This window comes from Escherichia sp. TW14182, assembly GCF_000208525.1.
GTDB lineage: Bacteria > Pseudomonadota > Gammaproteobacteria > Enterobacterales > Enterobacteriaceae > Escherichia > Escherichia ruysiae.
In genome coordinates this window covers 1-41,956 of sequence record NZ_AEJZ01000150.1, presented here as the reverse complement: position 1 = coordinate 41,956, position 41,956 = coordinate 1, and the positions used below count along the sequence as shown (strand labels likewise).

The 41,956-nt window shown below is 51.7% G+C and carries 37 protein-coding genes; 29 read left to right on the top strand and 8 right to left on the bottom strand.

Translation table 11 applies throughout. The features are described from left to right. Positions 1-319 precede the first annotated feature (319 nt). From EQY_RS0113390 to fhuB, 6 genes are all read left to right on the top strand, one after another. Positions 320-1,438 (top strand): DNA methyltransferase, encoded by a 1,119-nt coding sequence (locus tag EQY_RS0113390; protein ID WP_237712267.1) that lies wholly within the window; start codon positions 320-322, stop codon positions 1,436-1,438. Further along, positions 1,438-2,403 carry a hypothetical protein gene (locus tag EQY_RS0113385; RefSeq protein WP_000323819.1) on the top strand — a complete coding sequence of 322 codons (966 nt, stop codon included), beginning with the start codon at positions 1,438-1,440 and terminating at the stop codon, positions 2,401-2,403. The genes EQY_RS0113390 and EQY_RS0113385 overlap by 1 nt, the downstream gene beginning before the upstream one ends. 254 nt (positions 2,404-2,657) lie before the next feature. Continuing rightward, positions 2,658-4,901, top strand: coding sequence for a ferrichrome porin FhuA (gene fhuA / locus EQY_RS0113380; protein WP_000135207.1), 2,244 nt, complete (start codon positions 2,658-2,660; stop codon positions 4,899-4,901). Positions 4,902-4,951: 50 nt separating this feature from the next. Then, positions 4,952-5,749: a Fe3+-hydroxamate ABC transporter ATP-binding protein FhuC gene (gene fhuC / locus EQY_RS0113375; RefSeq protein ID WP_010346004.1), complete on the top strand. Its 798-nt coding sequence runs from the start codon at positions 4,952-4,954 to the stop codon at positions 5,747-5,749. Continuing rightward, positions 5,749-6,639: a Fe(3+)-hydroxamate ABC transporter substrate-binding protein FhuD gene (fhuD, locus tag EQY_RS0113370; RefSeq protein WP_000016201.1), complete on the top strand. Its 891-nt coding sequence runs from the start codon at positions 5,749-5,751 to the stop codon at positions 6,637-6,639. Before fhuC ends, fhuD begins: the two co-directional genes overlap by 1 nt. Further along, a complete protein-coding gene (fhuB, locus tag EQY_RS0113365) occupies positions 6,636-8,618 on the top strand; it encodes a Fe(3+)-hydroxamate ABC transporter permease FhuB (protein WP_000044017.1) in 1,983 nt (660 codons plus the stop codon). Before fhuD ends, fhuB begins: the two co-directional genes overlap by 4 nt. 34 nt (positions 8,619-8,652) lie before the next feature. On the opposite strand, the gene hemL is transcribed toward fhuB, so the two are convergent. Then, entirely contained in the window at positions 8,653-9,933 is a 1,281-nt protein-coding gene (gene hemL / locus EQY_RS0113360; RefSeq protein ID WP_000045244.1) for a glutamate-1-semialdehyde 2,1-aminomutase, read from the bottom strand. A 165-nt stretch (positions 9,934-10,098) separates the two neighbouring features. Between hemL and EQY_RS26800 the strand changes: the two genes are divergently transcribed. From EQY_RS26800 to erpA, 4 genes are read left to right on the top strand one after another with little or no spacing between them, the layout of a single operon-like run. Then, positions 10,099-10,161, top strand: a complete 63-nt coding sequence (locus tag EQY_RS26800; RefSeq protein ID WP_212741837.1) for a hypothetical protein — start codon at positions 10,099-10,101, stop codon at positions 10,159-10,161. Then, positions 10,158-11,579, top strand: a complete 1,422-nt coding sequence (clcA, locus tag EQY_RS0113355) for a H(+)/Cl(-) exchange transporter ClcA (protein WP_000846361.1) — start codon at positions 10,158-10,160, stop codon at positions 11,577-11,579. The genes EQY_RS26800 and clcA overlap by 4 nt, the downstream gene beginning before the upstream one ends. Before the next feature lie 23 nt (positions 11,580-11,602). Beyond that, the gene (gene yadW / locus EQY_RS26220) at positions 11,603-11,668 is read left to right on the top strand and encodes a small protein YadW (protein ID WP_122998795.1); all 66 of its coding nucleotides are present in this window, start codon (positions 11,603-11,605) and stop codon (positions 11,666-11,668) included. Further along, complete coding sequence (gene erpA / locus EQY_RS0113350; protein ID WP_001295564.1) at positions 11,661-12,005, top strand: iron-sulfur cluster insertion protein ErpA; 345 nt, start codon at positions 11,661-11,663, stop codon at positions 12,003-12,005. Before yadW ends, erpA begins: the two co-directional genes overlap by 8 nt. Before the next feature lie 46 nt (positions 12,006-12,051). Here erpA and EQY_RS0113345 read toward each other — a convergent pair whose 3' ends face one another. Genes EQY_RS0113345 through mtnN form a run of 3 tightly spaced genes read right to left on the bottom strand, consistent with a single transcriptional unit; the run spans position 12,052 to position 14,203 of the window. Further along, positions 12,052-12,675, bottom strand: coding sequence for a TRIC cation channel family protein (locus EQY_RS0113345; protein WP_000964226.1), 624 nt, complete (start codon positions 12,673-12,675; stop codon positions 12,052-12,054). A gap of 36 nt (positions 12,676-12,711) precedes the next feature. Next, entirely contained in the window at positions 12,712-13,512 is an 801-nt protein-coding gene (btuF, locus tag EQY_RS0113340; RefSeq protein WP_010345996.1) for a vitamin B12 ABC transporter substrate-binding protein BtuF, read from the bottom strand. Continuing rightward, complete coding sequence (gene mtnN, locus EQY_RS0113335; protein ID WP_000689855.1) at positions 13,505-14,203, bottom strand: 5'-methylthioadenosine/S-adenosylhomocysteine nucleosidase; 699 nt, start codon at positions 14,201-14,203, stop codon at positions 13,505-13,507. Before mtnN ends, btuF begins: the two co-directional genes overlap by 8 nt. A gap of 83 nt (positions 14,204-14,286) precedes the next feature. On the opposite strand from mtnN, the gene dgt reads away from it, so the two are divergent. The 3 genes from dgt (at position 14,287) to cdaR (ending at position 18,669) form a co-directional block, all read left to right on the top strand. Beyond that, entirely contained in the window at positions 14,287-15,804 is a 1,518-nt protein-coding gene (gene dgt / locus EQY_RS0113330; RefSeq protein ID WP_000057115.1) for a dGTPase, read from the top strand. 129 nt (positions 15,805-15,933) lie between these two features. Further along, positions 15,934-17,358, top strand: a complete 1,425-nt coding sequence (degP, locus tag EQY_RS0113325) for a serine endoprotease DegP (protein ID WP_000753934.1) — start codon at positions 15,934-15,936, stop codon at positions 17,356-17,358. Positions 17,359-17,511: 153 nt separating this feature from the next. Further along, positions 17,512-18,669: a DNA-binding transcriptional regulator CdaR gene (gene cdaR / locus EQY_RS0113320; protein WP_000929427.1), complete on the top strand. Its 1,158-nt coding sequence runs from the start codon at positions 17,512-17,514 to the stop codon at positions 18,667-18,669. Between the two features lie 63 nt (positions 18,670-18,732). Here cdaR and EQY_RS0113315 read toward each other — a convergent pair whose 3' ends face one another. The 4 genes from EQY_RS0113315 to map all read right to left on the bottom strand — a co-directional run bounded on the left by EQY_RS0113315 (position 18,733) and on the right by map (position 23,956). Continuing rightward, complete coding sequence (locus tag EQY_RS0113315; RefSeq protein ID WP_000272188.1) at positions 18,733-19,119, bottom strand: DUF3461 family protein; 387 nt, start codon at positions 19,117-19,119, stop codon at positions 18,733-18,735. Positions 19,120-19,429: 310 nt separating this feature from the next. Next, positions 19,430-20,254, bottom strand: a complete 825-nt coding sequence (gene dapD / locus EQY_RS0113310) for a 2,3,4,5-tetrahydropyridine-2,6-dicarboxylate N-succinyltransferase (RefSeq protein ID WP_001186663.1) — start codon at positions 20,252-20,254, stop codon at positions 19,430-19,432. Between the two features lie 30 nt (positions 20,255-20,284). Then, positions 20,285-22,957 (bottom strand): bifunctional uridylyltransferase/uridylyl-removing protein GlnD, encoded by a 2,673-nt coding sequence (glnD, locus tag EQY_RS0113305; protein ID WP_001094592.1) that lies wholly within the window; start codon positions 22,955-22,957, stop codon positions 20,285-20,287. Positions 22,958-23,161: 204 nt separating this feature from the next. Continuing rightward, a complete protein-coding gene (map, locus tag EQY_RS0113300; RefSeq protein WP_001018198.1) occupies positions 23,162-23,956 on the bottom strand; it encodes a type I methionyl aminopeptidase in 795 nt (264 codons plus the stop codon). A gap of 367 nt (positions 23,957-24,323) precedes the next feature. Between map and rpsB the strand changes: the two genes are divergently transcribed. The 16 genes from rpsB to dnaE form a co-directional block, all read left to right on the top strand. After that, positions 24,324-25,049, top strand: a complete 726-nt coding sequence (rpsB, locus tag EQY_RS0113295) for a 30S ribosomal protein S2 (RefSeq protein ID WP_000246882.1) — start codon at positions 24,324-24,326, stop codon at positions 25,047-25,049. Between the two features lie 258 nt (positions 25,050-25,307). After that, positions 25,308-26,159 carry a translation elongation factor Ts gene (gene tsf, locus EQY_RS0113290; RefSeq protein ID WP_000818112.1) on the top strand — a complete coding sequence of 284 codons (852 nt, stop codon included), beginning with the start codon at positions 25,308-25,310 and terminating at the stop codon, positions 26,157-26,159. Between the two features lie 146 nt (positions 26,160-26,305). Next, on the top strand, positions 26,306-27,031 hold the full coding sequence (gene pyrH, locus EQY_RS0113285) for a UMP kinase (RefSeq protein WP_000224573.1): 726 nt from the start codon (positions 26,306-26,308) through the stop codon (positions 27,029-27,031). A 291-nt stretch (positions 27,032-27,322) separates the two neighbouring features. Then, the gene (gene frr, locus EQY_RS0113280; RefSeq protein WP_000622418.1) at positions 27,323-27,880 is read left to right on the top strand and encodes a ribosome recycling factor; all 558 of its coding nucleotides are present in this window, start codon (positions 27,323-27,325) and stop codon (positions 27,878-27,880) included. Between the two features lie 92 nt (positions 27,881-27,972). Beyond that, entirely contained in the window at positions 27,973-29,169 is a 1,197-nt protein-coding gene (gene ispC, locus EQY_RS0113275) for a 1-deoxy-D-xylulose-5-phosphate reductoisomerase (RefSeq protein ID WP_000811945.1), read from the top strand. A gap of 188 nt (positions 29,170-29,357) precedes the next feature. Next, positions 29,358-30,116 carry a (2E,6E)-farnesyl-diphosphate-specific ditrans,polycis-undecaprenyl-diphosphate synthase gene (gene ispU, locus EQY_RS0113270; RefSeq protein WP_001517776.1) on the top strand — a complete coding sequence of 253 codons (759 nt, stop codon included), beginning with the start codon at positions 29,358-29,360 and terminating at the stop codon, positions 30,114-30,116. 12 nt (positions 30,117-30,128) lie between these two features. Continuing rightward, positions 30,129-30,986 (top strand): phosphatidate cytidylyltransferase, encoded by an 858-nt coding sequence (gene cdsA / locus EQY_RS0113265; protein WP_000922432.1) that lies wholly within the window; start codon positions 30,129-30,131, stop codon positions 30,984-30,986. A gap of 11 nt (positions 30,987-30,997) precedes the next feature. Further along, complete coding sequence (gene rseP, locus EQY_RS0113260) at positions 30,998-32,350, top strand: sigma E protease regulator RseP (RefSeq protein WP_000948224.1); 1,353 nt, start codon at positions 30,998-31,000, stop codon at positions 32,348-32,350. A 29-nt stretch (positions 32,351-32,379) separates the two neighbouring features. Continuing rightward, the gene (gene bamA, locus EQY_RS0113255; RefSeq protein ID WP_001240898.1) at positions 32,380-34,812 is read left to right on the top strand and encodes an outer membrane protein assembly factor BamA; all 2,433 of its coding nucleotides are present in this window, start codon (positions 32,380-32,382) and stop codon (positions 34,810-34,812) included. A gap of 121 nt (positions 34,813-34,933) precedes the next feature. Continuing rightward, positions 34,934-35,419, top strand: coding sequence for a molecular chaperone Skp (skp, locus tag EQY_RS0113250; RefSeq protein ID WP_000758956.1), 486 nt, complete (start codon positions 34,934-34,936; stop codon positions 35,417-35,419). 3 nt (positions 35,420-35,422) lie between these two features. Continuing rightward, complete coding sequence (gene lpxD, locus EQY_RS0113245) at positions 35,423-36,448, top strand: UDP-3-O-(3-hydroxymyristoyl)glucosamine N-acyltransferase (RefSeq protein WP_001139279.1); 1,026 nt, start codon at positions 35,423-35,425, stop codon at positions 36,446-36,448. A 104-nt stretch (positions 36,449-36,552) separates the two neighbouring features. Further along, the gene (fabZ, locus tag EQY_RS0113240) at positions 36,553-37,008 is read left to right on the top strand and encodes a 3-hydroxyacyl-ACP dehydratase FabZ (protein WP_000210739.1); all 456 of its coding nucleotides are present in this window, start codon (positions 36,553-36,555) and stop codon (positions 37,006-37,008) included. Between the two features lie 3 nt (positions 37,009-37,011). Continuing rightward, entirely contained in the window at positions 37,012-37,800 is a 789-nt protein-coding gene (lpxA, locus tag EQY_RS0113235; RefSeq protein WP_000565979.1) for an acyl-ACP--UDP-N-acetylglucosamine O-acyltransferase, read from the top strand. Then, on the top strand, positions 37,800-38,948 hold the full coding sequence (gene lpxB / locus EQY_RS0113230) for a lipid-A-disaccharide synthase (protein ID WP_000840598.1): 1,149 nt from the start codon (positions 37,800-37,802) through the stop codon (positions 38,946-38,948). The genes lpxA and lpxB overlap by 1 nt, the downstream gene beginning before the upstream one ends. Further along, complete coding sequence (rnhB, locus tag EQY_RS0113225; protein WP_000569438.1) at positions 38,945-39,541, top strand: ribonuclease HII; 597 nt, start codon at positions 38,945-38,947, stop codon at positions 39,539-39,541. The genes lpxB and rnhB overlap by 4 nt, the downstream gene beginning before the upstream one ends. 36 nt (positions 39,542-39,577) lie before the next feature. After that, a partial coding sequence (gene dnaE, locus EQY_RS0113220) for a DNA polymerase III subunit alpha (protein WP_001294796.1) occupies positions 39,578-41,956 on the top strand: 2,379 nt, incomplete at its 3' end.

The window sequence follows — 41,956 nt, the reverse complement described above, 5'->3', positions numbered from 1 at the left end:
AAAAGTAGTTACTGAGAGTCTGGAGGATCTGCGTAAAACCCTTTACACAACGCAATGCCGTACCTGTGGAAAAGAGGCAGAGTTGCTCTTTACTGTCTGGTCATACAAAGTCATTTGCAGCGAGTGTAGTAAGGAGTTTGTGCTTTGGGACGAATGCCGTAGCTACGGTAACACTGTGCGCGAACATAAATTTTTGCGCGAGTTCCCGTGCCCTTATTGTCATCATCAGGTCAAAAAATCGCGCCTTGCCCGAACGACGCCAGTGCCGGTTCTCGTGGGGTATAAATGCTGCGGTAAAGCTCAGTCCGAGGTGCCGCCTGTGGAGGCCGATCTCAAGCTCATTGCCGCAATTGACGCAGGCAAATATCTTGCTGAGGGGTTCATCCCGGATTTCGATCTACCAGATGGAGTGAATCTGGCACAGCCCAAGCGTCATGGCCTGACTAACATAAAGCATTTTTATACTGCCAGAAATCTGGCGGCGATGAGCCAGTTGTGGAAAGCGATTCATCGCGTTGAAGATACCAATATTGCCGCATTTCTCGGCTTTGTTTTCACTTCGCTCTATCAGCGTGTGACCCGGCTTTCTGAGTACCGTTTTTGGGGCGGCAGCGGTAATACGGCAAATTTTAATGTCCCGTATATTTTCAATGAAGCGAATATCTTTTTGACCTTCGAACGCAAGGCCAGATCAATTATTGATCACCTTGAAACCACGGCTAAAGCCTACGTTGGTCGTTGTCAGGTTAAAACGGGTTCTGCGACCGATCTTTCGTTTCTGCCGGATAATAGTGTTGATCTGATTTTCACCGATCCGCCGTTTGGAGCCAACATTAACTATAGCGAAATGAATATGTTGTGGGAGTCCTGGTTAATGTCCTATACGGATGCCACGGATGAAGCCATAGTTAATCGCGTACAAAAAAAGGATGCCAACAGATATCAGGAATTAATGACGCAGAGTCTGGCTGAAAGTTATCGTGTGCTAAGACCAGGACACTGGATGGTGTTGGTATTTATGAACTCTTCGGAGGACATCTGGAATCGTCTGCGTAATGCAGTGCTGGATGCTGGTTTTACCATTGAAAGGATCGATATTTTCGACAAGCAGCATGGTACGTTTAAGCAATTTGTTAGCGATAACACCGCAGGTGCTGATCTCATGCTGCATTGTCGTAAAGTTGAAAATGGCAACAAGCAGGAAGTGTCAACGGCGGAGGCGAAAACCATTTCAGTTAAGGAATTCCTGAGCCAGCGAAATGGTACGATCCCCGTGCTTCCTTATCTGCACGTTAAACGTGAGGCTGATATTGATTATCGCACTCTCTACAGCGAATATCTGGCTGAAAGTCTTTTACTGCATGGGAAAATGTTGGACTTCGCGACCTTCAGGTCTCAGGCAATTGCTCTTTTGGAAGGTAATAAGGATCCGTTGTAATGGCATACTTACAAGCATTTACTGATACTGAAAAGGTATTTGCTAAACGGTGGTTGGCAACTCAGGTTGCCGCCATGATGGGCAGAAAGCTGGAGGAAGGTGACTGGAGTCGCGTTTACTGCCTGGCAAAAAATATTCCTGATGGTGGCTGGAGCAATTTACATATTGATGTCAATTATCAGGGATTGGGGCTGGAGATGAAACTCTTGCGCATAGCAGGCCTGCGTGACAGACCGATCAAGTCAGTCTGCGGCACTACGCTTATGCACCCGGCTGCAACGCGTTCGATCCGTATTGATGATACCACTCGTGATGCTAACGACGTGATGCATGACGTCTTCCAGCAATACGCAGAGCTTATAGAACGTCGAACGCAAACGGTAAGAGATGCCGCACCTCATAAGACCCCTGATATGCGTACAGGCTGGCTACTATGGGAGGATAGTCTGACGGAATTCCTCTATTTTGAAGAGCGGATGATCCCGCCAAATCCGGAGCAGTACACAGCAGTATGGAATGTTACTCCAGCTAAAGGGGCACGTAAGGCCAGCAAAAGTTTGTGGATATATGACCGGGATACAAAGCAGAAACGCTATTCCGTGACGACGAGTGCGGGTATCAAGATCCAGCCATATTTTGACGTGCCGCTGCCGTCAGACGAGAATCTTTGCTATTTTCGTGTGCAGAGTGAACCGGTGAATGAAGAGATCGTCCGCATGTGGGTTTCTGCCTCCACCGCTCAGGCACTAAAAAGCCGTCTGGGTTCGCTCGACACTGCCACCATGAATGAAGCAATTTTCCGTGCCATTGAACAGAGTGAGAACAACACTCAGGCGCCGGAAGTTGATGAAGGACTGGCGGTTTCTATAGATATCAGTAAACAAGCGCACGTTCAGCTTGCGGAAGCCTGGGAGACCGTGAGCGATGAGCATCGCGCGCAGCTTCTTCTGAAAGCGTTATCCTGACGCGGCTTGTATAGACTGGGGAATAAATCACTACGCCTTGTGGAATGAATGAACACAGGGCGTAGATAAGTCAATATCAGTAACATCCCGCCTAAACAATTAACCCTTTCTTTTCATCTGATTGTTTATTGACCCTTCAGGGGCGCGCATATTGCGTACCGCTTGCGAACCCGTCAGCCTTTCGAATATTATCTTATCTTTATAATAATCATTCTCGTTTACGTTATCATTCACTTTACATCAGAGATATACCAATGGCGCGTTACAAAACTGCTCAGCCAAAACACTCGCTGCGTAAAATCGCAGTTGTAGTAGCCACAGCGGTTAGCGGCATGTCTGTTTATGCACAGGCAGCGGTTGAACCGAAAGAAGACACTATCACCGTTACCGCTGCACCTGCGCCGCAAGAAAGCGCATGGGGGCCGGCTGCAACTATTGCGGCGCGACAGTCCGCTACCGGCACCAAAACAGATACGCCGATTCAAAAAGTGCCACAGTCTATTTCTGTTGTGACCGCCGAAGAGATGGCGCTGCATCAGCCTAAGTCAGTAAAAGAGGCGCTCAGCTACACGCCAGGTGTCTCTGTTGGTACGCGTGGCGCATCCAACACCTATGACCACCTGATCATTCGCGGTTTTGCGGCAGAAGGCCAAAGCCAGAATAACTATCTGAATGGCCTGAAGTTGCAGGGCAACTTCTATAACGATGCGGTCATTGACCCGTATATGCTGGAACGCGCTGAAATTATGCGTGGCCCGGTTTCCGTGCTTTACGGTAAAAGCAGTCCTGGCGGCCTGTTGAACATGGTCAGCAAGCGTCCGACTACCGAACCGCTGAAAGAAGTTCAATTTAAAGCCGGTACTGACAGCCTGTTCCAGACTGGTTTTGACTTTAGCGATGCACTGGATGATGACGGCGTTTACTTTTATCGCCTGACCGGTCTTGCGCGTTCTGCCAATGCTCAGCAGAAAGGGTCAGAAGAGCAGCGTTATGCTATTGCACCGGCGTTCACCTGGCGTCCGGACGATAAAACCAATTTCACCTTCCTTTCTTACTTCCAGAACGAGCCGGAAACCGGTTATTACGGCTGGTTGCCGAAAGAGGGAACCGTTGAGCCGCTGCCGAATGGTAAGCGTCTGCCGACGGACTTTAACGAAGGGGCGAAGAACAACACCTATTCTCGTAATGAGAAGATGGTGGGCTACAGCTTCGACCACGAATTTAACGATACCTTTACTGTGCGTCAGAACCTGCGCTTTGCGGAAAACAAAACCTCGCAAAACAGCGTTTATGGTTACGGTGTCTGCTCCGATCCGGCGAATGCTTACAGCCAACAATGTGCGGCATTAGCGCCAGCGGACAAAGGCCATTATCTGGCGCGTAAATATGTCGTTGATGATGAGAAGCTGCAAAACTTCTCTGTTGATACCCAGCTGCAGAGCAAATTTGCCACTGGCGATATTGACCACACCCTGCTGACGGGTGTTGATTTCATGCGTATGCGTAACGACATCAACGCCTGGTTTGGTTACGACGACTCCGTACCGCTGCTCGATCTGTACAATCCGGTGAATACCGATTTCGATTTCAATGCGAAAGATCCGGCAAACTCCGGCCCTTACCGCATTCTGAATAAGCAGAAGCAAACGGGTATTTACGTTCAGGATCAGGCGCAGTGGGATAAAGTTCTGGTCACCCTGGGCGGTCGTTATGACTGGGCGGATCAAGAATCTCTTAACCGCGTTGCCGGGACGACCGATAAACGTGATGACAAACAGTTTACCTGGCGTGGTGGTGTTAACTACCTGTTTGATAATGGCGTAACACCTTACTTCAGTTATAGCGAATCGTTTGAACCTTCTTCCCAGGTCGGAAAGGATGGTAATATTTTCGCACCGTCTAAAGGTAAGCAGTACGAAGTCGGCGTGAAATATGTACCGGAAGATCGCCCAATTGTGGTGACGGGTGCACTGTATAATCTCACCAAAACCAATAACCTGATGGCGGACCCTGAGGGTTCCTTCTTCTCGGTTGAAGGTGGCGAGATCCGCGCACGTGGCGTAGAAATCGAAGCAAAAGCGGCATTGTCGGCGAGTGTTAACGTGGTGGGTTCTTATACCTACACCGATGCGGAATACACCACCGATACTACCTACAAAGGCAATACGCCTGCGCAGGTGCCAAAACACATGGCTTCTCTGTGGGCTGACTACACCTTCTTTGACGGCCCACTTTCAGGTCTGACACTGGGCACCGGTGGTCGTTATACAGGCTCCAGCTATGGTGATCCGGCTAACTCCTTTAAAGTGGGAAGTTATACGGTCGTGGATGCGTTAGTGCGTTATGATCTGGCGCGAGTCGGTATGGCTGGCTCCAACGTGGCGCTGCATGTTAACAACCTGTTCGATCGTGAATACGTCGCCAGCTGCTTTAACACTTATGGCTGCTTCTGGGGCGCAGAACGTCAGGTCGTTGCAACCGCAACCTTCCGTTTCTAATTTCTCTTTTGGGGCACGGATTTCCGTGCCCGTTTCACAAGTTGGCTGTTATGCAGGAATACACGAATCATTCCGATACCACTTTTGCACTGCGTAATATCTCCTTTCGTGTGCCTGGGCGCACGCTTTTGCATCCGCTGTCGTTAACCTTTCCTGCCGGGAAAGTGACCGGTCTGATTGGTCACAACGGTTCCGGTAAATCCACGTTACTGAAAATGCTCGGTCGTCATCAGCCGCCGTCGGAAGGTGAAATTCTTCTTGATGCCCAGCCGCTGGAAAGCTGGAGCAGCAAAGCGTTCGCCCGCAAAGTGGCTTATTTGCCGCAGCAGCTTCCTCCGGCAGAAGGGATGACGGTGCGTGAACTGGTGGCGATTGGTCGTTACCCGTGGCATGGCGCGCTGGGGCGCTTTGGCGCGGCAGATCGCGAAAAGGTCGAGGAAGCTATCTCGCTGGTTGGCTTAAAACCGCTGGCGCAGCGGCTGGTCGATAGTCTCTCTGGCGGCGAGCGTCAGCGGGCATGGATCGCCATGCTGGTGGCGCAGGATAGCCGCTGTCTGTTGCTGGACGAACCGACCTCGGCGCTGGATATCGCCCACCAGGTTGATGTGCTGGCGCTGGTGCACCGTTTAAGTCAGGAGCGTGGCCTGACGGTCATTGCCGTGCTGCACGATATCAATATGGCTGCGCGTTACTGTGATTATCTGGTCGCCCTGCGCGGCGGTGAAATGATTGCTCAGGGAACGCCTGCGGAAATTATGCGCGGCGAAACCCTCGAAATGATTTATGGCATCCCGATGGGTATTTTGCCGCATCCGGCGGGTGCTGCACCTGTGAGTTTTGTTTATTGATGAGCGGCTTATCTCTTATTTCGCGCCGCCGACTGTTAACGGCGATGGCGCTTTCTCCGTTGTTATGGCAGATGAATACCGCCCACGCGGCGGCTATTGATCCCAATCGTATTGTGGCGCTGGAGTGGTTGCCGGTGGAATTACTGCTGGCGCTCGGCATCGTGCCTTACGGCGTGGCGGATACCATCAATTATCGACTGTGGGTCAGCGAACCGCCATTGCCGGAGTCGGTGATTGATGTTGGTTTGCGTACAGAACCTAACCTCGAACTGCTGACCGAAATGAAACCATCGTTTATGGTCTGGTCGGCGGGATATGGCCCTTCACCAGAAATGCTGGCACGTATTGCGCCGGGACGCGGATTTAACTTCAGCGACGGCAAACAGCCATTGGCGATGGCGCGTAAATCGCTGACGGAAATGGCAGATTTACTTAACCTGCAAAGCGCAGCGGAAACGCATTTAGCGCAATATGAAGACTTTATCCGCAGCATGAAACCCCGCTTTGTAAAGCGAGGATCGCGTCCGTTACTGCTGACGACGCTTATCGATTCGCGCCATATGTTGGTCTTCGGTCCAAACAGCTTATTCCAGGAAATTCTTGATGAGTACGGCATCCCAAATGCCTGGCAAGGGGAAACCAACTTTTGGGGCAGTACCGCCGTCAGTATCGATCGTCTGGCAGCCTATAAAGACGTTGATGTGCTCTGTTTTGATCACGACAACAGCAAAGACATGGACGCGTTAATGGCGACGCCGCTGTGGCAGGCAATGCCGTTTGTCCGTGCCGGACGCTTTCAGCGCGTACCCGCCGTCTGGTTCTATGGTGCGACGCTCTCGGCAATGCATTTTGTGCGTATTCTGGATAACGCCATCGGAGGTCAAGCGTGAGTAAACGAATTGCGCTTTTCCCGGCGTTATTACTGGCGCTGCTGGTGATTGCCGCTGCGGCGTTGACCTGGATGAACTTCTCGCAGGCGCTGCCGCGTAGTCAGTGGGCGCAGGCTGCCTGGTCGCCGGATATCGATGTCATTGAACAGATGATTTTTCACTACAGCTTGCTGCCGCGTCTGGTTATTTCGCTGTTGGTTGGCGCAGGTCTGGGGCTGGTGGGCGTGCTGTTTCAGCAAGTGTTGCGTAACCCTTTGGCAGAACCGACCACGCTGGGCGTCGCAACGGGCGCGCAACTGGGAATTACCGTCACCACGCTCTGGGCGATCCCCGGCGCGATGGCGAGCCAGTTTGCCGCGTTGGCAGGGGCTTGTGTCGTTGGCTTAATTGTCTTTGGCGTCGCGTGGGGCAAGCGCCTTTCGCCGGTAACGCTGATCCTCGCGGGTCTGGTGGTGAGCCTTTATTGCGGGGCAATCAATCAGTTACTGGTTATCTTCCATCACGACCAGCTACAAAGCATGTTCCTGTGGAGTACAGGAACGCTGACGCAAACCGACTGGGGCGGCGTTGAGCGTTTATGGCCGCAGTTGCTGGGTGGCGTGATGCTGACGTTACTGCTACTTCGTCCGTTAACCCTGATGGGGCTTGATGATGGCGTGGCGCGCAATCTCGGGCTGGCCTTGTCGCTCGCGCGTCTGGCGGCGCTGTCGCTGGCGATTGTCATCAGTGCTCTGCTGGTGAACGCGGTAGGGATTATCGGCTTTATCGGGTTGTTCGCACCACTGCTGGCGAAAATGCTGGGGGCGCGGCGTTTGCTGCCACGGTTGATGCTGGCGTCGCTGATTGGTGCGCTGATCCTCTGGCTTTCCGATCAAATCATCCTCTGGCTGACTCGCGTGTGGATGGAGGTTTCCACCGGTTCGGTCACTGCGCTCATCGGTGCGCCGCTGCTGTTGTGGCTGCTGCCGCGTTTACGCAGCATTAGCGCGCCAGATATGAAGGTGAACGATCGTGTCGCGACTGAACGCCAACATGTGCTGGCGTTTGCCCTCGCTGGCGGCGTGCTGCTGTTGATTGCTGTGGTTGTGGCGTTGTCGTTTGGTCGTGATGCGCACGGCTGGACGTGGGCGAGCGGGGCGCTGCTTGATGATTTAATGCCCTGGCGCTGGCCACGAATTATGGCAGCACTGTTTGCGGGCGTCATGCTGGCGGTGGCGGGCTGCATTATTCAGCGGTTGACCGGAAACCCGATGGCAAGCCCGGAAGTGCTGGGGATTAGCTCCGGTGCGGCGTTTGGCGTAGTGTTGATGCTGTTTCTGGTGCCGGGCAACGCCTTTGGCTGGCTGTTGCCTGCGGGAAGTCTTGGCGCGGCGGTGACCTTGTTAATCATTATGATCGCCGCCGGTCGAGGTGGATTTTCCCCACACCGGATGCTGCTTGCGGGGATGGCGTTAAGCACCGCGTTCACCATGCTTTTGATGATGTTGCAGGCGAGTGGTGACCCGCGAATGGCGCAAGTGCTGACCTGGATTTCCGGTTCGACCTACAACGCGACCGATGCACAGGTCTGGCGCACCGGAATTGTGATGGTGATTTTGCTGGCGATTACCCCGCTGTGCCGCCGCTGGCTGACCATTTTGCCGCTGGGTGGCGATACCGCACGAGCTGTGGGAATGGCGCTGACGCCGACGCGAATTGCGTTGCTGCTGTTAGCGGCTTGCCTGACGGCGACCGCGACGATGACTATTGGACCGTTGAGTTTTGTTGGTCTGATGGCACCACATATTGCGCGGATGATGGGCTTTCGACGGACGATGCCGCACATTGTGATTTCGGCGTTGGTGGGAGGTTTATTGCTGGTATTCGCTGACTGGTGTGGGCGGATGGTGCTGTTTCCGTTCCAGATCCCAGCGGGGTTGCTATCGACGTTTATTGGCGCGCCGTACTTTATCTATTTGTTGAGAAAGCAGAGCCGTTAATTGAATGCCTCGCCCGGTGGGCGAGGCAAAATCATCACAACTTCGCAAACACCCGACGCGCAGCATCGATGGTGTTATTGATATCTTCCATGCTGTGCGCCACAGACATAAAACCCGCTTCAAACGCTGACGGTGCCAGATATACACCTTCATCCAGCATCATATGGAAGAAACGCTTAAAGCGTTCCACGTCACAGGCCATCACGTCCTGGTAGCACGTCACGGACTCGGCGTCGGTAAAGAAAATACCGAACATGCCGCCAACATGGTTAACGACCAGCGGAATTCCCGCTTCTTCTGCCGCTTCCAGCAGACCTTCTGCCAGACGCGTGGTTAACTCATTCAGCGTTTCGTGAATGCCCGGCTGCGCGACTTCATTCAGACAGGCGAAACCTGCTGCCATCGCAATTGGGTTACCGGAAAGCGTACCAGCCTGATAGACCGGGCCGGTCGGAGCCAGTGCATCCATTACATCACGACGACCGCCGAATGCGCCTACTGGCATCCCACCGCCGATGATTTTGCCCAGGCAGGTAAGATCCGGCACCACGCCGTAATAATCCTGTGCGCCTGCCAGCGCCACGCGGAAACCGGTCATAACTTCATCGATGATCAGCAACGCGCCAAACTCGTCACACAGTGCGCGCAGACCCGGCAGGAACTCTGGCAGCGGAGGAACACAGTTCATGTTGCCTGCCACTGGCTCGACGATAATGCAGGCAATCTCTTGCGGATACTGTTCAAACGCGGCGCGTACAGACGCCAGATCGTTATAGGTACAGGTTAAGGTATGTTTGGCGAAATCTGCCGGAACGCCCGGAGAGTTTGGCTGACCTAACGTGAGCGCGCCAGAACCGGCTTTCACCAGCAGGCAGTCAGCGTGGCCGTGGTAACAACCTTCGAATTTAATGATTTTGTCGCGACCGGTAAAACCACGCGCCAGGCGGATGGCGCTCATCGTTGCTTCGGTGCCAGAGTTCACCATGCGCACCATATCCATCGTCGGCACGAGTTCGGTCACCAGCTCCGCCATTTTTACTTCCATTTCGGTCGGCGCACCAAAGCTCAGACCACGTTCAGCGGCTTCAATCACTGCATTGCGGATCGCCGGATGATTATGACCCAGCACCATCGGCCCCCAGGAACCGACATAATCGATATAGGCTTTGCCATCAACGTCGTACAGATAAGCGCCGTCCGCTTTTTCGATAAACAGTGGAGTACCGCCCACGCCGGTAAAGGCGCGAACAGGAGAGTTCACACCGCCAGGGATCAGCTCGCGCGCTGCGCTGTATAGGTTTTCAGACTTACTCATGGAGGGTTCCTGATTCGTAGAAAAAGTGAATGGCTGCTATTCTATGTTATTCATAACAAGTTAAATACTCGTCAAACATCAGGTTGCTTATACTGCTGCAACCTGGATTTCTAAGAGTATAAAAGTTTTGGGTATTTGAAACATTACGCTTTGCAAAGGATTTTCATGGAACGAGCGAGTAAAATGCCGTCATCTTATTTGTATGACCAATATGTGATCATTGGATGAAAACTGAAACTCCTTCTTATGAAATACCGCAGGCCGCGCGTCTGCGACGCAGACAACTGATTCGCCAACTTCTTGAGCGCGACAAAACACCATTAGCCATTTTGTTTATGGCGGCGGTCGTCGGCACCCTTGTCGGGCTGGCTGCAGTTGCTTTTGACAAAGGCGTCGCCTGGTTGCAAAACCAACGTATGGGTGCGCTGGTACATACTGCTGATAATTACCCACTTCTGTTAACCGTCGCTTTTCTTTGTTCGGCGGTGCTGGCAATGTTCGGCTACTTTCTGGTGCGTAAATACGCGCCAGAAGCAGGTGGTTCAGGGATTCCGGAAATTGAAGGGGCGCTGGAAGATCAACGTCCCGTTCGCTGGTGGCGTGTTTTGCCGGTGAAATTCTTTGGCGGGTTGGGGACACTCGGTGGTGGTATGGTTCTGGGGCGTGAAGGACCAACCGTGCAGATCGGCGGTAACATTGGCCGTATGGTGCTTGATATTTTCCGCATGAAAGGCGATGAAGCTCGCCACACGTTGCTGGCAACCGGTGCAGCGGCGGGGCTGGCGGCAGCCTTTAACGCGCCGCTCGCGGGTATTCTATTTATTATCGAAGAGATGCGTCCGCAGTTTCGCTATACGTTAATTTCGATTAAAGCGGTATTTATTGGCGTCATTATGTCGACCATTATGTATCGGATTTTTAATCATGAAGTTGCGCTGATTGACGTCGGTAAACTTTCTGACGCGCCGCTCAATACCCTGTGGCTTTATCTGATCCTCGGCATTATTTTTGGTATCTTCGGCCCTGTTTTTAATAAATGGGTTCTGGGGATGCAGGATTTGCTGCACCGTGTGCACGGTGGCAATATCACTAAATGGGTGTTGATGGGCGGTGCGATTGGCGGTCTGTGCGGGTTGTTGGGTTTCGTTGCACCAGAAACTTCGGGCGGCGGTTTTAACCTGATTCCTATCGCTACGGCGGGGAATTTCAGCATGGGAATGCTGATATTTATTTTTGTCGCGCGAGTGATCACTACGCTGCTCTGCTTCTCTTCTGGCGCGCCGGGCGGTATTTTCGCTCCGATGCTGGCGCTCGGTACGGTTTTGGGAACGGCATTTGGCATGGCTGCCACGGAGATATTTCCGCAATACCACCTTGAAGCAGGGACATTTGCTATAGCTGGAATGGGGGCGTTACTGGCGGCCTCTGTTCGTGCGCCGTTGACCGGGATCATCCTGGTGCTTGAGATGACAGATAACTATCAGCTCATTTTGCCAATGATTATTACCGGTCTTGGCGCAACACTATTAGCACAATTTACTGGTGGAAAACCGTTATACTCGGCGATTCTTGCCCGCACGCTGGCAAAACAGGAAGCGGAGCAGCTGGCGAGAAGCAAGGCCGTGGCTGCCAGCGAGAATACTTGAACGAAATACCAGGGTATTAGATAATGGCAGTTATTATTGGGTTAGAATTTGCCCAATTGCCGATGTCGTTTGGAGCAAAATATGAGTGATGACGTAGCACTGCCGCTGGAGTTTACCGACGCAGCAGCCAACAAAGTTAAAAGCCTGATCGCTGACGAAGATAACCCGAATCTGAAATTACGCGTGTATATCACCGGTGGCGGTTGCAGCGGCTTCCAGTATGGTTTCACCTTTGATGATCAGGTGAACGAAGGCGATATGACCATCGAAAAACAGGGCGTTGGCCTGGTGGTTGATCCGATGAGCCTGCAATATCTGGTCGGCGGTTCCGTTGATTATACCGAAGGTCTGGAAGGTTCACGCTTCATCGTAACCAACCCGAATGCGAAAAGCACCTGCGGTTGCGGTTCTTCCTTCAGCATCTAATCTGCTGTTAATGTGCCGGATAAACTATCCGGCACACCTTCTCTCTTCAACGCCCATTCTCATCCAGCGCAAACGTCGGCAATTTCAGATGCCACCGAATAGCCGCCAGCCGTATCAATAGCGTTACAACCATTCCCATCATACTGGCTGTTTCCAGCGGTACGGAGAAGGTGTAATGAGCTGTAGCGTGGACAATACCGCCGATAATACAGGCCGTCGCGTAGATTTCTGTGCGTAATATCATCGGAACTTCGCGCGCCAGTACATCGCGGATGATCCCGCCGCCAACGCCGGTGATCACACCCATACAAACCGCGATTAACGGACCCGCTTCCGCATTAAAGGCTTTGTTGACACCAATGCCAACAAACACTGCCAGACCAACAGCATCCAGCACCGGCAGCATCCATTTGGGTAAGCGCCTTGGCTGGCGTACCAGAACGATAGTCAGCATACTGGTCACCATCGCGACGACCAGATCGGTGGGATCTTTCACCCAAAATACCGGACCGTGATCCAGCGCCATGTCGCGAATTGTCCCGCCACCTACTGCGGTAACCACGCCCAGAACCAGGACGCCAAAAGGGTCCATACGCAATTTTCCGGCCAGCAAAACGCCGGAGATGGCAAATACCGCTGTACCGACTATATCCAGCCAATAGACGAGCATTTTTCAATCCCCACTGAGCACCTGAAAGGTCAGGCGCTAATCCACTTGTGAAAGCGCATTACAGAGTTGTTGTGCAGCGAGGATAATACGTGGGCTTGCGCGTTCAAACCAGTCACTTGTGAGAGGAATAACGGGAATTTTGAGTTGTTCGCCCCAGTATTGCTTTATTTTAGGAATTTTATCCGCTCCGCCAGTGATGACAATGGCCTGCGGTGCGCGTGCTAATACTTGTTCACGGCTAACCTGCGGCCAGGGAACTCGACTGTCTTTAAAGATGTTTTCTCCGCCGCAAACTTCCAGTATCTGGTTCTGAATCGACTCTTTTCCGCTGGTGAATGGCGGATTAATGCCGAATTGTAAGAAAACACGTTTTTTCGGTTTATCAGCATATTGCGCTTTCAGTTGCGCATACTGTTCCAGTAAGGTTTGCGCGGCTTTTCCGGCCTTGTCAGGTTGCGGACTCCAGGGAGCCAGTTGACGTAACGCATCGGCAATTTGTTCAATGCTTGTCGCATCGACCCACATGACTTTTATTCCCAGCGAAGCAAGTTGGTCAACCTGCCGCTCGGCGTTCCCTCCGCGCCAGGCAACCACCAAATCGGGTTTCAGCGCCACGATGCGTTCCAGATTCATCCCTTGCCAGGTGGAAACCTGCTCAATATTCTGCGCTTCTGGCGGATAGTCGGAATAACTGCTGACCCCTACCGGCGTGATCCCGGCGGCAAAGGCAAGTTCAGTGTTGGCGGGAGAAAGTGTGATAACGCGCGGCGCGGCGTTGAGCCACAGCGGTGCGAGAAAAGACAGGGCGACCAGCGCCCTGAACAGTGACTTAGCCATGCGCCAGTTTCTGCACCAGTGACTCAACCATCAGGCTGGACTGTTTGGCTGCAACGGCCAGAAATTCGTCGAAGCTGAGATGAGACTGTTGATCGGCCACGTCGGAGATGGCGCGTACCACCACAAACGGTACATTAAAATTGTGGCAGACATGAGCGATAGCTGTCGCTTCCATCTCTACCGCAATGGCCTGCGGGAAATTGTGGCGGATTTTCGCCAGACCAACAGAGCCGTTGATGAACGCGTCGCCGCTGACAATCAGGCCTCGTACAGCGTTAAGATTCAGTTCGGCAATGCAGGACTCGGCGGCAGCGATCAGTTTATCATCAGCTTTGAAGCCTGCCGGACAGCCAGGTAACTGACCATATTCATAACCAAATGCCGTGACATCCGCGTCGTGATAACGTGCTTCGTCAGAGACAACGATATCGCCCACTTTCAGCGTTGGCGCCAGGCCCCCTGCAGAACCGGTGTTAATAATCACATCTGGTTTGCAGTGTTCCAGCAGCAGAGTTGCACCCAGCGCCGCAGCGACTTTACCGATGCCCGATTTCAGAAGCGCAACCTCGGTTCCGTTCAGTTGACCTGTGTAGATTTCACAGCCACCCAGACGGAGAGTTTGACGGTTTTCGATTTTGTCACGCAGTAGCGTAACTTCTTCTTCCATTGCACCAATGATGCCGATTTTCATAGATTTACTCGCGATAAGCCTGATTTGAGGGCATAGTTTATCATGCGCTTAAGAGGAAGCGTATTTCTCACGCGGGAGAGGACATGGCACAGATTGATTTCCGAAACAAAATAAACTGGCATCGTCGTTATCGTTCACCGCAGGGCGTTAAAACCGAACATGAGATCTTGCGGATCTTTGAAAGCGATCGCGGGCGTATTATTAACTCTCCGGCGATTCGTCGTCTGCAACAAAAGACCCAGGTTTTTCCACTTGAGCGCAATGCCGCCGTACGCACGCGTCTTACCCATTCAATGGAAGTTCAGCAGGTGGGACGCTATATCGCCAAAGAGATTTTAAGTCGTCTGAAAGAACTTAAATTGCTGGAGGAGTACGGCCTGGATGAACTGACCGGGCCGTTTGAAAGCATTGTCGAGATGTCATGCCTGATGCACGATATCGGTAATCCACCGTTTGGTCATTTTGGTGAAGCGGCTATAAATGACTGGTTTCGCCAGCGTTTGTACCCAGCGGATGCCGAAAGTCAGCCGTTGACCGACGATCGCTGTAGCGTGACAGCGTTGCGATTGCGGGAAGGGGAGGAACAACTTAACGAGCTGCGGCGCAAAATTCGTCAGGACTTATGTCATTTTGAAGGCAATGCACAAGGTATTCGTCTGGTGCATACATTGATGCGGATGAATCTCACCTGGGCGCAGGTTGGCGGTATTTTAAAATATACTCGTCCGGCGTGGTGGCGTGGTGAAACGCCTGAGACTCACCACTATTTAATGAAAAAACCGGGCTATTATCTTTCTGAAGAAGCCTATATTGCCCGTTTGCGTAAAGAACTTAATTTGGCGCTTTACAGTCGTTTTCCATTAACGTGGATTATGGAAGCAGCTGACGATATCTCTTATTGTGTGGCTGATCTTGAAGATGCGGTAGAGAAAAGAATATTTACCGTTGAGCAGCTTTATCATCATTTGCATGATGCGTGGGGTCAGCATGAGAAAGGTTCTCTGTTTGCACAAGTGGTAGAAAATGCCTGGGAAAAATCGCGCTCAAATAGTTTAAGCCGCAGTACGGAAGATCAGTTTTTTATGTATTTACGGGTGAACACCCTCAATAAGCTGGTGCCCTATGCGGCACAACGATTTATTGATAATTTGCCGACGATTTTTGCCGGAACGTTTAATCATGCCCTGTTAGAAGATGCCAGTGAATGTAGTGAACTTTTAACATTATATAAAAATGTCGCCGTAAAACATGTGTTTAGCCATCCAGATGTCGAGCAGCTTGAGTTGCAGGGGTATCGGGTGATTAGCGGGTTATTAGAGATTTATCGTCCTTTATTAAGCATGTCATTATCAGACTTTACTGAACTGGTAGAAAAAGAGCGAGTAAAACGTTTCCCCATTGAATCACGCTTATTCCACAAGCTCTCAACGCGCCATCGGCTGGCCTATGTCGAGGCTGTCAGTAAATTACCGTCAGATTCTCCTGAGTTCCCGTTATGGGAATATTATTATCGTTGTCGGCTGTTACAGGATTATATCAGCGGCATGACGGACCTTTATGCGTGGGATGAATATCGGCGGCTGATGGCGGTAGAACAATAACCAGGCTTTTGTAAAGACGGACAATAAATTTTTACTTTTTGCAGAAACTTTAGTTCGGAACTTCGCGCTATAAAACGAATCTGAAGAACACAGCAATTTTGCGTTATCTGTTAATCGAGACTGAAATACATGAAAAAAACCACATTAGCACTGAGTGCATTGGCTCTGAGTTTAGGTTTGGCGTTATCTCCGCTCTCTGCGACGGCGGCTGAGACATCTTCAGCAACGACAGCACAGCAGATGCCAAGCCTTGCACCGATGCTCGAAAAGGTGATGCCTTCGGTGGTCAGTATTAACGTAGAAGGTAGCACAACCGTCAATACGCCGCGTATGCCGCGTAATTTCCAGCAGTTCTTCGGCGATGATTCTCCGTTCTGCCAGGACGGTTCTCCGTTCCAGAGCTCTCCGTTCTGCCAGGGGGGCCAGGGCGGCAATGGCGGCGGCCAGCAACAAAAATTCATGGCGCTGGGTTCCGGCGTTATTATTGATGCCGATAAAGGCTATGTCGTCACCAACAACCACGTTGTTGATAACGCGACGGTAATTAAAGTCCAACTTAGCGATGGCCGTAAGTTCGACGCGAAGATGGTTGGCAAAGATCCGCGCTCTGATATCGCGCTGATCCAGATCCAGAACCCGAAAAACCTGACTGCAATTAAGATGGCGGATTCCGACGCGCTGCGCGTGGGTGATTACACCGTCGCTATCGGTAACCCGTTTGGTCTGGGCGAGACGGTAACTTCCGGTATCGTCTCTGCGTTGGGACGTAGCGGCCTGAATGCCGAAAACTACGAAAACTTCATCCAGACCGATGCGGCAATCAACCGTGGTAACTCCGGTGGTGCGCTGGTTAACCTGAACGGCGAACTGATTGGTATCAACACCGCAATCCTCGCACCGGACGGCGGCAACATCGGCATCGGTTTTGCTATCCCGAGCAACATGGTGAAAAACCTGACTTCGCAGATGGTGGAATACGGCCAGGTGAAACGCGGCGAGCTGGGTATTATGGGAACCGAACTGAACTCCGAACTGGCGAAAGCGATGAAAGTTGACGCCCAGCGCGGTGCATTTGTAAGTCAGGTTCTGCCGAATTCTTCTGCCGCGAAAGCAGGTATTAAAGCGGGTGATGTGATCACCTCACTGAACGGTAAGCCAATCAGCAGCTTTGCCGCGCTGCGTGCCCAGGTAGGCACCATGCCGGTGGGCAGCAAACTGACTCTGGGCTTACTGCGCGACGGTAAGCAGGTTAACGTGAACCTGGAACTGCAGCAGAGCAGCCAGAATCAGGTTGACTCCAGCTCCATCTTCAACGGTATTGAAGGCGCTGAGATGAGCAACAAAGGCAAAGATCAGGGCGTCGTCGTGAACAACGTGAAAACGGGCACTCCGGCTGCACAGATTGGCCTGAAAAAAGGTGATGTGATTATTGGCGCGAACCAGCAGGCAGTGAAAAACATCGCTGAACTGCGTAAAGTTCTCGACAGCAAACCATCCGTGCTGGCACTGAACATTCAGCGCGGCGACAGCACCATCTACCTGTTAATGCAGTAATCTTCCTCAACCCCTTCCCGTTCAGGGAAGGGGGTCTTCATGCAATCTGTGAACTTCCCCACAACTCCATATATATCTTCGTTCCTTTGGGCATTTGCACAATGCCGTGCGTTCCGTACTTCCTTATGCTAAGCCGTGCACAATGGAGGGCTTATGGCTGGCTGGCATCTTGATACCAAAATGGCGCAGGATATCGTGGCGCGCACCATGCGCATTATCGATACCAATATCAATGTAATGGATGCTCGCGGGCGCATTATCGGCAGCGGCGATCGTGAACGTATTGGTGAATTGCACGAAGGTGCATTGCTGGTACTCTCGCAGGGGCGAGTTGTCGATATCGATGACGCGGTAGCACGTCATCTGCACGGTGTGCGGCAAGGGATTAATCTACCGTTACGGCTGGAAGGTGAGATTGTCGGCGTAATTGGCCTGACTGGTGAACCAGAGAATCTGCGCAAATATGGCGAACTGGTCTGCATGACGGCTGAAATGATGCTGGAACAGTCGCGGTTGATGCACCTGTTGGCGCAGGATAGCCGTTTGCGGGAAGAACTGGTGATGAACCTGATTCAGGCCGAGGAGAATACACCCGCACTCACTGAATGGGCGCAACGGTTAGGGATAGATCTCAATCAACCGCGAGTGGTGGCTATTGTCGAGGTCGACAGCGGTCAGCTTGGCGTGGACAGCGCAATGGCAGAGTTACAGCAATTGCAAAACGCGCTGATTACGCCGGAGCGTAATAATCTGGTGGCGATTGTCTCGCTGACCGAAATGGTGGTGTTGAAACCGGCGTTGAATCCGTTTGGGCGCTGGGATGCAGAAGATCATTGTAAGCGAGTTGAGCAGCTCATTACTCGTATGAAAGAGTACGGTCAGCTGCGGTTTCGCGTTTCGCTGGGTAATTATTTTACTGGACCTGGCAGTATTGCCCGCTCTTACCGCACGGCGAAAACAACGATGGTAGTCGGTAAACAGCGAATGCCCGAAAATCGCTGCTATTTTTATCAGGATCTGATGCTACCAGTTTTACTGGATAGTTTGCGCGGCGACTGGCAAGCCAACGAACTGGCGCGACCGCTGGCGCGATTGAAAGCGATGGACAATAACGGATTGCTGCGGCGAACACTGGCGGCGTGGTTTCGCCACAATGTGCAACCGCTGGCAACGTCAAAGGCGCTGTTTATCCATCGAAATACGCTGGAGTATCGACTTAATCGTATATCAGAACTGACCGGCCTGGATTTGGGCAATTTTGATGACAGGTTGCTGCTGTATGTGGCGCTGCAACTGGATGAAGAGCGGTAGGTTCATAACAAAATTAAAGCCGGGTGATACTTTACCCGGCTCGCAGAATGACATCAGTTACTATTATTTGCGTGTCAGCTTTTCCAGATCCGCTTCAATCTCACTGATCTTATTGGTTACCACTGACTCCAGGTGACGCAAGTCATCGAGGATCTTACGCTTAAGATCAACTTCGCTACGGTCACGCTGGCAGATTTGATCAAGCTCATCAATGATATAACGAAGATTTGGGCTGATTTCCTGCACTTCTTTATAACCCTGACCCACACCATCGGCGACCACCGTTTTGCGCTGACGCGGATATTTAAACTTCACGCTCTTGGCGAAAAACTCACCTTTGTCTTTCTGAAAATAGATTTTCAGAATATCGTTGTTGGCTTCCTGCCGGAGGCTGTAACGATCAATTTCTTCAGGATTGGTAATACCCAGACTTTTCAGATTGTCGTACATAGCGTTACCTCAAAATGAGTCAGTAAATTGTGCTTATCTTAGCATTTGGCCTGGCCCGCCCGGCTCGACTGTGATCGCAGAAAGCCTTTTTCTTCCAGACTTCTATCATGGCGTAAAATTTAAAAAATTACCTGCTTTATTCTGGCGATATTCCAGAGGATGGATTAGCACATTTATCTTCGTTTTGCGAATTACATGACAGTCCAAAAAAGATGAAAAAGTATTTAAAAGAAGGGACAAGAATGAGTAGGGCGAATTAATCTGAGTCAGAAAGCACACGGGCAGCATCGTGCTGCCCGTTTGCATACTTTTAGTCGATGGTACGCAGCAGTTCGTTGATACCGACTTTACCGCGAGTTTTCGCGTCAACTTTCTTAACGATAACGGCACAATAAAGGCTGTATTTGCCATCTTTCGACGGCAGGTTGCCAGAAACAACCACAGAGCCTGCCGGAACGCGACCGTAGTGGATTTCGCCGGTTTCACGGTCGTAAATACGGGTGCTCTGACCGATGTATACGCCCATGGAAATAACGGAACCTTCTTCGACAATCACCCCTTCAACCACTTCAGAGCGCGCGCCGATGAAGCAGTTGTCTTCAATGATGGTCGGGTTAGCCTGCAGCGGCTCCAGCACGCCGCCAATGCCTACACCGCCAGACAGGTGCACGTTTTTACCAATCTGCGCACAGGAACCGACGGTCGCCCAGGTATCAACCATGGTGCCTTCATCAACATATGCGCCGATGTTGACGTAAGACGGCATCAGCACGGTGTTACGGGCAATAAACGCACCCTGACGTACCGCCGCTGGTGGTACAACACGGAAGCCTTCTTTCTGGAAACGTGCTTCGTCGTAGTTGGCGAATTTCATCGGCACTTTATCGAAGTAGCGGCTTTCTGCCCCTTCGATCACCTGATTATCATTAATACGGAAAGAGAGCAGCACCGCTTTTTTCAACCACTGATGCGTCACCCACTGACCGTCAATTTTTTCCGCAACACGCAGCGCGCCGGAGTCCAGCAGCGAGATCACCTGATTTACCGCTTCGCGGGTAACAGTGTCTGCATTGGCTGGCGTGATTTCGGCACGGCGTTCAAAAGCGGTTTCAATAATGTTCTGTAACTGCTGCATTGTTAAACTCTTTTCATATCAGTAAACACATCACCCTTTATCGTTTGGATTGAGGGCCTCTGTCAACCGCTGATGCACTTCCTGCTGCAACTCATTATTAAGCGCACGTCGGTCGGCGGTGGCGATTATGAATAAATCTTCTACTCGCTCACCAATGGTTGTAATTCGGGCGCCATGAAGCGAAATTCCCAGATCGGCAAAAATTTTCCCCACCCGTGCCAGCAGTCCTGGTTGGTCGAGGGCGATCAGTTCGAGGAATGATTTTCGGTCGGTATGGGTCGGCAAAAACGTCACTTCGGTTTCAACAGTAAAGTGACGTAATTTGGCGGGTTGACGACGCGGCTGCGGTGGCTGCCAGCTACTTTGTGTCAGTACTTGCTCCAGGCCAAAGCGAATAACCTCATGGCGATCTGCGGATAGCGGGCTGCCATCCGGCTCCAGCACAATGAAGGTATCCATCGCCATACCGTCGCGGGTCGTGAAAATTTGCGCGTCATGAACGCTTAAATTGCGGCGGTCTAATTCGGCACACACGGCAGCAAACAGATACGGCCGATCAGGACTCCAGATAAATATCTCCGTACCGCCGCGCGTAGCCTGTGGGCTAAGTAATACCAGCGGCTTGCTTAAATCATGTTGTAATAAATGGCGAGCGTGCCAGGCCAGTTGATTTGGGCTATGGCGGACAAAATAGTTAGCGCGACAGCGTGACCAGATCTGGTGTAGCGCCTCTTCGTCGATATTGTCCATACGCAGCAGCGCCAGTGCCTGAAGCTGGTGATGGCGAACTCGTTCGCGCATATCTGGCGTGTTTTGCATTCCGCGTCGTAGCTGTTTTTCGGTGGCAAAATAGAGTTCGCGCAACAGACTCTGCTTCCAGCTATTCCACAGCGTTTCGTTAGTGGCGCAAATATCGGCTACCGTCAGACAGACCAGAAAACGCAGTCGATTTTCCGTTTGTACTTCTTCGGCGAATTGTTTGATGACTTCCGGATCCTGAATATCGCGGCGCTGGGCGGTGACCGACATCAGCAAGTGCTGGCGAACCAGCCAGGCGACCAGTTGCGTTTCGCGCGAGTTCAGGCCGTGCAGTTCGGCAAAATGCACCACGTCTTGTGCGCCGAGTATGGAGTGGTCACCGCCGCGCCCTTTGGCGATATCGTGAAACAGTGCGGCGATAAAAATCAGCTCTGGTGATGGCAGGCGCGGCCAGACGTCCACACACAACGGATGGCGCTGGCGCGTTTCTTCACTGGCAAAACTCTCCAGTTTCAACATCACGCGAATGGTATGTTCATCCACTGTGTAAGCGTGGAACAGGTCAAACTGCATCTGCCCGACGATATGCGACCATTGGGGCATATAGGCGCCCAGCACGCTATGGCGATGCATTGGCAGTAACCCGCGACGCATTGCGCCGGGGTGACGCAGAATGCTCAAAAATAGCTTTCGCGCTTCCGGAATGTTGCACAGTGGTTGTTGCAGATGACGGCGGGCGTGACGTAACTGGCGCAGCGTGGTGGAGTAAATGCCGGTGATCGCACTGTTGCGTACCATAGTGTAGAACATACGCAAGATGGCTTCCGGCTGGCGCATAAATAGTGTTTCATCACGCAGGTCGATAAGCGTACCGCGTAGCTGAAACTCATCGTCAATCGGACGCGGCTTTTCATCGGCGGGCAGGGCGAGGATGGCTTCATCAAACAGTTGTAGCAGCATCTGGTTGAGTTCGCTGACGCGGCGCGTGACGCGGAAGTAATCCTTCATCATCCGCTCGACCGGTTCGTTACCTTCACCACTGTAATTCAGACGCTGGGCGACGCTAAGCTGGCGATCAAACAACAGGCGGTTATCGTAACGGCTGACGACCAGATGCAGGGCAAAGCGAATACGCCACAATATATGCAGACATTCGTTTAATTCCGCTCGCTCCGCTGAGGTTAAGAAGCCAAACCCGACCATTTCATCCAACGATGTTGCGCCAAAATGACGGCGGGCCACCCACTGTAAAGTGTGAATATCACGCAAGCCCCCGGGGCTGCTTTTGATGTCTGGCTCAAGGTTGTAGCTGGTGCCGTGGTAACGCTGGTGGCGCTGGTTCTGTTCTTCAACTTTCGCCGCGTAGAACTTGTCGGAAGGCCAGAATCCTTCGCTGAAAATGTGTTTTTGCAGTTCGAGAAATAGCGCAACATCGCCAATCAACAAGCGTGATTCAATTAAATTGGTGGCTACGGTTAAATCCGATAACCCTTCCAGGATGCATTCTTCAAGTGTCCGCACGCTATGACCGACTTCCAGCTTCACATCCCAGAGCAGCGTTAACAACTCGCCTACTTTTTGTGCCTGGTCGTCCGGCAGTTTCTTGCGGCTTAAGATCAGTAAATCGACGTCCGAAAGTGGATGCAGCTCGCCACGACCATAGCCACCGACAGCGACCAGCGCCAGGTCGGCAATCTGACTGAAACCGGCTTCAATCCACAAGCGTTGCAGGAGTTGGTCGATAAACTCGGTGCGGGCTTCAATCAACTGTTCTGCGGAGATCCCGCTATCAAAGGCATCGCCCAGCCAACGCTGAAAGGTATCAATATGGGCTTTTATCCCAGAGACGGTTAATTCGTCACGGGGCCAGACGCATGGATTTTGCGGTTGACCGGGCAGGGTGGGGAGAGCGGTATTTGCGTACTGTTCTGGAAGGGTATTCATTGTGCGCCACCCATAAGATTAAATTATCGCATTAAAAAAGCCGGCATTCGCCGGCTTCAGATTGTTGACAAAGTGCACGTGTTCATGCCGGATGCGGCGTGAAGGCCTTATCCGGCCTACAACTCCTTGCAAATTCAATATATTGCAGGAGAAAGTAGGCCTGATAAGCGTAGCGCATCAGGCATTTTTGCGTTTGTCTGCCTCTTATTCGTCGTGCGAGATTATCGCCGGGATGGTGTCATCCTTGCGTAGCGTCAGAATTTCGCAGCCGTTATCAGTCACCACAATAGTATGCTCGTATTGTGCAGACAAGCTGCGATCTTTGGTTTTTACCGTCCAGCCATCTTTCATGGTGCGGATCTCTTTTTTACCCGCGTTGACCATTGGCTCGATGGTGAAGGTCATCCCCGGTTTCAGCACGACGTTGGTTTCAGGTGAGTCATAGTGCAGCACTTGCGGCTCTTCGTGGAAGCCGCGACCAATACCGTGTCCGCAATATTCACGAACGACAGAGAAGCCTTCTGCTTCGACAAATTTCTGAATTGCCGCGCCGATTTCGCGCAGATTAATACCTGGTTTTACCATGCGTAGCGCCAGGTACAGACTTTCCTGCGTCACGCGGCACAGGCGTTCGCCCATGATGGTCGGTTTACCGACGATAAACATTTTCGAGGTGTCGCCGTGGAAACCATCTTTGATTACGGTGACGTCAATGTTAACGATGTCACCGTCTTTCAGCAGTTTGGCGTCGTCCGGGATACCGTGGCACACCACTTCATTAATAGAGATGCAAACGGATTTCGGATAACCGTGATAGCCGAGGCAGGCCGAAACCGCGTGTTGTTCATTAACAATATAATCATTACAGATGCGATCCAGCTCGCCGGTGCTGACGCCCGGTTTAACATAGGGTTCGATCATCTCCAGCACTTCGGCAGCCAGGCGGCCAGCGACGCGCATTTTTTCGATATCTTCAGGGGTCTTGATTGAGATAGCCATTAATTCTGTCCATCAGCGTCGGTGATACCGACAATATATATGTAAGTGCTGTCAATGGTATCACACCCTGTCAAATTGAGAATCATTCTGAACTTCGCGAAACGTGCCACCGAGGGTTTTCTATAATAGAAAATTCAGCGTCTGATGCTGTACACAGCGCCAACAATTATTGGAGTCCACGGCGTATTTGTGGTATAAAGCGCGCCGGACTTCCGATCCATTTCGTATACACAGACTGGACGGGAGCGACAATCTCACTTTGTGTAACAACACACACGTATCGGCACATATTCCGGGGTGCCCTTTGGGGTCGGTAATATGGGATACGTGGAGGCATAACCCCAACTTTTATATAGAGGTTTTAATCATGGCAACTGTTTCCATGCGCGACATGCTCAAGGCTGGTGTTCACTTCGGTCACCAGACCCGTTACTGGAACCCGAAAATGAAGCCGTTCATCTTCGGTGCGCGTAACAAAGTTCACATCATCAACCTTGAGAAAACTGTACCGATGTTCAACGAAGCTCTGGCTGAACTGAACAAGATTGCTTCTCGCAAAGGTAAAATCCTTTTCGTTGGTACTAAACGCGCTGCAAGCGAAGCGGTGAAAGACGCTGCTCTGAGCTGCGACCAGTTCTTCGTGAACCATCGCTGGCTGGGCGGTATGCTGACTAACTGGAAAACCGTTCGTCAGTCCATCAAACGTCTGAAAGACCTGGAAACTCAGTCTCAGGACGGTACTTTCGACAAGCTGACCAAGAAAGAAGCGCTGATGCGCACTCGTGAGCTGGAGAAACTGGAAAACAGCCTGGGCGGTATCAAAGACATGGGCGGTCTGCCGGACGCTCTGTTTGTAATCGATGCTGACCACGAACACATTGCTATCAAAGAAGCAAACAACCTGGGTATTCCGGTATTTGCTATCGTTGATACCAACTCTGATCCGGACGGTGTTGACTTCGTTATCCCGGGTAACGACGACGCAATCCGTGCTGTGACCCTGTACCTGGGCGCTGTAGCTGCAACCGTACGTGAAGGCCGTTCTCAGGATCTGGCTTCCCAGGCGGAAGAAAGCTTCGTAGAAGCTGAGTAATAAGGCTTGATAACTCCCCCAAAATAGTTCGAGTTGCAGAAAGGCGGCAAGCTCGATAATTCTTGGGAGCTTACATCAGTAAGTGACCGGGATGAGCGAGCGAAGACAACGCATCTGCGGCGCGAAATATGAAGGGGGGAGAGCCCTTATAGACCAGGTAGTACACGTTTGGTTAGGGGGCCTGCATATGGCCCCCTTTTTCACTTTTATATCTGTGCGGTTTAATTCCGGGCAGATCACATCTCCGAGGATTTTAGAATGGCTGAAATTACCGCATCCCTGGTAAAAGAGCTGCGTGAGCGTACTGGCGCAGGCATGATGGATTGCAAAAAAGCACTGACTGAAGCTAACGGCGACATCGAGCTGGCAATCGAAAACATGCGTAAGTCCGGTGCTATCAAAGCAGCGAAAAAAGCAGGCAACGTTGCTGCTGATGGCGTGATCAAAACCAAAATCGACGGCAACTACGGCATCATTCTGGAAGTTAACTGCCAGACTGACTTCGTAGCAAAAGACGCTGGTTTCCAGGCGTTCGCAGACAAAGTTCTGGACGCAGCTGTTGCTGGCAAAATCACTGACGTTGAAGTTCTGAAAGCACAGTTCGAAGAAGAACGCGTTGCGCTGGTAGCGAAAATTGGTGAAAACATCAACATTCGCCGCGTTGCTGCGCTGGAAGGCGACGTTCTGGGGTCTTATCAGCACGGTGCGCGTATCGGCGTTCTGGTTGCTGCTAAAGGCGCTGACGAAGAGCTGGTTAAACACATCGCTATGCACGTTGCTGCAAGCAAGCCGGAATTCATCAAGCCGGAAGACGTATCTGCTGAAGTGGTAGAGAAAGAATACCAGGTACAGCTGGATATCGCGATGCAGTCTGGTAAGCCGAAAGAAATCGCAGAGAAAATGGTTGAAGGCCGCATGAAGAAATTCACCGGCGAAGTTTCTCTGACCGGTCAGCCGTTCGTTATGGAACCGGCAAAAACTGTTGGTCAGCTGCTGAAAGAGCATAACGCTGAAGTGACTGGCTTCATCCGCTTCGAAGTGGGTGAAGGTATCGAGAAAGTTGAGACTGACTTTGCAGCAGAAGTTGCTGCGATGTCCAAGCAGTCTTAATTATCGAAAAGGAGCCGCCTGAGGGCGGCTTCTTTTTGCGCCCATCTTGTAAATTCAGCTAACCCTTATGGGGCTGCGCTGAAAAGCGACGTACAATGTCGCTAGTATTAATTCATTTCAATCGTTGACAGTCTCAGGAAAGAAACATGGCTACCAATGCAAAACCCGTCTATAAACGCATTCTGCTTAAGTTGAGTGGCGAAGCTCTGCAGGGCACTGAAGGCTTCGGTATTGATGCAAGCATACTGGATCGCATGGCTCAGGAAATCAAAGAACTGGTTGAACTGGGTATTCAGGTTGGTGTGGTGATTGGTGGGGGTAACCTGTTCCGTGGCGCTGGTCTGGCGAAAGCGGGTATGAACCGCGTTGTGGGCGACCACATGGGGATGCTGGCTACCGTAATGAACGGTCTGGCAATGCGTGATGCACTGCACCGCGCCTATGTGAACGCTCGTCTGATGTCCGCTATTCCATTGAATGGCGTATGCGACAGCTACAGCTGGGCAGAAGCTATCAGTCTGTTGCGCAACAACCGTGTGGTGATCCTCTCCGCCGGTACTGGTAATCCATTCTTTACCACTGACTCCGCAGCTTGTCTGCGTGGTATCGAAATTGAAGCCGATGTGGTGCTGAAAGCAACCAAAGTTGACGGTGTGTTTACCGCTGACCCGGCGAAAGATCCAACTGCAACTATGTACGAGCAGTTGACCTACAGTGAAGTGCTGGAAAAAGAGTTGAAAGTAATGGATCTGGCGGCCTTTACGCTGGCTCGTGACCACAAATTACCGATTCGTGTTTTCAACATGAACAAACCGGGTGCGCTGCGCCGTGTGGTAATGGGTGAAAAAGAAGGGACTTTAATCACGGAATAATTCCCGTGATGGATAAATAAGGGTAAGATTCCGCATAAGTATCGCGGGGGCGTAAGTCTGGTTATAAGGCGTTATTGTTGCAGGCAGTTTGGTCACGGCCAGCGCGCAGCAACCGGAGCGTACATAAGTACGTGAGGATAGCGAGCACTGCCCGGGGTCAAAATGGCAAATAAAATAGCCTAATAATCCAGACGATTACCCGTAATATGTTTAATCAGGGCTATACTTAGCACACTTCCACTGTGTGTGACTGTCTGGTCTGACTGAGACAAGTTTTCAAGGATTCGTAACGTGATTAGCGATATCAGAAAAGATGCTGAAGTACGCATGGACAAATGCGTCGAAGCGTTCAAAACCCAAATCAGCAAAATACGCACGGGTCGTGCTTCTCCCAGCCTGCTGGATGGCATTGTCGTGGAATATTACGGCACGCCGACGCCGCTGCGTCAGCTGGCAAGCGTAACGGTAGAAGATTCCCGCACTCTGAAAATCAACGTGTTTGATCGTTCAATGTCTCCGGCCGTTGAAAAAGCGATTATGGCGTCCGATCTCGGCCTGAACCCGAACTCTGCAGGTAGCGACATCCGCGTTCCGCTGCCGCCGCTGACGGAAGAACGTCGTAAAGATCTGACTAAAATCGTTCGTGGTGAAGCTGAACAGGCGCGTGTTGCAGTACGTAACGTGCGTCGTGATGCGAACGACAAAGTGAAAGCACTGTTGAAAGATAAAGAGATCAGCGAAGACGACGATCGCCGTTCTCAGGACGATGTACAGAAACTGACTGATGCTGCAATCAAGAAAATTGAAGCGGCGCTGGCAGACAAAGAAGCAGAACTGATGCAGTTCTGATTTCTTGAACGACAAAAAACGCCGCTCAGTAGATCCTTGCGGATCGGCTGGCGGCGTTTTGCTTTTTATTCTGTCTCAACTCTGGATGTTTCATGAAGCAACTCACCATTCTGGGCTCGACCGGCTCGATTGGTTGCAGCACGCTGGACGTGGTGCGCCATAATCCCGAACACTTCCGCGTAGTTGCGCTGGTGGCAGGCAAAAATGTCACTCGCATGGTAGAACAGTGCCTGGAATTCTCTCCCCGCTATGCCGTAATGGACGATGAAGCGAGTGCGAAACTTCTTAAAACGACGCTACAACAACAGGGTAGTTGCACTGAAGTCTTAAGCGGTCAGCAGGCTGCCTGCGATATGGCGGCGCTTGAAGATGTTGATCAGGTGATGGCGGCGATTGTCGGTGCTGCAGGCCTGTTACCTACGCTTGCTGCTATCCGCGCGGGTAAAACCATACTGCTGGCCAACAAAGAATCACTGGTCACCTGTGGACGTCTGTTTATGGACGCCGTAAAGCAGAGTAAAGCGCAGTTATTACCGGTCGATAGCGAACATAACGCCATTTTTCAGAGTTTACCGCAACCTATCCAGCACAATCTGGGATACGCTGACCTTGAGCAAAATGGCGTGGTGTCCATTTTACTTACCGGGTCTGGTGGCCCTTTCCGTGAGACGCCATTGCACGATTTGGCAACAATGACGCCCGATCAAGCCTGCCGTCATCCGAACTGGTCGATGGGACGTAAAATTTCTGTCGATTCGGCTACCATGATGAACAAAGGTCTGGAATACATTGAAGCGCGTTGGTTGTTTAACGCCAGTGCCAGCCAGATGGAAGTGCTGATTCACCCGCAGTCAGTGATTCACTCAATGGTGCGTTATCAGGACGGCAGCGTTCTGGCGCAACTGGGAGAACCTGATATGCGTACGCCAATTGCCCACACCATGGCATGGCCGAATCGCGTGAACTCTGGTGTGAAGGCGCTCGACTTTTGCAAACTGAGTGCTTTGACATTTGCCGCACCGGATTATGATCGCTATCCATGCCTGAAACTGGCGATGGATGCTTTCGAACAAGGCCAGGCTGCGACGACTGCATTGAATGCCGCAAACGAAATCACCGTTGCTGCGTTTCTTGCGCAACAAATCCGCTTTACGGATATCGCCGCATTGAATTTATCCGTTCTGGAAAAAATGGATATGCGCGAACCACAATGCGTGGACGATGTGTTGTCTGTCGATGCCTGTGCGCGTGACGTCGCCAGAAAAGAGGTGATGCGTCTCGCAAGCTGAGGATAATCCGGCTACAGAGAGTCGTGCTATTTGTTAGCGTAGGGCTTCAGTGATATAGTCTGCGCCATCTGATCGTAAGTAGTTGGCTTTCTAAGATCAGGTATGCCGTGGTTTTACACGGCTTTTTTTTGTATAGGCTTCAGTATTCCTGAGTACCGTAAACCCTGTCAGGGAATAAGAAACGCGTGATGTTGTCTGCTACTCAACCACTTAGCGAAAAATTGCCAGTTCATGGCTGTCGCCATGTCGCGATCATTATGGATGGCAACGGGCGCTGGGCAAAAAAGCAAGGGAAGATTCGTGCCTTTGGGCATAAAGCCGGGGCTAAATCGGTTCGCCGGGCGGTCTCTTTTGCGGCCAACAACGGTATTGAGGCGTTAACGCTGTATGCCTTTAGTAGTGAAAACTGGAACCGACCAGCGCAGGAAGTCAGTGCGTTAATGGAACTGTTTGTGTGGGCGCTTGATAGCGAAGTAAAAAGCCTGCACCGACATAACGTGCGTCTGCGTATTATTGGCGATACCAGTCGTTTTAACTCGCGTTTGCAAGAGCGTATTCGTAAATCTGAAGCGTTAACTGCCGGGAATACCGGTCTGACGTTGAATATTGCGGCGAACTACGGTGGACGTTGGGATATAGTCCAGGGTGTCAGGCAACTGGCTGAAAAGGTGCAGCAAGGAAACCTGCAACCAGATCAGATAGATGAAGAGATGCTAAACCAGCATGTCTGTATGCATGAACTGGCCCCTGTAGATTTAGTAATTAGGACTGGGGGGGAGCATCGCATTAGTAACTTTTTGCTTTGGCAAATTGCCTATGCCGAACTTTACTTTACAGATGTTCTCTGGCCCGATTTCGATGAACAAGACTTTGAAGGGGCACTAAATGCCTTTGCTAATCGAGAGCGTCGTTTCGGCGGCACCGAGCCCGGTGATGAAACAGCCTGATGGGGGTCGCTTTTGCTGAAGTATCGCCTGATATCTGCTTTTGTTTTAATACCTGTCGTCATCGCGGCGCTGTTTTTATTGCCGCCGGTAGGGTTCGCTATTGTTACGCTGGTAGTCTGTATGCTGGCAGCGTGGGAATGGGGACAGCTTAGCGGTTTTACCTCTCGCTCGCAGCGGGTATGGCTGGCGGTGCTGTGCGGGTTATTGTTGGCGCTGATGCTTTTTCTGTTGCCGGAATATCACCGAAATATCCATCAACCACTGGTTGAGGTCTCACTTTGGGCTTCGCTTGGCTGGTGGGTTGCCGCGCTATTGCTGGTGTTATTCTATCCCGGTTCCGCGACAATATGGCGTAACTCCAGAACATTGCGCATTATCTTTGGCGTGCTAACCATTGTTCCCTTCTTTTGGGGCATGTTGGCGTTACGGGCCTGGCACTATGACGAGAATCATTACAGTGGCGCGATATGGTTGCTCTATGTCATGATCCTGGTCTGGGGCGCTGACTCTGGCGCATATATGTTTGGCAAATTGTTTGGCAAACATAAGCTGGCACCGAAGGTTTCTCCAGGTAAAACCTGGCAAGGCTTTATTGGCGGACTCGCGACCGCAGCGGTAATCTCATGGGGTTATGGCATGTGGGCGAATCTGGACGTTGCACCCGTCACCTTACTCATTTGCTCTATTGTCGCAGCGTTAGCTTCAGTGCTCGGCGATCTGACCGAGAGCATGTTTAAGCGTGAAGCAGGAATTAAGGACAGCGGTCATTTAATTCCAGGACATGGCGGTATTTTGGATCGTATTGATAGCCTGACGGCTGCTGTACCGGTCTTTGCTTGCCTGCTGTTGCTGGTATTCAGGACGCTTTAACGGAAGGTATTATGCTGAGTTTTCTCTGGGATTTGGCTTCGTTCATCGTTGCATTGGGTGTACTCATCACCGTGCATGAATTTGGTCATTTCTGGGTTGCCCGGCGTTGCGGTGTTCGCGTTGAGCGTTTCTCTATAGGTTTTGGTAAGGCGCTCTGGCGCCGAACTGATAAGCTAGGCACCGAATATGTCATCGCCCTGATCCCTTTGGGCGGTTATGTCAAAATGCTGGATGAGCGTGCTGAACCGGTTGTTCCGGAGCTTCGCCACCATGCCTTCAATAATAAATCTGTTGGCCAACGTGCGGCGATCATTGCCGCAGGTCCGGTTGCAAACTTCATTTTTGCTATCTTTGCTTACTGGCTGGTTTTTATCATCGGTGTGCCTGGTGTACGTCCGGTGGTTGGCGAAATAGCAGCCAATTCGATAGCTGCGCAAGCACAAATTGCACCAGGAACGGAACTAAAAGCCGTAGATGGTATCGAAACGCCTGATTGGGATGCCGTGCGTTTGCAGTTGGTCGATAAAATTGGCGATGAAAGCACCACCATTACGGTAGCGCCATTTGGCAGCGACCAACGGCGGGATGTAAAGCTCGATTTACGTCAGTGGGCGTTTGAGCCTGATAAAGAAGATCCAGTATCTTCTTTGGGGATTCGTCCCCGTGGGCCGCAAATTGAACCAGTAGTGGAAAATGTGCAGCCAAACTCGGCGGCAAACAAGGCGGGTTTGCAAGCAGGCGACAGGATCGTTAAAGTCGATGGTCAGCCATTAACGCAATGGGTGACCTTTGTGTTGCTTGTCCGGGATAATCCGGGTAAATCCTTAGCGTTGGAAATCGAAAGGCAGGGGAGTCCCTTGTCTTTGACATTAATCCCGGAGAGTAAACCGGGTAATGGTAAGGCGATTGGTTTTGTCGGTATTGAGCCGAAAGTCATTCCTCTGCCAGATGAGTATAAAGTTGTACGCCAGTATGGGCCGTTCAACGCCATCGTCGAAGCTACGGACAAAACGTGGCAGTTGATGAAGCTGACGGTCAGTATGCTGGGAAAATTGATCACCGGTGATGTGAAACTGAACAACCTCAGTGGGCCGATCTCTATCGCCAAGGGGGCTGGGATGACAGCGGAACTCGGGGTTGTTTATTATCTACCGTTTCTTGCGCTTATTAGCGTGAACTTAGGGATAATTAACCTGTTTCCGTTGCCCGTACTTGACGGGGGGCATCTGCTGTTCCTTGCGATCGAAAAGATCAAGGGCGGACCGGTATCCGAGCGGGTTCAAGACTTTTGTTATCGCATTGGCTCGATTCTGCTGGTGCTGTTAATGGGGCTTGCACTTTTCAATGATTTCTCTCGGTTATGAGAGTTAGTTAGGAAGAACGCATAATAACGATGGCGATGAAAAAGTTGCTCATAGCGTCGCTGCTGTTTAGCAGCGCCACCGTATACGGTGCTGAAGGGTTCGTAGTGAAAGATATTCATTTCGAAGGCCTTCAGCGTGTCGCCGTTGGTGCGGCCCTCCTCAGTATGCCGGTGCGCACAGGCGACACGGTTAATGATGAAGATATCAGTAATACCATTCGCGCTCTGTTTGCTACCGGCAACTTTGAGGATGTTCGTGTCCTTCGTGATGGTGATACCCTTCTGGTTCAGGTAAAAGAACGTCCGACCATTGCCAGCATCACTTTCTCCGGTAACAAATCGGTGAAAGATGACATGCTGAAGCAAAACCTCGAGGCTTCTGGCGTGCGTGTGGGCGAATCTCTTGATCGCACCACCATTGCTGATATCGAAAAAGGTCTGGAAGACTTCTACTATAGCGTCGGTAAATATAGCGCCAGCGTTAAAGCTGTCGTGACCCCGCTGCCGCGCAACCGTGTTGACCTAAAACTGGTGTTCCAGGAAGGTGTGTCAGCTGAAATCCAGCAAATTAACATTGTTGGTAACCATGCTTTCACCACCGACGAACTGATCTCTCATTTCCAACTGCGTGACGAAGTGCCGTGGTGGAACGTGGTAGGCGATCGTAAATACCAGAAACAAAAACTGGCGGGCGACCTTGAAACCCTGCGCAGCTACTATCTGGATCGCGGTTATGCCCGTTTCAACATCGACTCGACCCAGGTCAGTCTGACGCCAGATAAAAAAGGTATTTACGTCACGGTGAACATCACCGAAGGCGATCAGTACAAGCTTTCTGGGGTTGAAGTGAGCGGTAACCTTGCCGGGCACTCCGCTGAAATTGAGCAGCTAACTAAGATCGAGCCGGGCGAGCTGTATAACGGCACCAAAGTGACCAAGATGGAAGATGACATTAAAAAGCTTCTCGGTCGCTATGGTTATGCCTATCCGCGCGTACAGTCGATGCCTGAAATTAACGATGCCGACAAAACCGTTAAATTACGCGTGAACGTTGATGCGGGTAACCGTTTCTACGTGCGTAAGATCCGTTTTGAAGGTAACGATACCTCGAAAGATGCCGTCCTGCGTCGCGAAATGCGTCAGATGGAAGGTGCATGGCTGGGTAGCGATCTGGTCGATCAGGGTAAGGAGCGTCTGAATCGTCTTGGCTTCTTTGAAACGGTCGATACCGATACCCAACGTGTTCCGGGTAGCCCGGACCAGGTTGATGTAGTCTACAAGGTGAAAGAACGTAACACCGGTAGCTTCAACTTCGGTATTGGTTACGGTACTGAAAGTGGCGTGAGCTTCCAGGCTGGCGTGCAACAGGATAACTGGTTAGGTACGGGTTATGCCGTTGGTATCAACGGAACCAAAAACGATTACCAGACCTATGCTGAACTGTCGGTAACCAACCCGTACTTCACCGTAGATGGCGTAAGCCTCGGTGGCCGTCTCTTCTATAATGACTTCCAGGCAGATGACGCCGACCTGTCCGACTATACCAACAAGAGTTATGGTACAGACGTGACGTTGGGCTTCCCGATCAACGAATACAACTCGCTGCGTGCAGGTCTGGGTTATGTACATAACTCCCTGTCCAACATGCAGCCGCAGGTTGCGATGTGGCGTTATCTGTACTCTATGGGTGAACATCCGAGCACCTCTGATCAGGATAACAGCTTCAAAACGGACGACTTCACGTTCAACTATGGTTGGACCTATAACAAGCTTGACCGTGGTTATTTCCCGACAGATGGTTCACGTGTCAACCTGACCGGTAAAGTGACCATTCCGGGATCGGATAACGAATACTACAAAGTGACGTTAGACACGGCGACCTATGTACCGATCGACGACGATCACAAATGGGTTGTTCTGGGTCGTACCCGCTGGGGTTATGGTGATGGTTTAGGCGGCAAAGAGATGCCGTTCTACGAGAACTTCTATGCTGGTGGTTCCAGCACCGTGCGTGGCTTCCAGTCCAACACCATCGGTCCAAAAGCGGTTTACTTCCCGCATCAGGCCAGTAATTATGACCCAGACTATGATTACGAATGTGCGACTCAGGACGGAGCGAAAGACCTGTGTAAATCGGATGATGCTGTAGGCGGTAACGCCATGGCGGTTGCCAGCCTCGAACTCATCACCCCGACGCCGTTCATTAGCGACAAGTATGCTAACTCTGTTCGTACTTCCTTCTTCTGGGATATGGGCACCGTTTGGGATACAAACTGGGATTCCAGCCAATATTCTGGATATCCGGACTATAGTGATCCAAGCAATATCCGTATGTCTGCGGGTATCGCATTACAATGGATGTCCCCATTGGGGCCGTTGGTGTTCTCCTACGCCCAGCCGTTCAAAAAGTACGATGGAGACAAGGCAGAACAGTTCCAGTTTAACATTGGTAAAACCTGGTAAGTGTTCTCCACAAAGGAATGTAGTGGTAGTGTAGCGATGACTTTAGGCGATCAATATAAGATCGCCGGGCCACGCAAAGAACTGCACCCTCCGGTGCAAATGGGATGGTAAGGAGTTTATTGTGAAAAAGTGGTTATTAGCTGCAGGTCTCGGTTTAGCACTGGCAACTTCTGCTCAGGCGGCTGACAAAATTGCAATCGTCAATATGGGCAGCCTGTTCCAGCAGGTAGCACAGAAAACCGGTGTTTCTAACACGCTGGAAAATGAGTTCAAAGGCCGTGCCAGCGAACTGCAGCGTATGGAAACCGATCTGCAAGCTAAAATGAAAAAGCTGCAGTCTATGAAAGCCGGTAGTGATCGTACTAAGCTGGAAAAAGACGTGATGGCTCAGCGCCAGACTTTTGCTCAGAAAGCGCAGGCTTTTGAGCAGGATCGCGCACGTCGTTCCAACGAAGAACGCGGCAAACTGGTTACTCGTATCCAGACTGCTGTGAAATCCGTTGCCAACAGCCAGGATATCGACCTGGTTGTTGATGCAAACGCCGTTGCTTACAACAGCAGCGATGTAAAAGACATCACTGCCGACGTACTGAAACAGGTTAAATAAGTAATGCCTTCAATTCGACTGGCTGATTTAGCGCAGCAGTTGGATGCAGAACTACACGGTGATGGCGATATCGTCATCACCGGCGTTGCGTCCATGCAATCTGCACAAACAGGTCACATCACGTTCATGGTTAACCCAAAATACCGTGAGCATTTAGGCTTGTGCCAGGCGTCTGCGGTTGTCATGACCCAGGACGATCTTCCTTTCGCGAAAAGTGCCGCGCTGGTAGTGAAGAATCCCTACCTGACTTACGCGCGCATGGCGCAAATTTTAGATACCACGCCACAGCCCGCGCAGAACATTGCACCCAGTGCAGTGATCGATGCAACGGCGAAGCTGGGTAACAACGTCTCAATTGGTGCTAACGCGGTGATTGAGTCCGGCGTTGAGCTGGGCGATAACGTGATTATCGGTGCCGGTTGCTTCGTTGGTAAAAATAGCAAAATCGGCGCAGGTTCGCGCCTTTGGGCGAACGTAACCATTTACCACGAGATCCAGATCGGTCAGAATTGCCTGATTCAATCCGGAACGGTGGTAGGTGCGGACGGCTTTGGCTATGCCAACGATCGTGGTAACTGGGTGAAGATCCCTCAGATTGGTCGCGTGATTATTGGCGATCGCGTGGAGATCGGCGCCTGTACTACCATCGATCGCGGTGCGCTGGATGACACCATTATCGGCAATGGCGTGATCATTGATAACCAGTGCCAGATTGCACATAACGTCGTGATTGGCGACAATACGGCGGTTGCCGGTGGCGTCATTATGGCGGGCAGCCTGAAAATTGGTCGTTACTGCATGATCGGCGGTGCCAGCGTAATCAACGGGCATATGGAAATATGCGATAAAGTGACGGTTACGGGCATGGGGATGGTGATGCGTCCCATCACTGAACCTGGCGTCTATTCCTCAGGCATTCCGCTGCAACCCAACAAAGTCTGGCGCAAAACCGCTGCACTGGTGATGAACATTGATGATATGAGCAAGCGTCTGAAATCGCTTGAGCGCAAGGTTAATCAACAAGACTAACGTTCCATCTTTTGTTCGCCAAACTTTACGGCCTGTCTCATTCTTACGATTGCGGCAGGCCGTGTTATTATTGTCGTTTCTTATATTTTGACAGGAAGAGTATCTTGACTACTAACACTCATACTCTGCAGATTGAAGAGATTTTAGAACTTCTGCCGCACCGTTTCCCGTTCTTATTGGTGGATCGCGTGCTGGATTTTGAAGAAGGTCGTTTTCTGCGCGCAGTAAAAAATGTCTCTGTCAATGAGCCATTCTTCCAGGGCCATTTCCCTGGAAAACCGATTTTCCCGGGTGTGCTGATTCTGGAAGCAATGGCACAGGCAACAGGTATTCTGGCGTTTAAAAGCGTAGGAAAACTGGAACCGGGTGAGCTGTACTACTTCGCTGGTATTGACGAAGCGCGCTTTAAGCGCCCGGTCGTGCCAGGCGATCAAATGATCATGGAAGTCACTTTCGAAAAAACGCGCCGTGGCCTGACCCGCTTTAAAGGGGTTGCTCTGGTCGACGGTAAAGTAGTTTGCGAAGCAACGATGATGTGTGCTCGTAGCCGGGAGGCCTGATACGTGATTGATAAATCCGCCTTTGTGCATCCAACCGCCATTGTGGAAGAGGGCGCGTCGATTGGTGCCAACGTTCACATTGGTCCTTTTTGTATCGTTGGACCCCATGTTGAAATTGGTGAGGGGACCGTACTGAAATCTCACGTTGTCGTGAATGGCCATACTAAAATTGGTCGCGACAATGAGATTTATCAGTTCGCCTCCATCGGCGAAGTTAACCAGGATCTGAAATATGCTGGTGAACCGACCCGTGTGGAAATCGGCGATCGTAACCGCATTCGCGAAAGCGTCACCATTCATCGTGGCACAGTCCAGGGCGGTGGATTGACGAAGGTGGGCAGCGACAACTTACTGATGATCAATGCGCACATTGCGCACGATTGTACGGTAGGTAACCGCTGTATTCTCGCCAACAACGCAACGCTGGCGGGGCACGTATCGGTAGATGACTTCGCGATCATCGGCGGCATGACCGCAGTCCATCAGTTCTGCATCATTGGTGCGCACGTGATGGTTGGCGGTTGCTCCGGTGTGGCGCAGGACGTCCCTCCTTATGTCATTGCGCAGGGTAACCACGCAACGCCGTTCGGTGTCAACATCGAAGGGCTGAAGCGTCGCGGTTTTAGCCGTGAGGCGATTACTGCTATCCGCAATGCGTATAAGCTGATTTATCGCAGCGGTAAAACGCTCGATGAAGTGAAACCGGAAATTGCTGAACTGGCGGAAACTTATCCGGAAGTGAAAGCATTTACCGATTTCTTTGCACGCTCAACGCGCGGTCTGATTCGTTAATGGCTGAACAGCGTCCATTAACGATTGCCCTGGTCGCCGGAGAAACCTCCGGCGATATCCTGGGAGCCGGTTTAATCCGCGCTCTGAAAGAACGTGTGCCCAACGCCCGCTTTGTTGGTGTTGCCGGGCCACGGATGCAGGCTGAAGGCTGCGAAGCCTGGTACGAAATGGAAGAGCTGGCGGTGATGGGCATTGTGGAAGTGCTCGGCCGTTTGCGTCGCTTACTGTATATTCGTGCCGATTTGACAAAGCGTTTTGGTGAACTGAAGCCAGATGTTTTTGTCGGCATTGATGCGCCTGATTTCAACATTACCCTCGAAGGTAACCTCAAAAAGCAGGGTATCAAAACCATTCATTACGTCAGTCCGTCCGTCTGGGCGTGGCGACAGAAACGCGTTTTCAAAATAGGCAGAGCCACCGATCTGGTGCTCGCATTTCTGCCTTTCGAAAAAGCGTTTTATGACAAATACAACGTGCCGTGTCGTTTTATCGGTCACACCATGGCTGATGCCATGCCGTTAGATCCAGATAAAAACGCCGCCCGTGATGTGTTGGGGATCCCCCATGATGCCCACTGCCTGGCGTTGCTGCCTGGCAGTCGTGGTGCGGAAGTTGAGATGCTTAGTGCCGATTTCCTGAAAACGGCTCAGCTTTTGCGCCAGACATATCCCGATCTTGAGATTGTGGTGCCGCTGGTGAATGCCAAACGCCGCGAGCAGTTTGAACGCATCAAAGCTGAAGTTGCGCCAGACCTTGCTGTTCATCTCTTAGATGGATTGGGGCGTGAGGCGATGGTGGCAAGCGATGCGGCGCTACTGGCGTCGGGTACGGCAGCACTGGAGTGTATGCTGGCGAAATGCCCGATGGTGGTGGGATATCGCATGAAGCCTTTCACCTTCTGGCTGGCGAAGCGACTGGTGAAAACTGATTATGTCTCTCTACCCAATTTGCTGGCGGGCAGAGAGTTAGTCAAAGAGTTATTGCAGGAAGAGTGTGAGCCGCAAAAACTGGCAGAGGCGTTGTTACCGCTGTTGGCGAACGGGAAAACCAGCCACGCGATGCACGACACCTTCCGCGAACTGCATCAGCAGATCCGCTGCAATGCCGATGAGCAGGCGGCACAAGCCGTTCTGGAGTTAGCACAATGATCGAATTTGTTTATCCGCACACGCAGCTCGTTGCGGGTGTGGATGAAGTCGGACGTGGGCCGTTGGTTGGCGCGGTTGTCACCGCTGCCGTAATCCTCGACCCGGCGCGCCCGATTGTCGGGCTGAATGATTCCAAAAAGCTGAGCGAAAAACGCCGTCTGGCGTTGTATGAAGAGATTAAAGAGAAAGCGTTAAGCTGGAGTCTGGGTCGCGCTGAACCTCATGAAATCGACGAACTGAATATTCTACACGCGACCATGCTGGCGATGCAGCGTGCGGTTGCGGGGCTGCATATCGTCCCGGAATATGTGTTGATTGATGGTAACCGCTGTCCGAAATTACCGATGCCGTCGATGGCAGTGGTGAAAGGCGACAGCCGCGTGCCGGAAATCAGTGCGGCGTCTATTCTGGCGAAAGTCACGCGCGACGCTGAAATGGCGGCACTGGACATTGTTTATCCACAATATGGTTTTGCCCAACACAAAGGGTATCCAACAGCTTTTCATCTTGAAAAACTGGCTGAACACGGCGCGACCGAACACCATCGGCGCAGCTTTGGCCCTGTCAAACGCGCACTGGGACTTGCGTCCTGATTCTTGTGTCGAGATTAAGTAAACCGGAATCTGAAGATGTCTGAACCACGTTTCGTTCACCTGCGGGTGCACAGCGACTACTCGATGATCGATGGCCTGGCAAAAACCGCGCCGCTGGTAAAAAAGGCGGCGGCGTTGGGTATGCCAGCACTGGCGATCACCGATTTCACCAACCTTTGCGGTCTGGTGAAGTTCTACGGAGCGGGACATGGCGCAGGGATTAAGCCCATCGTCGGGGCGGATTTTAATGTCCAGTGCGACCTGTTGGGGGATGAGTTAACTCACCTGACGGTACTGGCGGCGAACAATACCGGCTATCAGAATCTGACGTTGCTGATCTCAAAAGCGTATCAGCGCGGGTACGGTGCTGCCGGGCCGATCATCGATCGCGACTGGCTAATCGAATTAAACGAAGGGCTGATCCTCCTTTCCGGTGGGCGCATGGGCGATGTCGGACGCAGCCTTTTGCGTGGTAACAGCACGCTGGTAGATGAGTGCGTTGCGTTTTATGAAGAACACTTCCCGGATCGCTATTTTCTCGAACTGATCCGCACCGGCAGGCCGGACGAAGAAAGCTATCTGCACGCGGCGGTAGAACTGGCGGAAGCGCGCGGTTTGCCCGTCGTGGCGACCAACGACGTGCGCTTTATCGACAGCAGCGACTTTGACGCGCATGAAATCCGCGTCGCTATCCACGACGGCTTTACCCTGGATGATCCTAAACGCCCGCGTAACTATTCGCCGCAGCAATATATGCGTAGCGAAGAGGAGATGTGCGAGCTGTTTGCCGACATCCCCGAAGCCCTTGCTAACACCGTTGAGATCGCCAAACGCTGTAACGTAACTGTGCGTCTTGGTGAATACTTCCTGCCACAGTTCCCGACCGGGGACATGAGCACCGAAGATTATCTGGTCAAGCGCGCAAAAGAAGGGCTGGAAGAGCGTCTGGCATTTTTATTCCCTGACGAGGAAGAGCGTCTTAAGCGTCGCCCGGAATATGACGAACGTCTGGATACTGAACTTCAGGTTATCAACCAGATGGGCTTCCCCGGCTACTTCCTCATCGTTATGGAATTTATCCAGTGGTCGAAAGATAACGGCGTACCGGTAGGGCCAGGTCGTGGCTCCGGTGCGGGTTCTCTGGTGGCTTATGCGCTGAAAATCACCGACCTCGATCCACTGGAATTTGACCTGCTGTTCGAACGTTTCCTTAACCCGGAACGTGTCTCCATGCCTGACTTTGACGTTGACTTCTGTATGGAGAAACGCGACCAGGTTATCGAACACGTGGCGGACATGTATGGTCGTGATGCGGTATCGCAGATCATCACCTTCGGTACGATGGCGGCAAAAGCGGTGATCCGCGACGTAGGTCGCGTGCTAGGGCATCCATATGGCTTTGTCGATCGTATCTCGAAACTGATCCCGCCCGATCCGGGGATGACGCTGGCTAAAGCGTTTGAAGCTGAACCGCAACTGCCAGAAATCTACGAAGCGGATGAAGAAGTTAAGGCGCTCATCGACATGGCGCGCAAGCTGGAAGGGGTCACCCGTAACGCTGGTAAACACGCCGGTGGGGTGGTTATCGCGCCGACCAAAATTACCGATTTTGCGCCGCTTTATTGCGATGAAGAGGGCAAACATCCAGTCACTCAATTTGATAAAAGCGACGTTGAATACGCCGGGCTGGTGAAGTTCGACTTCCTTGGTTTGCGTACGCTCACCATCATCAACTGGGCGCTGGAGATGATCAACAAGCGGCGAGCGAAGAATGGCGAGCCGCCGCTGGATATCGCTGCGATCCCGCTGGATGACAAGAAAAGTTTTGACATGCTGCAACGCTCGGAAACCACGGCGGTATTCCAGCTTGAATCGCGCGGCATGAAGGACCTGATCAAGCGTCTGCAACCTGACTGCTTCGAAGATATGATCGCACTGGTGGCACTGTTCCGTCCGGGGCCGTTGCAATCAGGGATGGTGGATAACTTTATCGACCGTAAACATGGTCGCGAAGAGATCTCCTATCCGGACGTGCAGTGGCAGCATGAAAGCCTGAAACCGGTACTTGAGCCAACCTACGGCATTATCCTGTATCAGGAACAGGTCATGCAGATTGCCCAGGTACTTTCTGGTTATACTCTCGGCGGCGCGGATATGCTGCGTCGTGCAATGGGTAAGAAAAAGCCGGAAGAGATGGCCAAGCAGCGTTCTGTATTTGCTGAAGGTGCAGAAAAGAACGGGATCAACGCCGAACTGGCGATGAAAATCTTCGACCTGGTGGAGAAATTCGCCGGTTACGGATTTAACAAATCGCACTCCGCAGCCTATGCTTTGGTGTCATATCAAACGTTATGGCTGAAGGCGCACTATCCGGCGGAGTTTATGGCGGGGGGGAAGGACGCCCCGAAAGGACAA

What these genes read in the sequence shown, in the direction of transcription:
- glnD (WP_001094592.1), bottom strand. Translation starts at nt 22,957, where the DNA reads ATGAATACCCTTCCAGAACAGTACGCAAATACCGCTCTCCCCACCCTG.
- cdaR (WP_000929427.1), top strand. Translation starts at nt 17,512, where the DNA reads ATGGCTGGCTGGCATCTTGATACCAAAATGGCGCAGGATATCGTGGCG.
- tsf (WP_000818112.1), top strand. Translation starts at nt 25,308, where the DNA reads ATGGCTGAAATTACCGCATCCCTGGTAAAAGAGCTGCGTGAGCGTACT.
- fhuA (WP_000135207.1), top strand. Translation starts at nt 2,658, where the DNA reads ATGGCGCGTTACAAAACTGCTCAGCCAAAACACTCGCTGCGTAAAATC.
- btuF (WP_010345996.1), bottom strand. Translation starts at nt 13,512, where the DNA reads ATGGCTAAGTCACTGTTCAGGGCGCTGGTCGCCCTGTCTTTTCTCGCA.
- dgt (WP_000057115.1), top strand. Translation starts at nt 14,287, where the DNA reads ATGGCACAGATTGATTTCCGAAACAAAATAAACTGGCATCGTCGTTAT.
- hemL (WP_000045244.1), bottom strand. Translation starts at nt 9,933, where the DNA reads ATGAGTAAGTCTGAAAACCTATACAGCGCAGCGCGCGAGCTGATCCCT.
- ispC (WP_000811945.1), top strand. Translation starts at nt 27,973, where the DNA reads ATGAAGCAACTCACCATTCTGGGCTCGACCGGCTCGATTGGTTGCAGC.
- erpA (WP_001295564.1), top strand. Translation starts at nt 11,661, where the DNA reads ATGAGTGATGACGTAGCACTGCCGCTGGAGTTTACCGACGCAGCAGCC.
- lpxB (WP_000840598.1), top strand. Translation starts at nt 37,800, where the DNA reads ATGGCTGAACAGCGTCCATTAACGATTGCCCTGGTCGCCGGAGAAACC.
- mtnN (WP_000689855.1), bottom strand. Translation starts at nt 14,203, where the DNA reads ATGAAAATCGGCATCATTGGTGCAATGGAAGAAGAAGTTACGCTACTG.
- clcA (WP_000846361.1), top strand. Translation starts at nt 10,158, where the DNA reads ATGAAAACTGAAACTCCTTCTTATGAAATACCGCAGGCCGCGCGTCTG.
- EQY_RS0113345 (WP_000964226.1), bottom strand. Translation starts at nt 12,675, where the DNA reads ATGCTCGTCTATTGGCTGGATATAGTCGGTACAGCGGTATTTGCCATC.
- fhuC (WP_010346004.1), top strand. Translation starts at nt 4,952, where the DNA reads ATGCAGGAATACACGAATCATTCCGATACCACTTTTGCACTGCGTAAT.
- degP (WP_000753934.1), top strand. Translation starts at nt 15,934, where the DNA reads ATGAAAAAAACCACATTAGCACTGAGTGCATTGGCTCTGAGTTTAGGT.
- bamA (WP_001240898.1), top strand. Translation starts at nt 32,380, where the DNA reads ATGGCGATGAAAAAGTTGCTCATAGCGTCGCTGCTGTTTAGCAGCGCC.
- rseP (WP_000948224.1), top strand. Translation starts at nt 30,998, where the DNA reads ATGCTGAGTTTTCTCTGGGATTTGGCTTCGTTCATCGTTGCATTGGGT.
- lpxD (WP_001139279.1), top strand. Translation starts at nt 35,423, where the DNA reads ATGCCTTCAATTCGACTGGCTGATTTAGCGCAGCAGTTGGATGCAGAA.
- fhuD (WP_000016201.1), top strand. Translation starts at nt 5,749, where the DNA reads ATGAGCGGCTTATCTCTTATTTCGCGCCGCCGACTGTTAACGGCGATG.
- rnhB (WP_000569438.1), top strand. Translation starts at nt 38,945, where the DNA reads ATGATCGAATTTGTTTATCCGCACACGCAGCTCGTTGCGGGTGTGGAT.
- ispU (WP_001517776.1), top strand. Translation starts at nt 29,358, where the DNA reads ATGTTGTCTGCTACTCAACCACTTAGCGAAAAATTGCCAGTTCATGGC.
- pyrH (WP_000224573.1), top strand. Translation starts at nt 26,306, where the DNA reads ATGGCTACCAATGCAAAACCCGTCTATAAACGCATTCTGCTTAAGTTG.
- EQY_RS0113315 (WP_000272188.1), bottom strand. Translation starts at nt 19,119, where the DNA reads ATGTACGACAATCTGAAAAGTCTGGGTATTACCAATCCTGAAGAAATT.
- dapD (WP_001186663.1), bottom strand. Translation starts at nt 20,254, where the DNA reads ATGCAGCAGTTACAGAACATTATTGAAACCGCTTTTGAACGCCGTGCC.
- EQY_RS0113385 (WP_000323819.1), top strand. Translation starts at nt 1,438, where the DNA reads ATGGCATACTTACAAGCATTTACTGATACTGAAAAGGTATTTGCTAAA.
- rpsB (WP_000246882.1), top strand. Translation starts at nt 24,324, where the DNA reads ATGGCAACTGTTTCCATGCGCGACATGCTCAAGGCTGGTGTTCACTTC.
- map (WP_001018198.1), bottom strand. Translation starts at nt 23,956, where the DNA reads ATGGCTATCTCAATCAAGACCCCTGAAGATATCGAAAAAATGCGCGTC.